The organism is Micromonospora rosaria, from assembly GCF_001567585.1.
Taxonomy (GTDB): Bacteria; Actinomycetota; Actinomycetes; order Mycobacteriales; family Micromonosporaceae; genus Micromonospora; species Micromonospora rosaria.
The window spans coordinates 57,672-105,143 of sequence record NZ_LRQV01000007.1 but is presented as its reverse complement, the minus strand read 5'-3'; the positions used below and the strand labels follow the sequence as shown (position 1 = coordinate 105,143).

At 73.5% G+C, this 47,472-nt stretch carries 44 protein-coding genes and 2 pseudogenes (1 of these 46 cut by a window edge); 24 read left to right on the top strand and 22 right to left on the bottom strand.

Annotated elements, in window-relative coordinates; translation table 11 throughout:
* Nucleotides 1-314: 314 nt before the first annotated feature.
* On the top strand, nt 315-872 hold the full coding sequence (locus tag AWW66_RS04180; RefSeq protein WP_067360075.1) for a sugar O-acetyltransferase: 558 nt from the start codon (nt 315-317) through the stop codon (nt 870-872).
* A 101-nt stretch (nt 873-973) separates the two neighbouring features.
* A complete protein-coding gene (locus AWW66_RS04175; protein WP_067360048.1) occupies nt 974-3,616 on the top strand; it encodes a hypothetical protein in 2,643 nt (880 codons plus the stop codon).
* Here the strand turns inward: AWW66_RS04175 and AWW66_RS04170 are convergent.
* The 4 genes from AWW66_RS04170 to AWW66_RS35890 form a co-directional block, all read right to left on the bottom strand.
* Nucleotides 3,593-4,243 carry a nucleoside/nucleotide kinase family protein gene (locus AWW66_RS04170; RefSeq protein ID WP_067360046.1) on the bottom strand — a complete coding sequence of 217 codons (651 nt, stop codon included), beginning with the start codon at nt 4,241-4,243 and terminating at the stop codon, nt 3,593-3,595. The two genes, AWW66_RS04175 and AWW66_RS04170, sit on opposite strands and share 24 nt — an antisense overlap.
* Nucleotides 4,240-4,884 (bottom strand): SIMPL domain-containing protein, encoded by a 645-nt coding sequence (locus AWW66_RS04165; RefSeq protein ID WP_067360044.1) that lies wholly within the window; start codon nt 4,882-4,884, stop codon nt 4,240-4,242. Before AWW66_RS04165 ends, AWW66_RS04170 begins: the two co-directional genes overlap by 4 nt.
* A 9-nt stretch (nt 4,885-4,893) precedes the next feature.
* Nucleotides 4,894-5,913, bottom strand: coding sequence for a prephenate dehydrogenase (locus tag AWW66_RS04160; protein ID WP_067360042.1), 1,020 nt, complete (start codon nt 5,911-5,913; stop codon nt 4,894-4,896).
* An 88-nt stretch (nt 5,914-6,001) separates the two neighbouring features.
* A complete protein-coding gene (locus tag AWW66_RS35890) occupies nt 6,002-6,976 on the bottom strand; it encodes a hypothetical protein (protein WP_083978200.1) in 975 nt (324 codons plus the stop codon).
* Nucleotides 6,977-7,102: 126 nt separating this feature from the next.
* Here AWW66_RS35890 and AWW66_RS04150 point away from each other — a divergent pair, with 126 nt between their 5' ends.
* Entirely contained in the window at nt 7,103-8,944 is a 1,842-nt protein-coding gene (locus AWW66_RS04150) for a M48 family metallopeptidase (protein ID WP_067360041.1), read from the top strand.
* 92 nt (nt 8,945-9,036) lie between these two features.
* Here the strand turns inward: AWW66_RS04150 and dapC are convergent, their stop codons facing one another.
* Both dapC and fdxA read right to left on the bottom strand, forming a co-directional pair.
* The gene (gene dapC, locus AWW66_RS04145; RefSeq protein ID WP_396890336.1) at nt 9,037-10,146 is read right to left on the bottom strand and encodes a succinyldiaminopimelate transaminase; all 1,110 of its coding nucleotides are present in this window, start codon (nt 10,144-10,146) and stop codon (nt 9,037-9,039) included.
* Between the two features lie 2 nt (nt 10,147-10,148).
* Nucleotides 10,149-10,475: a ferredoxin gene (gene fdxA / locus AWW66_RS34770; protein WP_007464872.1), complete on the bottom strand. Its 327-nt coding sequence runs from the start codon at nt 10,473-10,475 to the stop codon at nt 10,149-10,151.
* Between the two features lie 79 nt (nt 10,476-10,554).
* Between fdxA and AWW66_RS04135 the strand changes: the two genes are divergently transcribed.
* A complete protein-coding gene (locus AWW66_RS04135; RefSeq protein WP_067360040.1) occupies nt 10,555-11,550 on the top strand; it encodes a GNAT family N-acetyltransferase in 996 nt (331 codons plus the stop codon).
* A 160-nt stretch (nt 11,551-11,710) separates the two neighbouring features.
* Here the strand turns inward: AWW66_RS04135 and AWW66_RS04130 are convergent, their stop codons facing one another.
* From AWW66_RS04130 to mshB, 3 genes are all read right to left on the bottom strand, one after another.
* On the bottom strand, nt 11,711-12,178 hold the full coding sequence (locus tag AWW66_RS04130) for a hypothetical protein (protein ID WP_067360038.1): 468 nt from the start codon (nt 12,176-12,178) through the stop codon (nt 11,711-11,713).
* Between the two features lie 144 nt (nt 12,179-12,322).
* Nucleotides 12,323-12,754 carry a hypothetical protein gene (locus tag AWW66_RS04125; protein WP_067360069.1) on the bottom strand — a complete coding sequence of 144 codons (432 nt, stop codon included), beginning with the start codon at nt 12,752-12,754 and terminating at the stop codon, nt 12,323-12,325.
* Nucleotides 12,755-12,771: 17 nt separating this feature from the next.
* The gene (gene mshB, locus AWW66_RS04120) at nt 12,772-13,737 is read right to left on the bottom strand and encodes an N-acetyl-1-D-myo-inositol-2-amino-2-deoxy-alpha-D-glucopyranoside deacetylase (protein ID WP_211271828.1); all 966 of its coding nucleotides are present in this window, start codon (nt 13,735-13,737) and stop codon (nt 12,772-12,774) included.
* An 87-nt stretch (nt 13,738-13,824) separates the two neighbouring features.
* Here mshB and AWW66_RS04115 point away from each other — a divergent pair, with 87 nt between their 5' ends.
* The 5 genes from AWW66_RS04115 to AWW66_RS04095 all read left to right on the top strand — a co-directional run bounded on the left by AWW66_RS04115 (nt 13,825) and on the right by AWW66_RS04095 (nt 20,759).
* Nucleotides 13,825-15,966, top strand: coding sequence for a prolyl oligopeptidase family serine peptidase (locus tag AWW66_RS04115; RefSeq protein WP_067360034.1), 2,142 nt, complete (start codon nt 13,825-13,827; stop codon nt 15,964-15,966).
* A 157-nt stretch (nt 15,967-16,123) separates the two neighbouring features.
* Nucleotides 16,124-16,672 (top strand): Uma2 family endonuclease, encoded by a 549-nt coding sequence (locus AWW66_RS04110; protein WP_067360064.1) that lies wholly within the window; start codon nt 16,124-16,126, stop codon nt 16,670-16,672.
* A gap of 267 nt (nt 16,673-16,939) precedes the next feature.
* Entirely contained in the window at nt 16,940-17,746 is an 807-nt protein-coding gene (locus tag AWW66_RS04105) for a hypothetical protein (RefSeq protein ID WP_067360032.1), read from the top strand.
* A gap of 8 nt (nt 17,747-17,754) precedes the next feature.
* Nucleotides 17,755-19,692, top strand: a complete 1,938-nt coding sequence (locus AWW66_RS04100; protein WP_067360030.1) for a fumarate reductase/succinate dehydrogenase flavoprotein subunit — start codon at nt 17,755-17,757, stop codon at nt 19,690-19,692.
* Nucleotides 19,692-20,759 carry a succinate dehydrogenase/fumarate reductase iron-sulfur subunit gene (locus AWW66_RS04095; protein WP_067360029.1) on the top strand — a complete coding sequence of 356 codons (1,068 nt, stop codon included), beginning with the start codon at nt 19,692-19,694 and terminating at the stop codon, nt 20,757-20,759. Before AWW66_RS04100 ends, AWW66_RS04095 begins: the two co-directional genes overlap by 1 nt.
* A gap of 98 nt (nt 20,760-20,857) precedes the next feature.
* Here AWW66_RS04095 and AWW66_RS04090 read toward each other — a convergent pair whose 3' ends face one another.
* Entirely contained in the window at nt 20,858-21,316 is a 459-nt protein-coding gene (locus AWW66_RS04090) for a (deoxy)nucleoside triphosphate pyrophosphohydrolase (RefSeq protein ID WP_067360027.1), read from the bottom strand.
* A 184-nt stretch (nt 21,317-21,500) separates the two neighbouring features.
* On the opposite strand from AWW66_RS04090, the gene AWW66_RS04085 reads away from it, so the two are divergent.
* Both AWW66_RS04085 and AWW66_RS04080 read left to right on the top strand, forming a co-directional pair.
* Nucleotides 21,501-21,809, top strand: a complete 309-nt coding sequence (locus AWW66_RS04085; RefSeq protein ID WP_067360025.1) for a 4a-hydroxytetrahydrobiopterin dehydratase — start codon at nt 21,501-21,503, stop codon at nt 21,807-21,809.
* A gap of 107 nt (nt 21,810-21,916) precedes the next feature.
* Nucleotides 21,917-22,279 carry a PH domain-containing protein gene (locus tag AWW66_RS04080; protein ID WP_067360023.1) on the top strand — a complete coding sequence of 121 codons (363 nt, stop codon included), beginning with the start codon at nt 21,917-21,919 and terminating at the stop codon, nt 22,277-22,279.
* 57 nt (nt 22,280-22,336) lie between these two features.
* On the opposite strand, the gene AWW66_RS04075 is transcribed toward AWW66_RS04080, so the two are convergent.
* The gene (locus tag AWW66_RS04075; RefSeq protein ID WP_067360021.1) at nt 22,337-22,696 is read right to left on the bottom strand and encodes a VOC family protein; all 360 of its coding nucleotides are present in this window, start codon (nt 22,694-22,696) and stop codon (nt 22,337-22,339) included.
* Nucleotides 22,697-22,774: 78 nt separating this feature from the next.
* A complete protein-coding gene (locus tag AWW66_RS04070; protein ID WP_083978198.1) occupies nt 22,775-23,221 on the bottom strand; it encodes a winged helix-turn-helix transcriptional regulator in 447 nt (148 codons plus the stop codon).
* 118 nt (nt 23,222-23,339) lie between these two features.
* Here AWW66_RS04070 and AWW66_RS04065 point away from each other — a divergent pair, with 118 nt between their 5' ends.
* Both AWW66_RS04065 and AWW66_RS04060 read left to right on the top strand, forming a co-directional pair.
* Entirely contained in the window at nt 23,340-24,194 is an 855-nt protein-coding gene (locus AWW66_RS04065) for an SDR family oxidoreductase (RefSeq protein ID WP_067360019.1), read from the top strand.
* Between the two features lie 94 nt (nt 24,195-24,288).
* Nucleotides 24,289-25,008: a SanA/YdcF family protein gene (locus AWW66_RS04060; protein WP_067360018.1), complete on the top strand. Its 720-nt coding sequence runs from the start codon at nt 24,289-24,291 to the stop codon at nt 25,006-25,008.
* A 121-nt stretch (nt 25,009-25,129) separates the two neighbouring features.
* Here AWW66_RS04060 and AWW66_RS04055 read toward each other — a convergent pair whose 3' ends face one another.
* The 5 genes from AWW66_RS04055 to AWW66_RS04035 all read right to left on the bottom strand — a co-directional run bounded on the left by AWW66_RS04055 (nt 25,130) and on the right by AWW66_RS04035 (nt 29,357).
* Nucleotides 25,130-25,600 carry a GNAT family N-acetyltransferase gene (locus AWW66_RS04055; RefSeq protein ID WP_169807053.1) on the bottom strand — a complete coding sequence of 157 codons (471 nt, stop codon included), beginning with the start codon at nt 25,598-25,600 and terminating at the stop codon, nt 25,130-25,132.
* Nucleotides 25,601-25,811: 211 nt separating this feature from the next.
* Complete coding sequence (locus tag AWW66_RS04050) at nt 25,812-26,480, bottom strand: D-Ala-D-Ala carboxypeptidase family metallohydrolase (RefSeq protein ID WP_157527134.1); 669 nt, start codon at nt 26,478-26,480, stop codon at nt 25,812-25,814.
* Nucleotides 26,481-26,714: 234 nt separating this feature from the next.
* Complete coding sequence (locus AWW66_RS04045; RefSeq protein WP_067360014.1) at nt 26,715-28,769, bottom strand: hypothetical protein; 2,055 nt, start codon at nt 28,767-28,769, stop codon at nt 26,715-26,717.
* A 19-nt stretch (nt 28,770-28,788) separates the two neighbouring features.
* Nucleotides 28,789-29,040 carry a hypothetical protein gene (locus tag AWW66_RS04040; RefSeq protein WP_067360012.1) on the bottom strand — a complete coding sequence of 84 codons (252 nt, stop codon included), beginning with the start codon at nt 29,038-29,040 and terminating at the stop codon, nt 28,789-28,791.
* The gene (locus AWW66_RS04035; protein ID WP_083978196.1) at nt 29,040-29,357 is read right to left on the bottom strand and encodes a DivIVA domain-containing protein; all 318 of its coding nucleotides are present in this window, start codon (nt 29,355-29,357) and stop codon (nt 29,040-29,042) included. Before AWW66_RS04035 ends, AWW66_RS04040 begins: the two co-directional genes overlap by 1 nt.
* 161 nt (nt 29,358-29,518) lie before the next feature.
* Between AWW66_RS04035 and AWW66_RS04030 the strand changes: the two genes are divergently transcribed.
* Together AWW66_RS04030 and AWW66_RS04025 are read left to right on the top strand one after the other, a co-directional pair.
* The gene (locus tag AWW66_RS04030; RefSeq protein WP_067360009.1) at nt 29,519-29,935 is read left to right on the top strand and encodes a GntR family transcriptional regulator; all 417 of its coding nucleotides are present in this window, start codon (nt 29,519-29,521) and stop codon (nt 29,933-29,935) included.
* A gap of 487 nt (nt 29,936-30,422) precedes the next feature.
* Nucleotides 30,423-30,869 (top strand): hypothetical protein, encoded by a 447-nt coding sequence (locus tag AWW66_RS04025; RefSeq protein WP_067360007.1) that lies wholly within the window; start codon nt 30,423-30,425, stop codon nt 30,867-30,869.
* Between the two features lie 9 nt (nt 30,870-30,878).
* Here AWW66_RS04025 and AWW66_RS04020 read toward each other — a convergent pair whose 3' ends face one another.
* Entirely contained in the window at nt 30,879-31,499 is a 621-nt protein-coding gene (locus tag AWW66_RS04020; RefSeq protein ID WP_067360005.1) for a helix-turn-helix domain-containing protein, read from the bottom strand.
* 80 nt (nt 31,500-31,579) lie between these two features.
* Here AWW66_RS04020 and AWW66_RS04015 point away from each other — a divergent pair, with 80 nt between their 5' ends.
* On the top strand, nt 31,580-32,557 hold the full coding sequence (locus AWW66_RS04015; RefSeq protein WP_067360057.1) for an NAD(P)/FAD-dependent oxidoreductase: 978 nt from the start codon (nt 31,580-31,582) through the stop codon (nt 32,555-32,557).
* Between the two features lie 24 nt (nt 32,558-32,581).
* Here the strand turns inward: AWW66_RS04015 and AWW66_RS04010 are convergent, their stop codons facing one another.
* Nucleotides 32,582-33,376, bottom strand: coding sequence for a DUF4253 domain-containing protein (locus tag AWW66_RS04010; RefSeq protein WP_067360003.1), 795 nt, complete (start codon nt 33,374-33,376; stop codon nt 32,582-32,584).
* A gap of 237 nt (nt 33,377-33,613) precedes the next feature.
* Between AWW66_RS04010 and AWW66_RS35080 the strand changes: the two are divergent.
* A pseudogene (locus AWW66_RS35080) lies at nt 33,614-33,793 on the top strand (mycothiol transferase); the annotation flags it as partial.
* A gap of 192 nt (nt 33,794-33,985) precedes the next feature.
* Here the strand turns inward: AWW66_RS35080 and ychF are convergent.
* From ychF to AWW66_RS32365, 3 genes and pseudogenes are all read right to left on the bottom strand, one after another.
* On the bottom strand, nt 33,986-35,071 hold the full coding sequence (gene ychF / locus AWW66_RS04005; RefSeq protein WP_067360001.1) for a redox-regulated ATPase YchF: 1,086 nt from the start codon (nt 35,069-35,071) through the stop codon (nt 33,986-33,988).
* Between the two features lie 171 nt (nt 35,072-35,242).
* On the bottom strand, nt 35,243-35,977 hold the full coding sequence (locus AWW66_RS04000; RefSeq protein ID WP_067359999.1) for a Type 1 glutamine amidotransferase-like domain-containing protein: 735 nt from the start codon (nt 35,975-35,977) through the stop codon (nt 35,243-35,245).
* 401 nt (nt 35,978-36,378) lie between these two features.
* Nucleotides 36,379-36,832: pseudogene (locus AWW66_RS32365) on the bottom strand (hypothetical protein); the annotation flags it as partial.
* Between the two features lie 273 nt (nt 36,833-37,105).
* Between AWW66_RS32365 and AWW66_RS03990 the strand changes: the two are divergent.
* From AWW66_RS03990 to valS, 7 genes are all read left to right on the top strand, one after another.
* Nucleotides 37,106-38,623, top strand: a complete 1,518-nt coding sequence (locus AWW66_RS03990; RefSeq protein ID WP_067359996.1) for a DNA-3-methyladenine glycosylase 2 family protein — start codon at nt 37,106-37,108, stop codon at nt 38,621-38,623.
* The gene (locus AWW66_RS03985; protein WP_067359995.1) at nt 38,620-39,129 is read left to right on the top strand and encodes a methylated-DNA--[protein]-cysteine S-methyltransferase; all 510 of its coding nucleotides are present in this window, start codon (nt 38,620-38,622) and stop codon (nt 39,127-39,129) included. The genes AWW66_RS03990 and AWW66_RS03985 overlap by 4 nt, the downstream gene beginning before the upstream one ends.
* Nucleotides 39,130-39,408: 279 nt before the next feature.
* A complete protein-coding gene (locus AWW66_RS03980) occupies nt 39,409-41,262 on the top strand; it encodes an ABC transporter ATP-binding protein (protein ID WP_067359993.1) in 1,854 nt (617 codons plus the stop codon).
* Nucleotides 41,259-43,139 (top strand): ABC transporter ATP-binding protein, encoded by a 1,881-nt coding sequence (locus AWW66_RS03975; RefSeq protein ID WP_067359992.1) that lies wholly within the window; start codon nt 41,259-41,261, stop codon nt 43,137-43,139. Before AWW66_RS03980 ends, AWW66_RS03975 begins: the two co-directional genes overlap by 4 nt.
* A gap of 102 nt (nt 43,140-43,241) precedes the next feature.
* Nucleotides 43,242-43,544: a hypothetical protein gene (locus tag AWW66_RS03970; protein WP_067359990.1), complete on the top strand. Its 303-nt coding sequence runs from the start codon at nt 43,242-43,244 to the stop codon at nt 43,542-43,544.
* Complete coding sequence (locus AWW66_RS03965; RefSeq protein ID WP_245647886.1) at nt 43,541-45,181, top strand: amidase; 1,641 nt, start codon at nt 43,541-43,543, stop codon at nt 45,179-45,181. The genes AWW66_RS03970 and AWW66_RS03965 overlap by 4 nt, the downstream gene beginning before the upstream one ends.
* Nucleotides 45,182-45,260: 79 nt before the next feature.
* On the top strand, nt 45,261-47,472 hold the 5' portion of the coding sequence (gene valS, locus AWW66_RS03960) for a valine--tRNA ligase (protein ID WP_067359987.1). 353 nt of this gene lie beyond the right edge of the window; 2,212 of the gene's 2,565 nt are visible here — the first part of the coding sequence; the start codon lies at nt 45,261-45,263; the stop codon falls past the right edge of the window.

The following is a 47,472-nucleotide window of genomic DNA, read 5'->3' as shown; positions in this document are numbered from 1 at the left end:
GTGATCAGGGTGACCGTCGTCGGCCGGGCCGGCGGCGCGGGGGCTGCGCCGGCCGGCGGCGCGGCGCCCGACCGCCCCGGCGACGCGGCGGGCGCGGCCGAGGCCGCCGCCGGAACGCCGAGCAGCAGCCCGAGCGCGAGAGCGGCTGCGATCGATCTTCTGGTTCGGTGCAACGGATCCTCCTCGTGGAGCGTCATCACTGACAGGAGTCGCATTGACACCGGCCAGAATTGCATACCGAGTAGGCATGAAGGAAGTCAGAAAAGTGACCAAGTTCGCACAAAGTGGAGTACCGGATGGGGGATGATCGGCCGGTGACCTCCATGAAGGAACGCATGCTCGCCGGCGAGGCGTACCAGGCCGACGACCCCGAGATCGCCGCCGACCTGGACCGCGCCGCCCGACTGATGGAACGCTTCAACACCAGCCCGGCCGACGACCCGCCGGCGCGGCTCGCCGCGCTGCGCGACCTGCTCGGCTCGGTCGGCGAGGACTGCTGGGTCCGCCCGCCCCTCTACTGCGACTACGGCTACCGGATCCACCTCGGCCCGCGCTCCTTCGTCAACTTCAACGCGGTCCTGCTCGACGTCGCCCCGATCACCATCGGCGCGGACGTCCAGATCGGACCGAACGTCCAACTGCTCACCCCCACCCACCCGGTGGAGCCCGAGCCGCGCCGCGCCAAGTGGGAGGGTTCGGCACCGATCACCATCGGGGACAACGTCTGGCTCGGCGGCGGGGCGATCGTGCTCGCCGGGGTGACCATCGGCGAGAACACCGTCGTCGGCGCCGGGGCGGTGGTGACCCGGGACCTCCCGCCGAACGTGGTCGCCGTCGGTAACCCCGCCCGGGTGGTACGCACCCTCGACTGACCGATCAAGCCCCTGACCTGCGACAACCACCCGATCGGGGGTGTCCGGCCGCACCAAATGAGAGCACTGTTGGTAATGACGCCGTCACCGGGAGGGCAGTCATGGCCGGGCGGGTGCTCGAACTGCGCGTACACGGGGTGTCCAACACGCCCCCGGACCAGATCCTCGGCCTGCGGTCGGAGCCCGGCGGCGACGGGCCCCGACCGTGGCTGGTCGCTGGCGACGAGGTGACCGGCTTCTACCGGTCCAGCACCGCCCGCTCCGGCGAACCGCTCGCCGTGGAGGCCTACAGCTGGGGGCAGCTCACCTCCGGCGCGCGCACCGCGCACGACGTCTACCGGGCCCTGTGGACGCTGCTGCTCCCCTTCGCCCTGGCCAACGTCGCGCTGCACGCCCGGCCGGGCATCCCACCGGATCCGGACCAGGAACGATGGAGCAGCCGCTCCGGCATCACCGCCTGGCTGATCCGGCTGTTCTGCCTGAGCCTGACCGGCACGCTGGCGCTCACCGCCACCGGCGTCGGCGTCGACCTGATCGGCTGGCAGTGCGTCGACCAGAGCTGCCTGAGCCGGATACCCGGCCCGTGGGAGTTCCTCGGCCAGGGCTGGTGGAGCCGGGACACCCGCTCCCTCGCCGTCGGCCTGCTGGTGCCGCTGGGCCTGCTGGCCGTCCTCGGCCTGCTCGGCTGGCGCACCTACCAGTACGAGGCGCAGATGCCCGCCCGGCCGGCCGGCCCGCGCACCGGGGAACCGACCGGAGACCCCACCCCCGCCGCCACCCCGGACACCGCCGGCCCGACCGACGCCGGCCCGGCTCCCGACGCCGACCCGGCCGCCCCGCGCCGCCCCCCGCTGGAGAACCCGTTGCAGGACCCCACCTTCTGGGGCGGCGAGGGCCAGTTGCGCCGCTCCGCCGTCCTGCACCTCTGCGTCGGTACGGTGATCGCCGCGGCGGTACCGCTCGGCTCGGTGATCGTGCTGGACCCGCCCCGGGGGGCGAAGGCCGCCGTGGTCTGGCCCACCGTGGCCCTCTTCGTCGCCGTCCTGGTCATCGCCGTGGTGGCGCTGGGCCGGCCGTGGCTGAGCCGCCGCGCCGGCGCCACCCCGCTCGGCCGCTGGAGCATGGCGGTCATCGTGCTCACCTGCACCGGCCTGGCCGGTACCTTCGTCGTCCTGCTGCTGCCCGACGGGCCCGCCGGCACCCCGCTGGCCGCGTTGCGCCCGCCCGCCGGCTGCGCCGACAACCCCGACCTGCCGGGCTGCGACGCGGACTGCTCGCTGGCCGGGTACGACTGGTACATCGGCTGGTTCAGTACCGGCCAGTTGCTGCTGTTGATCGCGATCGGGGCGGTGGCCCGTTCCGGCCGGCGTGCCCTGGCCCTGCCGGTGGTGGCGGGGCTGCTGCTCGCCACCGGGGCCGCCTGGCTCTCCGGCTGGCTGCCCGACGCCCTGCCCGCCCCACCGGACCTGGACATCTGGCTGCTCGCCGTCCCGACGTGTGCCCTGGCCATGCTCGGCCTGCTGCTGCCCCGGACCCGGCCGGCCGCCTCGGCGGCACCCCGGGTACCGCACACCGACGTGGCCTGGGGCGGCCGGGCGCCGGCGGTCATCGCCGGGTTCGGCTGGCTGCTCACCGTCGCCTACTGCGCCGGGGCCCTCTACTGGGCGACCGACCGGCTCAACAACGGCGCCACCCCGAGCGGGCGGTCCGCGGTGATCCCGCCGATCCCGGTGCTGTGGGCCGGGTTGGTCTTCATCGGGGCGCTGCTGGCGCTGCTGGCCGTCACCGGGCACGCCGTCGTGATCTTCACCCGGCTCCGCCGTCGGGAGTACGCCAAACTGGTCCCGGCGGGCAACACCCTCTCCGCCCACGAGATCCGACGCAGCCGGGACGTCAGCAGGTACCGGGCGCTGCACCGGCTCGTCGGCGAGCACGCCATCAACCTCGTCGGCCGGTATTCCGTCTTCGGTGCCGCGCTCGCCGTGGTCGGCTGCGCCGCCGCCCTGTCGCACACCCGCCCCCACCCCATCACGGTGAGCGGCTGGCACGTCGCGGTCAAAACCGTCGCCGACATCGGCGACTCCCTGCTCGGCTGGCTGCCGGTGGCCGCCGCCGCCCTCGGCCTGCTGGTCTACCGCAACGAGACGGCCCGCCGGTCCGTCGGGGTGATCTGGGACATCGCCACCTTCTGGCCCCGGGCCGCGCACCCGCTCGCCCCGCCCTGCTACGCCGAACGCGCGGTACCGGAACTCCAGACCCGGGCGGCGGGACTGCTGGCGCTCGACGACCACGACCCGCGCCGGGTGGACGGCATCATCCTGTCCGGGCACAGCCAGGGCACCGTCATCTGCGCGGCGGTCCTGCTCCAGCTCCCGCTGCGCTGGCGACGGCGGATCTGGTTTTTCTCCTACGGCTGCCAGTTCACCCAGTTGTACGGGCGGGTCTTCCCTGCGTACTTCGGGCCGGACCGGTTACCGGTGCTGACCGGGCGGCGCACCGCACCGGCCGGCTGGACCAACTTCTGGCGGGCTACCGACCCGCTGGGCTGGCCCGTCGACGCGGGCGAACGGGACGTGCCGGTCCGTGATCCGGAGGCGCTGCACCCCAGCGACGGGGAGGTCTGCGACCCGCCGATCCGCAACCACAGCGGGTACCCGGAGTCGCCGGAGTTCGGCCGGGAACGGGCCCGGGTGGCCCGGCTGCTGCGCCGGGCGGTCCCGTCACAGCGGCAGGGCGTCGGTTAGCCGGACCACCAGGTCGGCGCGGTCCGCGGTGCCGACGACGCGACGCGCGTTCGCCTCGTCGCTGCCCCGTGCCCAGGCCCGCGCCTGCTCCGGCGACCGCCCGTACGCCTCGTGCCGGGCGGTGAGCCGGCGCAGCCGCAGCTCCGCGTCCAGGTCCAGGAACCACGCCTCGTGCAGCAGGGACCGGACCTCGTCCCAGGGCGGGTCGGTCAGCAGCAGGTAGTTCCCCTCGGTCACCACCAGCCGGACCGAGGGCGGCACCCCGATCGCCCCGGCGACCGGCTCCTCCAGCTCGCGGCGGAACTCCGGCGCGTACACCGTCGTCGGCTCCAGCCGGCGCAACCGGCGCAGCAGGGAGACGTACCCGTTGGCGTCGAAGGTGTCCACCGCGCCCTTGCGGTCGGCCCGGCCGAGCCGGACCAGCTCGGACTGGGCCAGGTGGAACCCGTCCATCGGCACCAGCCGGGCCGTCGGCCCGACCCCGGCCACGATCCGCTCCGCCAGGGTGGACTTGCCCGCGCCGGGGGCACCGGCGACGCCGAGCAGTTGGCGCGGCCCGGCCCCGGCGAGCGTCCGGGCGCGGGCCACCAGCTCGTCGAGGGTGCACGGCTGCGCGGGCGGGGTCACTCCAGGACCGGCTCGCTGATCGTGAACCGCGCCTCCACGCTGGCCTGCACGGCCTGCGGCTGCGGATCGAGGTCCAGCTCTCGGGTGCCGCCCTCGTCCATCGCCACCCCGGCGAACGCCATCCTCGTCAACGGCTGCGCGCCCAGGCCGTTGTCGGCCAGCTCGATCAGGGCGGTCACCCGGGCGCCGAGCGCCTCCGCGTACTCCCGGGCCCGCACCAGCGCGTCGGCGATGGCGGCCTGCCGCGCCTGGCGGTGCGCGGGGCTGTCCGGCCGCAGCGACCACCACGGACCGGAGACCTCCACCTGGTCCTGGTCGGCCAGGCGCAGCATCAGCTCGCCGAGGGCGGTGAAATCGGTGACCGTCACCGTCGTGGTCACGCTGCCGTGGTACGCCACCACCCGCTCGCCGGAGCGCTTCAGCTCCGGACGGACCTGCAACTCGCCGGTCTCCCGGCGCTCCACCACCGGCCCGTACGAGTCGAGCAGCACCCGGACGGCGGCGGCCCGCTCGGCGAGCCGGGTCAGGGTGGCCTCCCGCTCCCGGTCGCGGGCCAGCGCGGTCACCCGGAACCGGGCGACCTCGGGAGCGACTTCGCGGTACGCCTCGCCACGTACCGCCACCACCGGTCCATCCACCATGTCCTCAGGTTAGAGGACGGCGGTCGGAAGGTGGGCGGTGTAGGTGACCCGCCCGTCCGCCACCCGGCAGCCGCTCAGGTGGCCGCCGTCGGCCCCGAGCGCCAGCAGGTACGCCAGCTCCGCGTCGCCGGTGTCCCGCAGCGGGAAGTCGCGCGCGGCGGCCCGCAGCGTCCGGCCGTCCAGGCCGGTACGAGCCGTCGCGGCCCCCCGGTACAGCCCGACCAGCCCGGCCGGGTCGTCGGCGCGGAGCGCCCCGGCCAGCTCGTCCAGGTACGCCCGCACCCCGTCGAGCTGCCGGAGCACCTGCTCCCGGTTGCCCAGCAGCATGTTCGCCGTCCGCTGCGGCGGGCTGCCGGCGACCCGGGTACCGTCGCGGAAGCTGCCGGCGGCCAGCGCGAGCACCGCGTCGCCCAGCTCGGCGCGGTGCACCGCCCCGGCGAGCGCCCCGGCCAGCAGGTGCGGCACGTGCGAGGAGAGCGCGACCACCGCGTCGTGCCCGCTCGCGCTCATCGGCACCACCCGGGACCGGAACGCCGCCAGCAGCAGCCCGGCGAGCCAGCGGAACGCCGGCAGCCCCGGCCCGGTCGGGCAGAGCACCCAGGCGGCGGTCTCGAAGAGCCCCGGTACGGCCGCGGTCAGCCCGGCCCGGTCGGTGCCGGCCATCGGGTGCCCGGGGACGAACCGGTGGGCCAGCCCGTGCCCGTCGGCGAACCCGGCCAGCTCCGCCTTGGTGCTGCCCACGTCGGTGAGCACGCAACCGTCCCCGGTCAGGGCGGCGACCCGCAGCAGGGTCTCCGGCAGGGTGGGCAGCGGCCCGCAGAGGAAGACCACGTCCCGGTCGGCGACCGCGTCGTCGAGCCGGTCCGGGCTGGTCGCGCCCTGTTCCCGGGCCTGCGCCCGGGTCGTCGGGTCCGGATCCCAGCCGGCCACGTCGAGGCCGGCGGCGCGCAGCCCGAGCAGGAGGGACCCACCGATCAGGCCGGTACCGACCACCGCGGCCCGGGTCCGCCCGACGGACCTGTCCACCATCACGCGTACCTCGGTGTTCCGCTCGGCGTGGGGCGCTGGCCCCGCTCGTCCTGCGGCAGAGGATATCGCCCCCGGCCCGGCCCGCCGCTCAGTCGCCCTCGCCGAGGGCCCGGGCCCGCTGGTCGAGGAAGGCGCCGACCGGATCGTCAGAGAGGTACGCCCACGGCCAGTCGGTGACCTGGTCCCCGATCACCTCGAACTGCTGCTCGGCCGAGGAGAGGTCACCGGACAGGGAGAACGCCAACGCCACCACGTTGTGCGCGGGAGCCCATCCCGGCCGCCGCCGGTAGTCGGGGTGGCGTACCGAGTGGTCCGCGGCGGCGTTGATCTCCGCCACCACCTCCGGGGCGCCGATGTGCTCGGCGTCCTCCCCGGGCGGCAGGTCGAGCCACATCTCGACGTGCGCGACCGCGACCAGGTGCCCCAGCAGGGATCCCCCGGGAGCCTTGACCATCGCGGCCCGGGCGAAGTCGAACATCTCCTCGTGGCTGCCGCACCACTTGCGGCACAGGTACTGGAGCATCTGCTCGTGGGCGACCCGGTGCTCCGGGTACCGCTCGACCACCGCGTCGAAGCGTCGCTGCGCCTCCGCCCGGTCGACCTCCCGGCCCCGGGCCGAGGTGACCAGGAAGGCACGGGCGGTGGTGTTCTCCGGATCGCGCTCGACCACCTCGTCGAGGCAGTTCTCGGCGAACCGCAGCCGCTTCCAGAACTCCCGGAACTGGTCCTGGCCGGTCCGCTCCGCGCGAGCCCCGCCCCGGGCCTCCCACGCCCAGTACACCGCGTGGGCACCACGCACCAGCAGGGGCAGGGTCGACCGGGGTTCCGCGTCGATCCACTCCCCGATCCACTCCTGCACCCCGGGTACGTTCGCGGCCATGCTCACGTAGTGGGCGTGGTCGTCGGGGTGGTCGACCGGGGTGAGCAGGTCACGGGCGGTACGCCAGTCCCGCTGTTCCAACGCGGTCCGCAGGGCGCGGGTGGTCGGGTCGCCCTGGGTCGGGTCGATGGCGATGGTGATCGGCTCCGGCTGCTGCCGGGCCCGACGCCGAAACGGCCACACGGCCCATCCTCCCCACTCGCCGACCCACGATCTCCGGGCACCTGAACGGAGGGTTGCCGGCGGAAGATCCACATCGTACGGTCCCTGCGCCGCCTGCGAACACGCGGGCAACGGGGAGGAAGATCAATGGCTGCGACGTATCGTGCGCTCGCCTCCGTACTGATGCTGGCCGGCTTCTACGTCGTCGCGTTGCTGCAGCTAGCAGTCGTGGCGGCCGGCTTCGTGTGGTTGACCCGGGAGCGGTCCGGGCTCTTCGCCACCAACGTGATGTGGCCCCTGATCGTCGCGTTGGGCGCGGTGGTGGTGGGGCTGTGGCGGTCCCTGCGGACCAAGGCCGAGCCGCCGCCCGGACTGGTCCTGACCGACCGGGAGGCTCCCGCGCTGTGGGCCACGGTCCGGGAACTCTCCGCCGCCGTCGCCACCCGCGCCCCGGACGAGATCCGACTGGTGCCCGACGTGAACGCGGCCGTCACCGAGCAGACCCGGTTGCTGGGCCTGCTCGGCGGCCGGCGGACCCTGCTGGTGGGGCTGCCCCTGCTGCACGCGATGCGGGTCGACCAACTCCGGTCGGTGCTGGCACACGAACTGGGCCACTTCTCCGGCCGGCACACCCGGCTGGGCGGCGTGGCCTACCGGGGCCGGCTGGCGATCGGTACCACCATCGGGCGGATCGGCAGGTGGAACCCGATCGGCATGGTCTTCCGCGGATACGCCCGGCTCTACCTGCTCGTGGACAACGCCGCCTCGCGTCGCCAGGAACTGGAGGCCGACCGCGCCTCGGTGTTTCTCGCCGGCCCGGAGGCGGCGACCTCCGCGCTGCGCGGCATCCCGGCCGTCGGAGCAGCCTGGTCGTTCTACGAGGCCCGGTACGTCGAGTCGGGGTGGGCCGCCGGGCTCGCCCCGGACGACCTCTTCGGCGGGTTCGGAGAGCTGGTCGCCGCCCGGCGGGCGGAGATCATCCGGCTTCAGGAGGCCGCCCCCGAGGAGACCGGGTCGCGGTGGGACACCCACCCGCCGATCGGGGTCCGGATCGCCGCCATGCGAAGCGCCCCGGCGGGCACCGGCGTCACCGACGACCGTCCGGCCACCGTCCTGCTCGCCGACGTCGGGCAGGCCGGCCGGGCGCTCCAGGCCACGGTCGTGGACCACGGGGACCGTACCGTCCTGCCCTGGCCGGAGTTCATCGCCGCGGCGCTGGCCGCCTCCACGCAGGAACGGGCGGACCGGTTCTACCGGGCCGCCGGCCGGTTCACCGGTGACCCGGAGCCCGGCCTGGGCACGGTGCTGGACCTCGTCCGGCACAACCGGCTCGGGGAGTTCGCCGAGCAGTTCTTCGCCCAGGCCACCCGTCGGGAGGCGGCCCAGCACTTCGCGGACCCCATGGAGCTGCTGCTGGTCAACGCGGCGGTCCGCAGCAGCCGGGCGCACTGGCAGCTCTCCTGGAGCAGCCCCGCCCGGCTGGTCGGCCCGGCCGGCGAGCCCGTGGACCTGGCCGACATCGCCAAGCTCGCGGTCTCCCCGCAGACCCTGGACGACGCGCTGGCCCGCCTCGCCGAACTCGGTGTCGACCCCGGCGCGGCGACGGTGGTGCAGCAGCGGGCCACCGGCCGCAACGCGGGGCTGCTCGGCGGCATGGCCAACGTGAAGGTCGACGGGCAGAAGCGGGACCTGCTAGTCCTCGACCGGGGGCTGGTGCTGATCGCCGACCCGGGGCCGGTGGGCGAGGGCGAGGAGCGGCTGCGCACGCTGGTCGGCTCGACCTCGCTGGAGGACCTGGCCGCGAGGCACACCTTCGTACCGTTCGAGGAGGTCGTCTCGGTCGAGGTGGGTCGGGAGGTGCCCCTGAAGGCGACGCTGACCCTGCACGGCGGCCGGACCCTGGTGCTGCACGAGTCCTTCACCGGGGACCTGCTGGAGGCGCAGAGCCGGGACACCCTGCTGGAGGTCTTCGCCTCGATCAACGGCTGATCGTCAGCCCCGACACGTCGCCCGGTCGTCACCACGACGACCGGGCGACGTCACGACGGGCAACCGTCGCGCCGCTCGGCGCGCGGCGGCGGTCAGCGCTCGGCGAGCCGGTCGGCGACCTGCGCGACGCGCTCGTCGGACTCGGTCAGCGCCACCCGGACGTGCTGGCTGCCGGCCGGGCCGTAGAACACCCCGGCGGCGGCCAGGATGCCCCGGCGGGCCAGCCAGTCGATCGTCTGCCAGCAGTCCTCGCCCCGGGTCAGCCAGAGGTAGAGCCCGGCCTCGGAGTGCTCGATGGTGAACCCGGCGTCGGTGAACGCGGCGGCGAGGACCTTCCGGCGGGCCCGGTACCGCTCCCGCTGCTCGTCGGCGTGCGCCTGGTCACCGAGGGCGGCGACCATCGCGGCCTGCACCGGGGCGGGCACGATCATGCCCGCGTGCTTGCGGACCCTGAGCAGCTCGCCGACCAGCGTCGGGTCACCCGCCACCAGGCCGGCACGGTACCCGGCCAGGTTGGAGCGCTTGGAGAGCGAGTGCACCGCGAGGACGCCGTCGTACGAGCCGCCGCAGACCTCCGGGGAGAGCACCGAGACCGGGTCCGCCCCGGGGGTCCAGCCCAGCGGCAGGTAACACTCGTCGCTGGCGACCACGGCACCGCGCTCCCGGGCCCAGTCGACCACCTTGCGCAGGTGGGCCGCCGGAAGCACCCGGCCGGTCGGGTTGCCGGGCGAGTTCAGCCAGACCAGGCGTACCCGCGACGTGGGGCCGACCGCGGTCAGCGAGTCGGCGCGTACCGTCGTGGCCCCGGCCAGCCGGACCCCGTCGTCGTACGTCGGGTAGCAGATCGACGGAATCACCACGACGTCACCGGGGCCGATCCCGAGCAGGGTCGGCAGCCAGGCCACCAGTTCCTTCGAGCCGATGGTGGGCAGCACGGCGAGCCCGTCCACCCCCGCGCCGCAGGCCCGGGAGACCCAGGCCAGCATGGCCCGCCGCAGCTCGACCGTACCGGCGGTCAGCGGGTAACCGGGGGCGTCGGAGGCGTCCGCCAGCGCCTGCCTGATCACCGGGGGCACCGGGTCGACCGGCGTACCCATGGAAAGGTTGATCAGACCACCCGGATGTGCCGCGGCCAGGGTGGCCGCGGCGTCCAGGCTGTCCCAGGTGAAGTCCGGCAGCCGCGAGGACAGCGGCGCGGACACGCTCAGTGGCCCTCTCCGCGCGGCGGCTGGGCGGCGACGAAGGTCGCGTCCTTCTCCACCTTGCCGATCTTCGAGGCGCCCCCGGGCGAGCCCAGGTCCTCGAAGAACTCGTAGTTCGCCCCGGTGTAGTCCTTCCACTGCTCCGGGACGTCGTCCTCGTAGAAGATCGCCTCGACCGGGCAGACCGGCTCACAGGCACCGCAGTCGACGCACTCGTCAGGGTGGATGTAGAGCATCCGATTTCCCTCGTAGATGCAGTCGACCGGGCACTCCTCGATGCATGCCTTGTCGAGCACATCCACGCAGGGCTCGGCGATGATGTAGGTCACCGGTCTTCTCCTCCGCAAGACACGCCGCGATCACCCGCGACGGTAAGAGCCTAGTATCTCGCCGGGGAGGGGGTCGATCGTGCTCCGACAGCAGGATGTGGGACACCGGATCGTGGTCCGCCGGATTGTGGGGATTCGCGAGGGCCGGCCCCTGTTCTCCGATGCTCTCGGCGAACTGGTCGAGCTGAGCGAGACTCATCTCACGCTGGCCACCGCGCAGGGGCGGATGCGGGTCCCGCGCGACGAGGTGCACCGGGCCAAACGGGTACCCCCGGCCCGCCGCCCCACCGCCGCCGCCGTGGTCGACCTGGAGTTGGCCGCCGACGAGTCCTGGCCGGCGCCGGTCCGCGACCGGCTCGGCGACTGGCTGCTGCGCAGCGCCGAGGGCTGGACCGGGCGGGCCAACTCCGCGCTGCCGGTCGGCGACCCGGACCGCCCGCTGCCGGCCGCCGTGGACGCGGTCGAGCGCTGGTACGCCGACCGGGGCCGCCCCGCGCTGGTCAACACCCCGCTCCCCCTCGCCGCGCCGGTCGGCGCCGAGTTGGACGCCCGTGGCTGGAGCGCCGGCCCCCTGGTCCTGGTGCAGACGGTGGACCTGGCCGCGCTGTCGGCGCCGACGGGGACGGCGCCCGGGCCACCAGTCGACCTGGTCGAGGCACGGGTCGACCTGGTCGAGGCACCGTCCGACGACTGGCTGGCGATCGCCACCGCGCGCAAGGGCGGCGGCCTGCCCGACTCCGCCCACCACATCCTCACCGCCGTGGACCAGGTCCGCTTCGCCCAGGTGTACGTCGGCGGCACCCTCGCCGCGATCGCCCGGGGCACCGTCACCGGCGGCGGACGCTGGCTCGGGCTCGGCCTGATCGAGGTGGTCCCGGCGGCCCGCCGGCAGGGACTCGCCGGCCAACTGGTCCGCGGCCTCGCCGACTGGGCCCGCAGCGGGGGCGCCACGCACGCCTTCCTCCAGGTGGAGCAGCGGAACGTGGCCGCCGTCGCCCTGTACCGGAAGCTGGGCTTCACCACCCACCACACCTACCTGACCCGGACGGCCCCACCCCCTGGCCCCACCGCCTGACCGCCGGGTGGTGCCTCGCCTCGGGCTGCCCGGTGTCGTGCCCGGCCTCCTTTGGAACTGCCCGCGCAGACGGGGCAGTGCTCGGTACGCCGGTGAGAGCGGAGACCGTGCGACGGTCGGCGGGCGCGAGGCGGACCGGGCGCGCTGGTGGTGGCCGGGCTCAGCGGCCGACGACGCGGCGGGGGCGGGCGGTGCGCTCCTCGGCGTACCGGGCGAGTTGCCGCGAGCGGTAGTCGCGGCCGAGGGCGGTGACCACCAGGTAGCCGACGAGCACCCCGGCTCCGGCGGCGGCCAGGTAGAGCCAGATCTGGGCGAAGAAGGTGCCGGCGCCACCGGCGAAGGGGCTGTTGCCGACCAGCAGCGGCCCGACGAAGATGGTCAGCAGCAGGGCCACCAGCACCGCCGCGCCGATGTCCGCGGTCCACCGGCCCGCCGGCCGGTCGCTCCCCCAGCGGAAGGCGAGGGTGGCGAGGATCGCGCCGATCACCACGAACATGCCGAGTGACGCCCGGTCCGCGGCGGTGCTGTCGTCACCGTCGAAGCCGAACTCGATCACCAGTCGGGCGACCACGTTGACCGCGAACAGGGCTCCCGCGAGCACACCGACAGCGCGCCACCGCTCGTTCATTGCACGTCTCCCGCCGTACCGCCTGCCCCGGCGGCAGGCTCCTGGCAGGAATGTCTACCAAATCCGCCTGGGAGAAGTCAGCATCTCGACGGACCGAAGACCGGAACTTTGGTCGATTTTCCGGCCGCCGGCCCGGCCGGCGCCTCAGCGCGGGGGCGCCGGTGGGGCGAGGATCTGCCGGAAGCCCATCACCGCGAACGTCATCGCGCCCGTCACGATCATCGCGAGGCCGACCCAGTTGTCCCCGGCGAGCAGCAGGTCGCCCTCGTCGGTCCGGACGGCCGCCACCGACATGATCGCGAACCAGGGCAGCGCGGGCAGCACCACCGCCCAGCGGGTGCCGACCGTCTCGTGGGCGAACCAGCTCAGCGCGATGTTCGCGCCGATCGCGATCAGCGCCGACACCCCGATCAGGTACCCGCCCACCCGGACCGCCGAGAGCAGCAGTTCCAGGACGACGGTCAGCACCGCGGCGACGACCACCACCACGCCGCCGGCCACCCGCAGCGCGAGGTCGGCGACGCGCGCCGCCCGGCCGGGCGGCGGCGGAACGGGTTCCTCGTCGACGATCGGCATCGGCGCGGCGGGCAGGGTCACCGCGGGCCGGCCGCCGCGACCGGGGCCCGGTCGGGGCCGTCCGGGGCCGGACCCGGGTCGGCCGACTCCCCGGCCGGGGCGCCCACCGGCAGCCCGGCGAAGAGGTCGCTCTCCCAGCCGTACGGGCCGCTGCCGGGGCCCTTCGCCCCGACCGCCAGGGTGAAGTACTCCACGCCCATGAACTCGGCGCCGAAGTTCCCGGCGATCGAGTAGAGCCAGGAGGTGGCCGGGATCTGGGTGGCGTGGGCACGCATCGCCGTCTCCTTCGCGACGTGCTGCTCGGTGGCGTCGAGGCAGGCCGCGATCTCCGGGTCCGGGGTGCCGAAGGGCAGCTCGGAGAGGTCGGTGATGCCGGCGAAGGGGTTGTCCGACGACTCTGCGAAGTGGTTCAGCCCGGCCTCCAGCACGCTGAGCGGCATCGCCGTCCAGTAGACCTTCGCCGGGGCGATCCCCTCGGCGGCGGCCAGCTCGTGGGCCCGCATGGCGACCCGGTGCGCCTGGATGTGGTCCGGGTGCCCGTAGAAGCCGTTCTCGTCGTACGTGATCATGACCTGCGGGCGTACCTCCCGGATGACCTCCACCAGGTGCCCGGCGGCCTCGTCGAGGTCGGCCTGCCAGAACGCGCGGGGGTGCTGGTTGGTCGGCAGCCCCATCATCCCGGAGTCGCGGTACCGGCCGGCGCCGCCGAGGAACCGGTGGTCGGTGACGCCGAGCGCCGCGCACGCCGCCTCCAGCTCGGCGATCCGGTACCCGCCGAGCTGGTCGGCCTGGTCGGCGGCGAGCTGCGCCAGGGCCGGCACGTGGATCTCCCCCTCCTCACCGAGGGTGCAGGTCACGAGGGTGACGTGGGCGCCGGTCGCGGCGTAGTGGGCCATCGTCGAGCCGGTGCCGATGGACTCGTCGTCGGGGTGCGCGTGGACCAGCAGGAGCCGGCGGTCGGGCAGCGTCGTCACGACGGTCACTCTAACCGGCGGTTGGTCCGCCCCGGGCGGGACGCGTCTGGTCCAGGTCCGCCACATCGGCCCCGGCACCGCTCTACGATCTGCCGTGTGGACTATCCCGAGCTGGCCGCCCGCACCCGCAGGTTCAGCCACGGGGCGCCGCGAGCCGTCACCGTGGCCGGCGACGGCTCCCGGGTGGTCTTCCTGCGCTCGGCCGGGCCGGAGGACGCCGCCGACGCCCTCTGGCTGCTCGACGTCGTCTCCGGCGAGGAACGCCTGGTCGCCGAGCCGGCGGCGCTGCTCGGCGACGACGCCGACCCGGCCGCGCTGTCGCCCGGCGAGCGGGCGCTGCGGGAACGGCTGCGGCTCAGCGCCGCCGGGATCGGCTCGTACGCGCTGGACGCCGCCGGCCGGGTCGCCGCCTTCGCGCTCGCCGGCCGGCTCTTCCGGGCCGACCTGGTGCACGGGGACGTGGTCGAGGTGGCCGTCGCCGGCCCGGTGCTCGACCCCCGGCCCGACCCGACCGGGCAGCGGCTGGCGTACGTCACCGACGCCGCCGACGGGGTGCGCCGGGGCGAGCTGCGGGTGGTCGACAGCGACGGCACCGACACCATGCTGGCCGGCGAGGACGCCGGGGTGACCTGGGGGCTGGCCGAGCACATCGCCGCCGAGGAGTTCGGCCGGTACCGGGGCTACTGGTGGGCGCCCGACGGTCGGTCCGTGCTCGCCGCCCGGGTGGACGACTCCCGGCTGCCCCGGTGGCACCTGCACGACCCGACCGACCCGGCCACCCCGCCGACCACCGTCGCGTACCCGGTGTCGGGTGGGCCGAACGCCGAGGTGAGCCTGCACCTGCTCGACCTCGACGGGGGCTGGGTGGACGTGCACTGGGACCGCGAGACGTACCCGTACCTGGCCTCGGTGAACTGGGCCGACGGCGGCCCGCTGATCACCGTGCTGCGCCGGGCCCAGCAGCACGGCCTGGTCCTCGCCGTGGACCCGCGCACCGGGGAGACCCAGGTGCACGCGGAGCTGGCCGACCCGCGCTGGGTCGAGCCGATCGCCGGCACCCCGGCGCACCTGCCCGACGGGCGGGTGCTGGTCGGCGGCGAACTGGCCCACGACGGGTACGACGCCCGCTGCCTCTTCGCCGACGGCACCCTGCTCACCCCGCCCTCGCTGTACGTGCGCCGGGTGGTCGGGCGGCTGCCCGGCGACGACGGCCCGGTCGACCTGCTGGTCGAGGCGAGCGACGGGGAGCCGAGCCAGCGGCACCTGTTCCGGGTCCGCACCGTGATCGGCGGCGGGGTGGACGCCCGCCGGATCACCACCGACCCGGGCTGGCACACCGCCGCCGTGGGCGGGACCGTGCTGGCCGTCGGCACCGCCTCGCTGGACCAGCCGGGCACCCGGTGGACGGTCCGGCAGGGCGACCGGGAGGTGGCGGTGCTCCGGTCGCTGGCCGCCACCCCGCCGTACGCCCCGCGCCCGGTGCTGGAGCGGGTCACCGACCGGCGGCTGCCCACGGCGGTGCTCTACCCGGGCTCCCACGTGGCCGGTCGGCGGCTGCCGGTGCTGCTCGACGTGTACGGCGGCCCGGGGCACCAGGAGGTGGTGGCCGCGCGGGCGGCCTGGCTGGAGCGGCAGTGGTGGGCCGACGCCGGCTTCGCGGTGGTCACCATCGACAACCGGGGCACCCCCGGGGTGGCCCCGTCGTTCGAGAAGGCGGTCCACCGGCGGGTCGCCGACGTGGTCCTCGCCGACCAGGTCGACGCGCTGGGCGCGCTCGCCGAGAAGCACCCCGACCTGGACCTCGACCGGGTGGCGGTCCGTGGCTGGTCGTTCGGCGGCTGGCTGGCCGGGCTGGCGGTGCTGCGCCACCCCGAGCTGTTCCGGTGCGGCGTGGTCGGCGCCCCGGTCACCGACTGGGCGCTGTACGACACCGCGTACACCGAGCGGTACCTGGGCCTGCCGGACGACGGCCCGGACGTCTACGCCCACCACTCGCTGGTGGAGTTGGCCGCCGAGCCGGTCGCGGCCCGGAGCCAGGCCCGGCCGCTGCTGCTGGTGCACGGGCTGGCCGACGACAACGTGGTGGCCGCGCACACCCTGCGGCTCTCCGCGGCGCTGCTGGCCACCGGCCGCCCGCACGCGGTGCTGCCGTTGACCGGCGCCACCCACCTGGCCGCCGGCGGGATCGCCGAGCACCTGCTCACCCAGGAGCTCGCCTTCGTCCGCGCCTGGGTGTAAGGAAGGGCCCCCTCTTAACGCATACGGTAGAGAAGGGTCCCCTTCTTACCAGAGGGCCGGGGGCGGCAACCCGGAGCAGGGGCGGGTCGCACGTGGGGTGCGACCATGGCGGCGGCGGGCGGTGCAGGATCACGCGGGAGCCGAGGTGGAGGTGACCATGACCGTGGCGGTGTTCGAGCACGACGGGCCATGGACCGACGAGGAGTACCTCGCCCTCGGCGAGACGTCGCAACGCGTCGAACTCTTCGACGGGAGCCTCCACGTGACCCCCGCCCCGACCCCGCGCCACCAGCGAATCTCCCGGAGACTCGGGAACCTGCTGGAAGCCGCAGCCGAGTCTGTCGGCCTGGAGTTGCTGGAAGCGGTGAACGTCCGGCTCAGACCCGGCCGGGTCGTCGTCCCCGACCTGGTGGTCGCCGAGATCGTCGACTTCGACGCGCTGTACGTCGAGGCGACCGACGTACGGCTGGTCTGCGAGATCGTCTCGCCGAGCAACGCGACCACCGACCGGGTGCTCAAGATGCACTACTACGCCGCCGCCGGCATCGACTGGTACCTGCTGGTCGACCAGGCGACCGGGGTGCTGCGGCTGTACCGGCGGCAGGGCGCGCACTTCGGGGAGCACGCGACGGCGAAACCTGGTGAGCCCCTGGCCCTCGACGGGCCGGTCACCGTCACCGTCGACCCGGCCGACCTGCTCCCCTAGCCGGTCCGCACCCGGCCGGCGAGAACCGCCGCATCGACCGGGCTAGTTGATCTCTCCTGGTCGGACGGACGATCTCGACGCCGCGTCTGCACGTGCGAGCGGCACTGATCGGCGTAACGTAGGTCACTACTTGGCGGCGCCGGTGCACGCCCCGGCGCGGTCGTGGTGTGCGCAGGTAAGCGACAGCGGGCGCGGATCCCCGGGCCCGCCTGTCCGGCAGGAGTTCCGTCCGCCGCCCGCGAGGGCCCCGTCAGGGAGACAACTGCAATGACTTCAACGGCAACGAGACCGCGCGGAGCGCGATCACGCGCCGCTATCGCGGCGAAGACGTTGCGTACCGACCGCTGGTGGATCCCCCCACTGGTCACGGTGGTCGGGCTCAGCGCCTGGTTGGCGTACGCGACGGTCCGGGTCTTCATGCACGACTGGTACTGGGTGGCGGACTACCACTACCTGACCCCGTTCTACTCCCCCTGCATCACCGAGCGGTGCCTTCCGGAGGCGTCGCACTTCGGCCGGTTCCTGCCTGGCTGGTGGATCATCCCCGAGGCCGCGCTGACCCTGCCGCTGCTGCTGTTGTTCCGGTTGACCTGCTACTACTACCGCAAGGCGTACTACCGGTCGTTCTGGCTCTCCCCGCCGGCCTGCGCGGTGCCGGACCGGCACCAGGCGTACTCCGGGGAGACCCGGTTCCCGCTGCTCGGGCAGAACTCGCACCGGTACTTCTTCTACGTCGCGGTGGTCATCTCGCTGATCAACAGTTGGGACGCGATCCTGGCCTTCCGCTCCCCCGACGGCTTCGGGTTCGGGCTGGGCAACCTGATCCTGGTCGGCAACGTGACCATGCTCTGGGCGTACACGATCTCCTGCCACTCCTGCCGGCACATCGTCGGCGGCCGGTTGAAGCACTTCTCGAAACACCCGGTCCGGTACCGGGCGTGGACCTGGGTGTCCTGGCTCAACGTCCGGCACATGCAGCTCGCCTGGATCACGCTCGGCACGCTGGCGCTGACCGACTTCTACATCATGGCGCTGGCCGCCGACTGGTTCCCCGACCTGCGGTTCATCAACTAGAGGGCGAGATGACCACCACCAGAGGCAGCGAAGAAGCAACCACGCGGATCGAACGGCACCACTACGACGTCGTGGTCGTCGGGGCCGGCGGGGCCGGGCTGCGCGCGGCGATCGAGGCCCGGCTGGCCGGGAAGAAGACGGCGATCATCTCGAAGTCGCTGTTCGGCAAGGCGCACACGGTGATGGCCGAGGGCGGCGCCGCCGCCGCGATGGGGAACGTGAACAGCCGGGACAGCTGGCAGGTGCACTTCCGCGACACCATGCGCGGCGGCAAGTTCCTGAACAACGTCCGGATGGCCGAACTGCACGCCAAGGAGTCCCCGCAGCGGATCTGGGAGCTGGAGACGTACGGCGCGCTCTTCGACCGGACGAAGGACGGGAAGATCTCCCAGCGCAACTTCGGCGGGCACGAGTACCCCCGGCTGGCGCACGTCGGCGACCGGACCGGCCTGGAGCTGATCCGGACCCTCCAGCAGAAGATCGTCTCCCTCCAGCAGGAGGACCGGCGGCAGTTCGGCAGCTACGACGCCCGGATCAAGGTGTTCGCCGAGACCACGATCACCGAGCTGATCCTCGACGGCGACCGGATCGCCGGGGCGTTCGGCTACTACCGGGAGTCCGGGGAGTTCATCCTCTTCGAGGCCCCGGCGGTGGTGCTGGCCACCGGCGGGGTGGGCCGGTCCTACAAGGTCACCTCGAACTCCTGGGAGTACACCGGGGACGGGCACGCCCTCGCGCTGCGCGCCGGGGCCACGCTGATCAACATGGAGTTCCTCCAGTTCCACCCGACCGGCATGGTCTGGCCGCCGTCGGTGAAGGGCATCCTGGTCACCGAGAGCGTGCGCGGCGACGGCGGGGTGCTGAAGAACTCCGAGGGCCGCCGGTTCATGTTCGACTACGTCCCGGACGTCTTCCGCAAGCAGTACGCGGAGACCGAGGCGGAGGCCGACCGCTGGTACACCGACCCGGACAACAACCGGCGTCCGCCCGAGCTGCTCCCCCGCGACGAGGTCGCCCGCGCGATCAACAGCGAGGTCAAGGCCGGTCGGGGTACGCCCGCCGGCGGCGTCTTCCTGGACATCGCCTCCCGGCGCTCGGCCGAGGAGATCCGCCGCCGGCTGCCCTCGATGTACCACCAGTTCAAGGAGCTGGCCGACGTCGACATCACGAAGGAGCCGATGGAGGTCGGGCCGACCTGCCACTACGTGATGGGCGGCGTCGAGGTGGACCCGGACTCCGGCGCCGCGCAGGGGCACGTCCGTGGGCTCTTCGCCGCCGGTGAGGTCTCCGGCGGGATGCACGGCTCGAACCGGCTCGGCGGCAACTCCCTCTCCGACCTGCTGGTCTTCGGCAAACGGGCGGGTGGACACGCGGCCTCGTACGCCGACGGGCTGGCCGCCCGGCCGAAGGTGGCCGTGGCGGCGGTGGAGGCCGCCGTGGAGACGGCCCTGGCGCCCCTGCAGCGGGAGACCGGGGAGAGCCCGTACACCCTCCAGCAGGACCTCCAGGCGGTGATGGGGGACCTGGTCGGGATCATCCGCCGGCAAGACGAGCTTGAGGACGCTCTGCGCAGGCTGGCCGAGCTGCGGGCGCGGGTCGCCACGGTCAGCGCGGCCGGCGGGCGGCGCTACAACCCGGGCTGGCACCTGGCGCTGGACCTGCGCAACATGCTGGTGGTCTCGGAGTGCACCGCGCTGGCCGCGTTGGAGCGGCGGGAGTCGCGCGGCGGCCACACCCGGGAGGACTTCCCGACCATGGACCCGGGGTGGCGCCGGGTGAACCTGGTCTGCGCGCTCGACGGCGAGACGGTGAGCCTGGCCCGCAAGCCGCTGCCGACGATGCGCCCCGAGCTGATCGGCCTCTTCGACCGGGCCGAGCTGGCCAAGTACCTGACCGACGAGGAACTCGCCGAGTTCGACGCCCGCACCGAGGAGGCCGGTAGCTGATGGGCAGCAGGAGACAGTTCCGGATCTGGCGGGGCGACGCGAGCGGCGGCGACCTGACCGACTACCAGGTGGAGGTGAACGAGGGCGAGGTGGTCCTCGACGTGCTCCACCGGTTGCAGGCCACCGACGCGCCGGACCTGGCCTGCCGGTGGAACTGCAAGGCGGGCAAGTGCGGCTCCTGCTCGATGGAGATCAACGGCAGGCCCCGGTTGAGCTGCATGACCCGGATGTCGACGTTCGAGGAGACCGAGACGGTCACGGTCACCCCGCTGCGGACCTTCCCGGTGATCCGGGACCTGGTCACCGACGTGTCGTACAACTACGAGAAGGCCCGGGAGACGCCGGCCTTCGCGCCGCCCGCCGACGTCGCCCCGGGCGACTACCGGATGCGGCAGGTCGACGTGGAACGCTCGCAGGAGTTCCGCAAGTGCATCGAGTGCTTCCTCTGCCAGACCGTCTGCCACGTGGTCCGCGACCACGAGGAGAACAAGCACGCCTTCGCCGGCCCCCGGTACTTCATCCGCGCCGCCGAGCTGGACATGCACCCCCTCGACACCCGCACCGACCGCAAGGAGTACGCCCAGGCCGAGCAGGGGCTCGGCTTCTGCAACATCACCAAGTGCTGCACCGAGGTCTGTCCGGAGCACATCAAGATCACCGACAATGGGATCATCCCCATGAAGGAACGGGTCGTCGACCGCAGGTACGATCCCCTCGTATGGCTCGGTAACAAGATCTTCCGGAGGGGTCAGGTGCCTCAGACCAGCGTGAGCAGCGGCCAGCACGAGGACGCCGTCCACTCCCACGCCGCATCAGGTGGGGTCCACTCGCACGCGGGTGGCTCGCACGACGCGTCCGCCGAGGTGCAGGCGCAGCAGGGCCTCAACTGGCACCGTGAGGTGCCCAAGCCGACGATGCCGCCGGTCGACGACAACGGCAAGCTCCCGCTGACCGAGCTGACCTTCGACCGGCCGGCGGCCCCGTCGCCGTTCGGCGACGACGTGACGTTCCCGCTCCCGCCGGAGCACCTCAACTTCGTCCACCCGAACCAGGACGAACAGTACTGATCCGGACACGAGACCGGGGGCCGCGGCACCGCCGCCGGCCCCCGGCCCCTTTCCACCCGCCGTCCCCCGCGGCGGGTGACCGGTCGACGCCCCGCCGGTCAGTCGGTGGTCGGTCGCTCGGCGGTCAGCAGGATCGGGCGGAGGGCATCGACGATGGGCGCGTCTGCCGGGAGCCAGGTGACCGTGTCCAGTTCGGCGGCGGTGAGCCAGCGCAGGGCCGCGTGCTCCAGCGGTTTCGGTTCGTCGTCGTGCAGCAGCCGCGCGGCGTACACTTTCAGGACGGAACGGCCATGGGCCATCCGGACGTCGCCACCGACCCTCGCACCGACCTCGACCCGCACGGCGAGCTCCTCGGCGCACTCGCGGACGAGCGCCGCGGTCTCGCTCTCCCCCGGCTCGACCTTGCCGCCGGGAAACTCCCACATCCCCGCCACCTCTGGCGGGGCGGTACGGGCACAGGCGAGCACCCGCCCACCGGAGATGATCGCCGCGCCCACGACGACCTTCAGGGCCCGCCGCTCGGGCTGGCCGCTGGCACTGGTCCGTTCGGTTCGCACGGGCGTCCAGCGTGCCAGATCAATCGGCGGTTTGGGTACCGTAGCGCGTCCGCTAGGTCAGGAGATGAGAGAAGTGTGGGCGTGGACACACCGTCCATGCGACGAGAGACTAGGGACCACCGACAAGACACGGGACGGCGACGATTTGGCCACAAGCCGGCAACGACGCCTGGGAGGTGCGGTGATGCGCGTGCTGTTCAGCGGCCGGGCGAAGCGCGACTACCTCAGCGACGCGCTCACCCTGCTGTCCGGATGGACCCGTGAGGGCGAGCAGATCAGACGCATCCTCGTGATCGACGACGCCCAGCACGCGGCCCTGACCGAACGGGTCAAGGTCGTCTCCGACGCGCTGCACCTGCGGCCGGAGATCAGCCGCAGCGCCGACGAGACCCAGATCCGCCTCGGGCACCGCGACGACGAGCCGTTGACCGAGGGTGAGGTCCTGCTGGCCGCGCGGATCGAGGACGCGTACCGCGCCGTCACCAGTTCCTGATCCACGCCACCGGCGGCACCCCACGTTCGGCCGACCGGGAACACGCTAGGCCCTCCGGCCCCTGCGCGCTGCCCCGCCACTGGCGCACCCCTCGTACCGTCGGACCCATGGCACACGCGACGTACGACCGCAAGGAGCAGTTCGAGCAGATCCAGAGCGGCCTGCTCGACGGGGAACAGATCATTGCCGTCTACGACGCCATCGGCACCGGCACCGGGTTCATCGGGCTCACCGACCGACGGGTGATCATCCAGGACCGCTCCTTCGTCGGCAAGCGGTACGCGATCACCAGCATCCCGTACTCGAAGATCACCAGCGTGAGCGTGGTGAGCAACAAGTCGTGGGGTGGCTCGTTCTTCTCCAGCGGCGCCATCGCCATCCACGTCGGCACCCACACCTACGAGATCGAGTTCCGGGGTGACCGCAAGAGCCACCACGTGCACAACGTGATCCTGCACTACATCTCCTGACCGGCCCCACCCCGGCCGGCGTGGAACAGCCGGGGCGGGGCAGGGCGGCCGGGGCGTTCAGAGCGGGTGGGTCAGGTTGACCTTGTTGCCGTCCGGGTCCTCGACGTGTGCCACCCGCTGGCCCCACGGCATGTCGTTCGGCGGGCCGAGCACCCGCCCGCCGGCGGCGGTCACCCGGTCGAGCAGTTCGTCGACGTCGGCCACGCCGACGGTGAGCAGGATCCGCTGCGGGGCGGTGAGATCCAGCCCCTCGGCGGCGACCAGGCCGAGTTCGGTGTCGCCCACCGCCAGCCCGAGGTAGAAGACCGGCCCCTCCTGGGGCGTCCGGCTGACCTCGACGGCACCGAGCACCGACTCGTAGAACCGGTGCAGGCGCGCCACGTCGGGCGTGACGATCGTCGGCTGGATGGTGGGCATGGGGTCCTCCCTCGGCGACGCGGGTCCGGTCGACCCGGGTACAAGGAGAGACGATCCCCCGCCCCGACAATCATCGCCTCAGCGGCGTCCCGTTCGCAGGTCGTCCCCGGCCGCCGCCCGCTCGTCGTACGCGGCCCGGGCGGCGAGCACCGTGCCGACCTCCCCCTCGACCAGGTCGAGCAGGGCCACCAGCCGGTCGGCGACCCGTACGCCGAGCGGGGTGAGGCTGTACTCCACGTGCGGCGGGATGCTGGTCTGCACCTCGCGGTGGACCAGTCCGTCGCGTTCCAGCGCCTGGAGGGTCTGGGACAGCATCTTCTCGCTGACCCCGTCCACCCGACGACGCAGCGCGTTGAACCGGTACGCCTCCGCGCGCAGCGCGGCGAGCGCCAGGATGCCCCACTTGCTGGCGATGTGCTCCAGGGTGCGACGGGAGTCGCAGTTGCGGGCGAAGACGTCGGCAATGAACTGCCCGTCGAGGTCGGCCGGCTCGGCCGCGCCGGGCTGGTCGGGGCGCTGGCTCATGGGCTCGACGGTACCCGGACAGCAGCACTTCCGGCAGCGACGGCACTTACCACAGGTTGGCACTTTCCAAAAGTTAGTGCACTATGGGCCGGGTGAGCCCTGACCCGAGGAGGAAGTCATGATCGTCGTCACCGGAGCCACCGGTCAGCTCGGCCGGCTCGTCGTCGCCGACCTGCTGGCGCGGGGTGTGGAGCCCGGCCGCCTCGTCGCGGCGGTCCGCAGCCCGGAGAAGGCGGCCGATCTCGCCGCCCGGGGAGTCGTCGTCCGGGAGGCCGACTACGACCGCCCCGACACCGTGCAGGCCGCCCTCAGCGACGCCGACCGGGTGCTGTTGATCTCGTCAAACGCCGTCGGACAGCGGCTGGAGCAGCACCGCGCCGTCGTCGAGGCCGCGTCCCGGGCGGGCGTGTCCCTGCTCGCGTACACCAGCGTCCTGCGCGCCGACACCTCCACGCTGCCCGTCGCGCCCGACCACAAGGCGACCGAGGAGCTGATCCGCGCCGCCGGGCTGCCCTTCGTCCTGCTGCGCAACGGCTGGTACACCGAGAACTACACCGGCAACCTGGCCGGCACGCTGGCGCACGGGGCGGTGCTGGGCAGCGCCGGCAGCGGCCGGATCGCCGCCGCCACCCGCGCCGACTTCGCCGCCGCCGCGGCGGCCGTGCTGACCGGGGACGGCCCCACCGACATCGGGTACGAGCTGGGCGGCGAGCCGTTCACCCTGGCCGAGCTGGCCGCCGAGATCACCCGGCAGAGCGGTACCGAGGTGGTCTACCGGGACCTGCCCCTGGACGCGTACGTCGCCGCGCTGACCGGCGCCGGGCTGCCCGAGCCGTTCGCCCGGCTGCTCGCCGACTCCGACGTGGCGGCGGCCGACGGCGCGCTGGACACCGACAGCGACGACCTGCCCCGCCTCCTCGGTCGCCCGGCCACCTCCCTCGCCGACGCCGTCGCCACCGCCCTCAAGGACTGATCCACTGTCGGGTGGCGGGGTGCGCCGGCCGGCCGCACCCCGCCACCCGGCGCGCAAGATCCAGTTTTGGCGAAAACCTGGGATACTCGTCCCCATGCGGGGGCGACTCTCCACGGTGATCAGGTTCTGGCGTTCGCCCGACGACCCGGTCCGACGCCGGCTGCTCCGTGTCGGCGCCGCGCTCGTCGTCGGCGCCACGCTCGTCACCACCGGCGCGGTGTCCAGCGTCGCCTGGATCCGGAGCACCGCGCAGGGGCACATCTTCACCGAGACGGACGTCCCCGAGGCCCCGGTCGCCCTGGTGCTCGGCACCCGGGTCCTGCCGGACGGCACCCCGTCGCCGTTCCTCAGCGCGCGGCTGGCGATCGCGCACCGGCTGTTCGCCGCCGGCAAGGTCCGCGCCATCCTGGTCTCCGGCGACAACATGAACGCCGACTACGACGAACCGGGCGCGATGAGCCGCTGGCTGGTGGCGCAGGGCGTACCGGCCGACCGGATCGTGCTCGACCACGCCGGCTTCGATACGTACGACTCGTGTGCCCGCGCGAAGCGGATCTTCGGGGTGGAGAAGGCGACCGTGGTCACCCAGTCGTTCCACCTGCCCCGCGCGGTGACCGTGTGCCGGCAACTCGGCGTCGACGTCAACGGCGTCGGCGACGAGACCGCCCGGGAGTACGAGCGGACCTGGCGGATCAGCTCCACCCGCGAGTACGGGGCCAGCGTCAAGGCGGCGCTGGACCTCCTCTCCGGCCGCGACCCGGTCCACCTGGGCCGCCGCGAGACCGGCGTCGACGACGCCCTCCGCGACGCGTAGCCACGCGCCGGGCCCACCGGGGTCACCCGGCTCGGAGCGCGGCCGGACCAGTTGCTGTCGACCTGCCCGCACGGACGGGGCAACCGCCCGTCCCGCCTGGCCGCGACGGCACACACCGCCGCTACAGCCGCTTGCGCATCTGGACCGAGGTGACCTCGAAGCCCATCTGCTCGTACAACGCGCGGGCAGCCTGGTTGAAGCCGAAGACGTTCAGCCCGATGGAGACCACACCCCACTCGCGGCACAGTTCTTCGGCGGCCTGGATGACCGCCCGGCCGTACCCCTGACGCCGCAGTTCCGGGCGCACCTCGAAGTCGTACCCGAAGGCGTGCCGGCCGTCCGACTTCTCCTCCACGTGCAGCCACACCATCCCGACCTCGACGGCACCGTCGTACGCGGCCCAGAGATGGTGCCCCGCTGTGCCCAGGCCGTCGGGCAGGAGCCGGTCGTAGTCCGTGCGGGCCTTCTCCCGCGCCTCCGGTAACGCCATCGCGCCGGAGGCCGCGACGTTCTCCGCGTAGTCGGCCTCCGCGCCCTGCCGATACCGGCGAAACTGCTCCTCGGTCATCGGTTCGAGCCGCAACGTCACCATGCCGAGACGGTAGGCGATGCGTGCCCATCGGGCCACAGGCTCCACGGGCATGGGCATCGATCCGCACTCACCCTCGCCGGTCCACGACGACCGTGCCGGCCGACGCCGGGGCTCCCTGAACGTTGGCGCTCTTCCGTCGCCTCACCCGGCGAGTCGCGTCGGTAATCCGCCAACGCTCAGGGTCCACCCCTCTCACGGCGGGCCGGACCGGTCAGCAGTCCGGGGCCTGCCAGAACCGGGTGTCCCGGTTGGCCACGTGCACGTGGTCGTCGTGACCGGGGTACCCGGGGCCGAGGATCTCCCGGAAGCCGCAGGACTGCGCGGTCCGCCACAACTGGCACTGGGTCGGCGCGCTCGCCAGGCCGAGGTCGGCGGCTTTGCCGTACGTGTGGAGGCTGTTCGGGGCGCCGCCGACCCGGCTGTTGCAGCCGATGCTGCGGAAGCCGGAGGTGATGACGATGGGCCGGTCGCCGAGTTTGTGCCGGAGCGCCTCCAACTGCCACATGACGCGCAGCAGGTTCGCCTGCACGGTGGCACCGGAGACGGCACCACCGAAGAATCCCGTCTCCCCGCATCCGCCGGTGAACTCGGCGTACGAGAAATGCCGGGGCGTACAGTCGGCATCCTGAATGGAGTAGATGACCGCGTACGTTTCCGGACCGGCGGTCTCCGTGGTGCTCTGGAGCCCGTAGCCCGCCTTGAACCGGCGTACCGCCGCACCGGTCGCCGGGCCGAAGAAGCCGTCCACGGCGAGGATCTCCCCGACGCCGACCCAGCCCGCGACGCGGATCTGCAACTGGGTGACGTCGTTGCCGACGGCCCCCTGGGAAAGCACCCGGGTCCAGGTGAAACAGTTCTTCGAACCGCTGATGTCGAACATGGCGGCCCCCGGAATGACGAGAGGTGACAGCCGTCGGACCGGACGAGCAAACTGCTTGGCGAGGCTCTCCGTATCCGCCGTCATTCCAGCTTGCCGCAGTCGCGCCGGCCCACCCAGTCAGGATCAGAATCCGGATACAAGCCGTCTCCGTGACGCCACGGTGACGCCCGTTCGGTCATCATGCGCGCTGCCAGAACGCGCTACAAATCCTTCGCGGTCACGCTTCCACAGCGATCACGACCGTAGGCCGAGCGCGCCGAGGGCGGCGGCGAGGCCGGCCGCCCGGACTACCGGAACCCATCCGGCGCGCTCGAAGAGCCCGACGACGCACCCGTCGGCCTGGAACCGGACCCGCACGAACTGGTCCGGGTAGTGCCGGGCCAGTCGCAGCAACGCCACCGTCGGGTCGACGACGCCCCGGGACGGGACGCCGATCCAGGGGTCCGCGTCGGGCCCGGGCATCTGGGGCACGACGAGCGGCACCTGCACGTCGGCCGGGACGGCGGCGTGCACCGCGCCGTCCAGCATGCGCAGGCAGAAGCCGACGGCCGCCTCGACCGAGGGCAGGCCCGGCGGGCTGATCCGCTCGTCCGGCGTACCAGGGGCCATCAGCTCCACCGACCACCAGCGGCCAGCCTCCCGTAACGGCTGGTCCGGGTCGGGACGCTGGTCGGTGACGGTGACCGCCACGTCGAGGCCGAGCCCGGCCCCGAGCCGGAGCACTGCGGCCAGCGGCGGCGTCACCGGCCGGACTGCCGCGACGATCAGCCGCGCCCCGGGCCGGCCGGCCGCCGCCTTCCGCACGAACCGGACGAGCGCGGGTACGGTCGTCCCGTCCGGGAAGACCAGGCCCTCGCGCAGGTCACGGTGCAGCGGCAGGCCACCGTCCGCGTCAAGGAGGTCCGCCGGCCGTACCCCGAGGGTGGCCGCGCGCTCCGCCAGCCGGTACCGCCGGTCGAGGCGCAGCACCGGCGCGCCGCCCGGCCACCCGGCGACGGGTACGCCCGGATCGTCGTGGTCCGCCCGCCACAGTTCGTGGGTGGCGAAACCGTCCAGATCGGTCAGGGTGACCGTCACCGCGTCGTGTACCCGCCCGCTGTCGCCGCAGCTCGTGCAGACGAACTCCGACGGCTCCAGGGCGGCGCCGGAGCAGTGCCGGCAGTCCTGGTCGCCGTCGAGAAGGCAGCGGCAGCGGCGCAGCCGGGTGCCCGGTACGCAGTCGGGGCAGGTCGCGTACCCGATCGGTTGGCCCTGCCACGACGGGGCCGGTGGTTCGGTCGCCCGCACCAGGGTGCCGCGCCGCCACCAGCTCACCTGGCCGGTGTCGGTGGCGCGGATCTCGTCGACCGGCGGGCCGTCGGGCAGCGGGACGTACCACCAGCGGCCGTCGCGCCACACCGCCTGCGCCCCGCCGACCCGACGCAGCAGCCGGCCGAGCCGCCGCGCCACCCGGGCCGGCCCGGCTGCCCCGGCCAGCACCGACCGCCACCCGACCGGGGCGGACCGCCCCGACCCGATCGCGTGTCCCGGGGCGTGTCGGCCCCGTTCGCGCAGCCCGGCCAGCGCGTCGGTCGGCGAGGTGGCGGCGAGCGCGGCGGGCAGGTCGGGAAAGCCCGCCCCGACCTCGTCGGGCACCCGTCCGCCGGGCACCTCGTACCGGACGTACCAGCGCGTCGCCCCCGGCCCTCGGCGGGCCTCGACCACCAGGTCCAGCCGCAGCAGGTCGGCGAGGCCGCGCAGCTGGGCCAACGCCCGCGCCGGATCCGGTGGCGCGGGCCGCCCCACGCTCCGCCCCACGAAGACCCGCCACGGCCGGTACGACCGCCCGGCGATCGCCGCCGCCACCAGCGCCTCCCGCTGGTCGGCGGGCGTGTCCGGGCGGTACCGGTGGCTCAGCGGCAGGGTCAGCCAGACCGGCTCCACCGTGGGCGGCGGCACCCCGACCGCCGTGGCCAGCTCGTCGACCAGCGGTCTCAGCGCCAACTCCCAGCCACCCGTACCGTCCGGCGTCGGCAGCACGCTTCCCGGCACGACACTGGCCGAGGCGACCGCGCCGGTGTCGAGATTCGCCACGGTCAGCACGAGCTGCGCCCGCCGCCGCCCGGCTCCCCCACAATCGACGCAGGCCACGGCCCGGGTGCCGGCCCCGGCACAGCGCGCACAGTCCCGGTAGGGTTCGTCGGCGTAGGTTCCCGCCTCGTAGAGCAGCCGGTCGCCGCCGATCCGGCACACGCAGGGCAGCACCGTGAAGGTCAAGCCGCTGCACCCGGGGCACTCCACCGCACTCATCCGGGGATCCTCCCGCTGGTCATCCGGGCACCCTGCGGGTGCAGGCTCCGTCGTGGTCGGCCCGCAGCACACAGCGCCGGCCCCCGGCCAGCCGGGCGTCACAGAAAACCCGATGCCGTACGCCCTGCCCGTCCTCGTACGACACGGTGATTTCGCCCGGATCGGTCTGCGCGAGTACGGCTGCCCAGCGGGCCACCACCCGGGCCAGCCGTACCGCTCCGGTCAGGTCCCCGGCGACCACCGGCAGGTGGATCACGAACCGGTCGGACATCAGGACACCCGCTGGTTGATCTCATGGGCGTGGTCGGACTGCCAGGCCCGCAGCGCCTCCCGGAACCGCCCGGTCTCCTCCCGGCCCTGCTCCAGCCGGTCATAGAGCACCGTCAGGTCGTCGGCGACCTGCCGAAGGAACTCGTGCACGTCGACCGGGTCGAGCCCGCGCCGGAACAGCCCCACCGTCCGGAACCGCTGCCACCGCACCTGCCACGGCCGCACCGGCACGTACGCCGACCGGTACACGCCCGGATCGTCCGGCTTGCCCCGCTCACCGGAGGGAGCCGCCCGCCGCCCCCTGAGCCTGCTTCGCATCCCGTCCCACCTCTCCCCTCGTTCCCGCCCCGACACGAGTCGTGACTGAGAGACTACGAAACAGGGGCACATGGGCGCAACACCCAAGTGACAGGGGCATGTTTGTGGGGGGTACAGGGGCGCGTTTGGATGTACCCCTCGGGCCATAAGGCTTCAGGGGTATGCGGATCGATCCACGCTCGCACACGCCGGTCTACATTCAGCTCGCCGACCTGCTTCGGAAGCAGATCGAATCAGGCGAGGTGGCACCCGGCTCGGTGCTGGCGAGCGAGACACGACTCAGCCAGGAACACGCGATCGGCCGCGAGAGCGTCCGCATGGCTGTGGCCATTCTTCGCTCGGAGGGACTGGTCAGCACGAGCCGCGGCCGAGGCACCTGGGTGCGCGAGACGCCTCGACGCAGCGACGCCGAACTCGCGCCGGGCGGGTCCGCCATCGCCCGGATGCCGTCGAGCCGGGAACGACGCGAGATGGATCTCGACGAGGGCGTACCCGTGCTGGAAATCCACAGCCCGGACGGCGAAGTCCAGATCGTCCCCGCCGACCAGACCCGGATCATCCGCCCCCAGTCAGCCTGACCCCACCCCCACCCCGCTGTCCGGAACCCTGCGGCAGGAGCCCGACCACCTTGCCCACTTATGCGCCATTAGTCACCCGACCCTACTTCCACCCTGAGAGATCTTGGAGCCGAGTGGCCCCTATAGGGGCCGAAATCTTCCAAGGTCTATTGCTGAGGCGATCGAGGCCAGCAGACTGGGAGGACATTGTGGTGATATGGGCGTCTCTGTGGATACGCGGCACCCAACAGGCAGAGCGACTCGGGAGATTCGCCCTCCAGAGGGGCACCCCTACCCACCCCCTTGAGCTCCCATGAAGGGGCATAAGGTGGCATAACCACAAGAAACACCCGAACCAGCCGGACGGTCGCCAAGAACGGTGGCGGTCTTCCGACGCCCTCCCCGGCGTGTCGCGTCGAAAAACCGCCAGCGCTCGGGATCGTGCATCAAAGGGGGATTGAGCGCGACTCTCGGCGGGCTGACCCGGGAAAGCGGGCAGGGGCATTAGATGAAGGTCGACGATCAGACGGAAGAGAAGGTCAGGAATGCCCTCCACTGGGCCGTGAAGCGTCGGGAGCACGAATTCGACGCGTCGCTCGCAACGTTCTCCACCCGGTCGGAGCGGTCAACGGCCCTTGAGTTGCTGATCGCCGTCAGTCGGTTCGTGACGTCCGACATCTGTGCCGGCGTACCGTCGTCGGCCCAGGTCACGGCACTGGCAGCCGAGATCTCGGCTACGGAGTCGTGGTCGACGGTGTCGACCGACGAGATCACCGCGTTCCTCACGCTGGCGGCCCGCGACGATCCGGCGGTGGACGGGCTCTCCGCCGAGACCTTCGTCGTCACGGCTTTCGTCGTCACCGCGAGCCTGCTGGCGATGCGCCCGAAGCAGGAGGGTCAGTGGTGGTTCGACTATCTCGACCAGGTCGAGTCGGCCCTCGAAGCGACCGGCTGAAAGTCAGCGTCATTCACCGCCGCTGTCCTGCGGCTCCCGGTCGGGTGAAGATTCCGTCCGGGGACGGGCGCGCAGGTGGGCGCGTTCACCCTGCCGGCCGAAGAGGCTGAGGAACTCGACCGGCTCCACGCCGGCCGCGCCGAACCAGTGCGGCACCCGGGTGTCGAACTCGGCCGCCTCGCCGGGTGACAGCACCAGGTCGTGCTCGCCGAGGACGACGCGCAGCCGCCCGTTGAGCACGTACACCCACTCGTACCCCTCGTGGGTCTTGAGGTCCGGTTCCCGCTGGTTGCCGCCGCCCGGCATGATGATCTTGTACGCCTGGATGCCGCCGGCTCGGCGGGTCAGCGGCAGCATCGTCATGCCGTGCCGGGTGACCGGGCGCAGGTGCACGCGCGGGTCGCCGGTCGGCGGGGCGTCCACGAGCTCGTCGAGGGTCACGCCGTGCGCCTTGGCCAGCGGGAGCAGCAACTCCAGGGTGGGGCGGCGGGTGCCCGACTCCAGCCGGGACAGCGTGCTGACCGAGATGCCGGTCGCCGCCGACAGGTCGGCCAGGGTGGTCTCCCGCTGCCGGCGCAGCGTGCGCAGCCGGGGGCCGACCGCGTCGAGGGCCCGGTCCAGGTCGTCCATGCCCACGAGCTTGCCAGAACAGCAACAAGATTTGCCACACCCACCGATCCTCCGCATGGTTGTCGCGGGAGGTGGTCACGGTGACCGAACAACTCAGGAGCAGGTACGACGTCGTGGTCGTCGGCGGTGGCGCGGCCGGGCTGAGCGGAGCGCTGATGCTGGCCCGCGCCCGGCGATCGGTGCTGGTCGTGGACGCGGGCACCCCGCGCAACGCCCCGGCCGACGGGGTGCACGGGCTGCTGGCCCGGGACGGGATGCCGCCGGCGGAGCTGCTGGAACGCGGACGGGCGGAGGTCCGGGGCTACGACGGCGAGGTGACCGTCGGCGAGGTCGACGCCGTCGTCCGCGAGGACGATGGGTTCCGGGTGACCCTGGCCGACGGCCGGGACGTCCGGGCCCGCCGGCTGCTGGTCACCACCGGGCTGGTCGACGACCTGCCCGAGCTGCCCGAGCTGCGCGCCCGGTGGGGGCGGGACGTGATCCACTGCCCGTACTGCCACGGTTGGGAGGTGCGGGACCAGGCCATCGGGGTGCTCGCCACCGGGCCGATGTCGGTGCACCAGGCGCTGCTGTTCCGCCAGTGGAGCGCCGACGTCACGTACTTCGCCCACACCGGGACGCCCCCGACCGAGGAGCAGGCCGAGCAGCTCGCCGCCCGGGGCATCCCCGTGGTGACCGGCGAGGTGGCCGCCCTGGCGGTCGCCGACGACCGGCTCGTCGGGGTCCGGCTGGCCGACGGCACGCTGGTCCCCCGCCAGGTGGTGACGGTCGCGGCCCGGATGGTGGCGCGGGCCGGGTTCCTGGCGACCCTCGGGCTCGCCGCGGTGGCGCACCCGTCGGGCATGGGCGAGCACGTCCCCGCCGACCCGACCGGCCGCACCGACGTACCCGGGGTGTGGGTCGCCGGCAACGTCACCGACCTCGCCGCCCAGGTCGGTGCCGCCGCCTCGGCGGGTGCCCTGGCCGGCGCGCACATCAACGCCGACCTGATCACCGAGGAGACCCGGCAGGCCGTCGAGGCGTACCGGGAGGCGTCCGCCCCCGTGGCCGGGCGGTAGTCGTCAGGCGGCGCGGCGTCGGGGTCAGTCCCACCAGAACCACCAGGACGGCGCCCCCACCACCTGCTCGGCGTACGCCTGGAGGCTGCCGGCGCCCTGCCAGACGTTGTCCGGACAGAAGGCGAAGTGCTCGGCGGCGACCCGGCGGGCATGCTCGATCGAGGTGGGTGGCGCGGCGACACTGAGCTGCAGGGTGTCGAAGCCGACCCCGACCACCCGTACCCCGAACCGCTCCTCCCAGCTCCGCAGCACCGCCGAGAGCTGGCCGGCGTCCCCGACGTGGTTCGCCGGGCCGGACCAGCCGGTCACGGCCAGCGTGTCCGCGCTGCGGGCGGCCGGCACCAGGCCCAGCCGGGTCGAGCCGGCCACCAGGAACTCCGCGTACCCGTCGGCGCAGTCGTCGGCCGGCTCGTCGGGCTCACCGGGAGCGGCCAGGCCCGGCCAGGTCCGGCCGAACGGAGCGGTCGCCTGGCCCGGGGCGTCGGGGTCGTCGTCCTCGCCGGTCGTCGTGCTGTCCCGCCACCAGGCGGCCAGCACCTGCGCCGGGTCGTGCCGGTCCGGTGCCGACATGCCGGCCGGCCAGACCTCGCCGGCCACCCAGGGCCGGGTCTCGTCGCTGGCCAGCCCGGTCAACAGCAGCGGCCACAGCCCGGACTCCCGGTGCCGGGCCCGCAGCCGCGCCCAGAGCCCGAGATCGGTCACCGACTCGTCGCTCAACCAGTACCCCGGCGGGCCGCCACCCTCCGGCGACACCGGCCGCCCCGGCGGGAGCATGTCCGGCGGCAGGGCGGCGAGCAGACGGGAGAGGTCGGCGGTCATGGCGGCAGAGTAGGCGACCGGTACGACGGAAACCGCACCCACCAGTCAGGACTCGACCCGTCCCGGTCTCCACGCGCTCGCTGCCGCAGCTCCCTGCCCGGCCTCCTCCTACGACAGGAGGGGGACAGTCCTCAGCTCGGAGATCGATGGTGACCCTGCATCAGCCACAGGCCGGCACGCCTCGCTCGTGTCGCAACCTGGGCAGCGGGTGGCCCAGGCCGCCGCTAGGGTCCGGGAATGGTGGAGACACGTCTCGATCCCACAATCGCTCCAGTGCTGGCGCGCACGGGCGACGAGCGTTCGGTGCTCGAATCCTTCCTCGACTTCCATCGCGCCGTGGTGCTGCGCAAGCTGCGTGGGGTCTCCGAGACCGATGCCACCCACCGTCTGCTTCCGTCAGCGACCACGCTCACCGGCCAACCCCGGCGAACCGCCCCGTCATCCGCACTGTCTGCCGTCGACCCCGCCCCTGCCAGGTGAAGCGAGCCTCCGCCCGGCCCGCCACGTCACGGCGGACCTTGACGGCGTACGCCTACGGGAACAGCCAGGACTCAGACGTCGAGCAAGGAGTCTGTGCTCACCTCCGCCACAACCCGGCTCCGGCTGCGCTCAGACGTTGAAGCGGAACTCGACGACGTCGCCGTCCTGCATCACGTACTCCTTGCCCTCGATGCGGACCTTGCCGGCCGCCTTGGCCGCCGCCATCGAACCGGCCGCGACCAGGTCGTCGTAGGAGACCACCTCGGCCTTGATGAAGCCGCGCTGGAAGTCGGAGTGGATCACCCCGGCGGCTTCCGGGGCGGTCGCGCCGACCGGGACGGTCCAGGCCCGTGCCTCCTTCGGCCCGGCGGTCAGGTACGTCTGGAGGCCGAGCGTCCGGAAGCCGACCCGGACGAGCTGGTCCAGCCCCGGCTCGGACTGGCCGATCGACTCCAGCAGCTCGCGGGCCTCCTCCTCGGGCAGGTCCACCAGCTCGGACTCGATCTTGGCGTCCATGAAGACCGCCTCGGCCGGGGCGACCAGCGCCCGCAGCTCGTCGAGGAACTCGGCGTTGCCCAGCTCCTCCTCGTCGACGTTGAAGACGTAGAGGAACGGCTTGGTGGTGAGCAGGTGCAGCTCCCGCAGGTGCTCCAGCTCGATCTTCGCGGCGGCGGCCCCGGCGTACAGGGTGGTGCCGCCGTCGAGGACCTCGACCGCCTGCTTCGCCGCGGCCACGGCGGCGGCCCGGTCCTTGCGGAGCTTGGCCTCCTTCTCCAGCCGGGGCAGCGCCTTCTCCAGGGTCTGGAGGTCGGCCAGGATCAGCTCGGTGTTGATCGTCTCGATGTCGTCGGACGGCGAGACCTTGCCGTCGACGTGCACCACGTTCGGGTCGGAGAAGGCCCGGACGACCTGGCAGATCGCCGACGCGTCGCGGATGTTCGCCAGGAAGGCGTTGCCCCGGCCCTGCCCCTTCGAGGCGCCCCGGACCAGCCCGGCGATGTCGACGAACGACACCGGCGCCGGGAGCACCTTCTGCGAGGAGAAGATCTCGGCCAGCTTGCCCAGCCGCTCGTCGGGCAGCCCGACCACGCCGACGTTGGGCTCGATGGTGGCGAACGGGTAGTTCGCCGCGAGCACGTCGTTCTTGGTCAGCGCGTTGAACAGGGTGCTCTTGCCGACGTTGGGCAGGCCGACGATGCCGATGGTGAGACTCACGACGGGCCAGTTTACGCCCCACCCCCACCCTCCCCCGCCCCACCGTCCACCCGCCCCACCTTCCACCCCCGCCCTCCGCTGCCGTGACCACGGGATCGCGTCAGCGTGGGGAGCCAGCTCTGACGCGAACCCTTGATCGACGAAACTCCGGCGGGGAGGAGGGACGGGAGGTCAGGTAAGGAGGCGGGGGGTGAGGGGGGTTTCCCGGACGGTGCCGTCGGGGGCGCGGGTGAGTTCGTACGCGCCGACGCCCTCGCGGTCGGCGACCGCCTCGACCAGGCGGGTACCCCGGTAGACCAGCCCCACCCCGTCGTCGGTGCAGTGGCTGGTGGGCAGCGTCCCGTCGGCGACCAGCCGGTGCATCATCGGCCGCCGCCGTTCCTCGCTGTCGTAGTGCACCCCGTTGCCGTACGGCAGCCAGCCCAGCCCGTCGGTGAAGGCCCGCAACTCCCGCCCGAAGCTGTCGGTGCTGCCGCCGACGTGCCAGCAGATCGAGCCGGCCGAGACGCCCGCCAGCACCACCCCGGCCTGCCAGCACTCGTGCAGGATCTCCGCCAGCCCGTGCACCCGCCACACCGCGCAGAGGTTCGCCACGCTGCCGCCGCCGACCCAGACGACGTCCTGGGCGAGCAGGTGGGCACGCAGGTCGTCGACGTTGGGCATGGGGAACAGGGCCAGGTGGGACATCCGGAACCGGGTACCGGCGAACGCCCCGTACAGGGCCGTGAACGCGGTGGGCTGGTCACCGGCGGCCTGGCCGAGGTAGCACAGCCGGGGTTCCGGTCCAGCCTGCGCCAGCTCGGCGGCCAGGTCGAAGACCGGACCGGGCCGCATGTCGTACGGCCCCTGGCCCCGGCTGAACAAGCTCATGCTGGTGGCGATGATGGTCGGTGCACTGGCAGGCATGTCCGCCCTCTCCTCGATCGGTGACCGGCCATCCCGCCGATCGATGACCGGTGCCGCCATCCTGCCCCAGGGAACCCCGCGCCCCACCTGGCGTGCTCACCGCGCCCGGCAACCAGCCCGACCAGCTCCGACGGCCGGAGGGTCAGCGACGAACGGGAGATCACCAACGGCCGGAGGCTCGCCGGCGGCCGGAAGATCATCGACGAGCGGAAGATCAGCAGCGGTCGGCGGATCGGCAGCGGGTGGCAGGTCTCGCGGGGGCGACAGGTCGTGGGCGGGCCGCCGGGGCGCCGGGACCACCGGCCGGCACGAGGCCGGATCCACCGGCGGCACGGAGGGCGGGACGACCGGCGGCACGGAGGGCGGAAGCACCGGTGGCGCGGACGGCGGGGCCCCAGCCCTTCGCTGGGCCGGGTCCGCCGTCGGCTCGTGGGCCGGCAGGGTCGCCCGGACGGCGGCGGATAACTCGCGGGCCGCCGCAGCCGGCAGGGTGTACCGGTGCGCGGCGGACGCCCCGGCCGCGGCGGACTCGCCGAGCATCCACCGCACCTCGTCGACCGTCCACCCGAGCCCGGGACGGGTGGCGATCTCCCGTACCAGCCGCAGCCCCACCCGGGTGTCGTCGTCGTAGAACCGCATGCACCAGTGGTGCGCCCACATGCCGAGGGCGCGCAGGCCGGCGGCGTCGAGCGACCCGGCGAGCCGGCCACAGGCGGTCTCCGGGAACGGCCGCCCAGGCTCGTCGGCCGCCCGGTCCCGCTCGATCGCCCCGTACGCCGCCGGGGCGACCGCCCGCATCCGGTCGTAGAAGCCCTGGACCACCGTACGGTCGAGTGGCGTCTGCCCCGATCGCATCAGCGGACCTCCCGTCCGGCCACGCTCGCCATCGCCGCCCCCTTCTTGAGTTGGTGGCGGGACGGTACCGGCCCCGACCGACACTTTCGGCCCCGCTGCCCCGTTTCCCACCCCGCGATCCGACTGCGGCGGTGACCCGGCCGGGGCGGGCCCGAGGCGGGACGAGGTGTTAACAAGGGGCCCTTCCTCTACCGGAAGCGTTAACAGGGGGCCCTTCCTTCAGGTCCGAATACCGCGAGCCGGTGGGGTGGGCAGGGAGGCAGGATCGGGGGTGTGGAGTTGGACTTCGAACGGTGCTACCGGGCCGTGGACAGCCGTGACCAGCGGTTCGACGGGAGGTTCTACACCGGGGTCACCTCGACCGGCATCTACTGCCGGCCGTCCTGCCCGGCGGTCACCCCGAAACGACGTAACGTCCGGTTCTTCCCGTCGGCCGCCGCCGCGCAGCGGGCCGGCCTGCGGGCCTGCCGGCGGTGCCGCCCGGACGCCGCCCCCGGCTCGCCGGACTGGGACGTCCGGGCCGACGTGGTGGGGCGGGCGATGCGGCTGATCGCCGACGGGGTGGTGGACCGGGACGGCGTGCCGGGGTTGGCGGCCCGGCTCGGGTACACCGAACGGCACCTGCACCGGATGCTGCGCGCGGAGATGGGGGCCGGACCGGTCGCGCTGGCCCGGGCCCAGCGGGCGCAGACCGCCCGGATCCTGATCGAGACGACCGGGCTGGGCCTGGCCGAGGTGGCGTTCGCGGCCGGGTTCGGCAGCGTCCGGCAGTTCAACGACACGATCCGGATCACCTACGGGGTGCCGCCGTCGCAGTTGCGGGCCGGCCGGGCGGCCGTCGCGGGCGCCGGGACGATCACGCTGCGGCTCGCGTACCGGCCGCCGCTGCACGCCCCGGCGCTGCTGGACTTCCTGGCCCGACGGGCGGTGCCCGGGGTGGAGCGGGTGCACGACGGGACGTACCACCGGGGGTTGACCCTGCCGCACGGGCCGGCGGAGGTCGCGCTGACCCCGACGGCCGGGCACGTCTCGGCGACGCTGCGCCTGGCCGACCTGCGCGACCTCGCGCCGGCGGTGGCCCGCTGCCGCCGGCTGCTCGACCTCGACGCCGACCCGGCCGCCGTGGACGGCACGCTGGCCGCCGATCCGGCGCTCGCCGCGGCGGTGGCGACCGAGCCCGGGGTACGCCTCCCCCGCGCCGTCGACGGCTTCGAGATCCTCCTCCGCGCCATCATCGGCCAACAGATCTCGCTGACCGCCGCCACAACCACCCTCACCCGCATCACCGCCGCCACCGCCACCGCCACCGCCACCGCCACCGCCACCGCCACCGCCACCGCCACCGCCACCGATGATCATGGGGTTGACGGTGGGCCGGGGCTCGGTGAGTGCCGCGAACTCCATGATCAACCCCTGCGGGCGTTCCCGACGGCGGAGGAGGTGTTGGGGTTGCCGGACGGGGTGTTCGGGATGCCGGCGCGGCGGCGGGAGACGATCCGGGCGGCGGCCCGGGCGGTCGCCGACGGGTCGCTGGACCTCGACCCGGGCGGCGACCGGGAGGAGACGGTACGCCGGCTCGCCGACCTGCCCGGGATCGGCCCCTGGACGGTCGGGTACGTGGCGATGCGGGCCCTCGGCGACCCGGACGTCCTGCTCCCCACCGACCTGGCGGTACGGCGGGGCGCCGCCGCGCTCGGCCTGTCCGACGACCCGAAGACCCTCGACGCGTACGCCGACCGCTGGCGCCCCTGGCGGTCGTACGCGGTGATCAGACTCTGGAGAGCGGCATGACCACGGCAGACCCGATCGACAGCACCGTGCAGGACACCCCCGCCGGCCCCCTGGCCCTCCTCGTCGGGCCGACCGGCGCGGTCCGGGCGGCCGGGTTCACCGGCGACCCGCAGGACCTGGTGCCCCGGGTGCACCCGAGCCTGCGGGGACCGCTGCGGCACCGGGCCGACCTCGGCCCGGTGAGCGCCGCGGTCGACGCCTACTTCGCCGGTGACCTGACCGCGATCGACCAGGTACCGGTCGAGCAGCACACCGGCGGGGCATTCATGAGCCATGCCTGGCAGGTGCTGCGGGAGGTCAAGCCGGGCGAGCCGGTGACGTACACCGCGTTCGCCGGGCTGGCCGGCCGGCCGCTCGCGGTCCGGGCCGCGGCGGCGGCCTGCGCGCACAACGCGGCGGCGCTCTTCGTGCCCTGCCACCGGGTGCTGCGCACCGACGGGACGCTCGGCGGGTACCGCTGGGGCCTGCCGGTGAAGACCTGGCTGCTCGCCCACGAGCGCCGCTGACCCCGCCCGCGAGCACCGCCCGACAGCAACGCCGCCCAACAGCAGCGCCGCCCAACAGCAGCACCGCCCGACACCAGCACCGCCGGGCATCAGCGCCGCCGGACAGCAGCGCCGCCGGAGACGCGCGCGGGGAGGAGCGGGTGCGCCGCGACGCGGACGGTGGGCCCGAGCGGTCGATGACCGTGGGCGGTCGATGACCGTGGGCGGTCGGTGACCGTGGGCGGTCGATGACAACAAGCTGACAGCCGGAACAGTGACATTTACCGATACGGTCAGATCGTGCCTGCGGAGCGCGACCGCGAGCCGGCCCCGACGACGAAAGCCGGCCGACATCCCCCGGCCGCGTCGGCGGGCGGGGGCCGGTCGGCGGGGCGCGGCCGGTTGGCCAACCTGTGGCGGCTGCGCGGCTACCTGCGACCGTACGCGGCCGAGTTCGGTTGGCTGCTGGTGGCGGCGCTCGCGGGCACCGGGGCGAGCCTGGCCGTACCCCTGGTGGTGCAGCGGGTGGTGGACGGCCCGGTGGCCCGGCGCGAGCCCGGCGGGCTGCTCAGCCTCGGCGCCCTGGTGCTGGTGCTGGGCCTGGTCGAGGCGCTGCTGATCTTCGTGCGGCGGTGGATGCAGTCCGCCTCGTCGGTCGGCATGGAGGCCGCCCTCCGGGCCGACCTCTACGCGCACCTGCTGCGCCTGCCGACCAGTTTCCACGACCGGTGGCACTCCGGTCAGCTCCTCTCCCGCGCCACCAGCGACCTGTCGGTGCTGCGCCGGTTCCTCTCCTTCGGCCTGTTCTTCCTGATCCTCAACCTGGTCACCTACGTCGCCGTGGTGGTGCTGCTGATCCGGCTGCACCCGCCGTTGGGCCTGCTGGTGGCGGCGAGCGCGGTGCCGCTGTTCCTGATCAGCCGCCGGTTCGCCCGGCACTACCACGCCGCGTCCCGCCGGATGCAGGACCAGCAGGGCGAGGTGGCGACCCTGGTCGAGGAGACCGCGCTGGGGCTGCGCACCACCAAGGCGTACGGGCGGGGGCCGGAACTGGCCGCCCGGTTCGCCGGCAACGCCCGCGCGCTGCACGACATCGGCGTCGGCAAGGCCCGGCTGCTGGCCCGTACCTCGGCCCTGTTCGACCTGGTCCCCAACGGCACGCTGGCGGTGGTGCTGGTCACCGGGGTGGTCCTGGTGAGCCGGGGCGGGCTCACCGTCGGGGCCCTGGTCGCCTTCGTCAGCCTCCAGTTGATGCTGGTCTGGCCGGTGCAGTCGCTGGGCTGGATCATCGCCAACGGCCAGGAGGCCGCCACCGCCGCCGACCGGATCCGGGAGGTGCTGGACACCCGGCCGGCGATCGTGGACGCGCCGGGCGCGCTGGCGCCGCCCCGGGCCGGGGTACGCGGCCGGCTCACCTTCGAGCAGGTCACCTTCCGGTACCCGGACAGCGGCGCCCCGGTGCTGCGCGGGGTGGACCTGACCGTGGCGCCGGGCGAGACCCTCGCCCTGGTCGGGGCCACCGGCTGCGGCAAGAGCACGCTGCTGTCGCTGGTCCCCCGGTTGCAGGAGGTGACCGGCGGGCGGATCACCCTGGACGGCCACGACCTGCGCGACCTGCGGCTGTCCACGCTGCGCCGGCTGGTCGGGGTGGCCTTCGAGGAGCCGACGCTGTTCTCCATGTCGGTCCGGGAGAACCTCACCCTGGGTCGGCCGGACGCGGGCGAGGACGAGATCCACGCCGCCCTCGCCCTGGCCCAGGCGGAGTTCGCGTACGACCTGCCGTGGGGGCTGGCGACCCGGGTGGGCGAGCAGGGGCTCTCCCTCTCCGGCGGCCAGCGGCAGCGGCTGGCCCTGGCGCGGGCGGTCCTCGGCCGGCCGGCGCTGCTCGTGCTGGACGACCCGCTCTCCGCTCTCGACGTGCACACCGAGTCGCTGGTGGAGGCGGCGTTGAAACGGGTGCTCCGGGACACCACGGCGCTGCTGGTGGTGCACCGCCCCTCGACGATCGCGCTGGCCGACCGGGTGGCGTTGCTGGAGCAGGGGCGGATCACCGCCGTCGGCACCCACTCCGACCTGCTCGCCACCGTGCCCGCGTACCGGTCGGTGCTCTCCGCCGACCCACGCCCCGCCGCCGGTGCCGGGGTGTCGTCGTGACCGCCCTCGGGGACCGGGACACCGACCGGGGCGACGGGACGCAGCCGCAGCGGTGGCGGGGCGTCTCCACCGATCCGGACGCCGACCGCAGCCTCGCCGAGGACACCTCCCCGGCGGCGGTGGCCCGGCTCCGGGTGCGCAGCCGGGCCCTGCTGCGGGACCTGCTGCGCCCGCACCGCCGCCGGCTCGGGCTGGCGGTGGCGCTGCTGCTGGCCCAGAACGCGGCCGGGATGGCCGGGCCGTACCTGGTGATGCTCGGCATCGACCGGGCCGCCGGGCCGCTGCGGGCCGGCGACCCGGTGCCGCTGGTGGCGGTGGCCGCCGCGTTCGTGGTCGCCGCCGGGATCGAGTACGCGGCCCGGCGCGGCTTCCTCGTCCTGTCCGCCCGGCTCGGCCAGGCCGTCCTGCTCGACCTCCGGCAGCGGGTGTACGGGCACTTCCTGCGGCTGTCGGTGACGTTCCACGAGCGGTACACCTCCGGCCGGATGGTCTCCCGGCTCACCAGTGACCTCGACTCGATCGGCGAGCTGGTCGACGGCGGGATCGACAGCCTGGTCCTCGCCGGGTTGTCGATCGTGTCGATCGCCGGTGTCCTGCTCTGGCTGGACCTGCCGCTGGCCGCCGTGACGCTGCTCGCCTTCCCGCCGCTGCTCTGGCTGTCCCGGTGGTTCGCGCGTGCCTCGGCCGACGCGTACCGGCGCACCCGGGAGGCGGTGGCGCTGGTCATCGTCCACTTCGTGGAGTCGTTGCGGGGCATCCGCGCGGTGCAGGCGTACCGGCGGGAGCGGCGCAACGAGGCCATCTTCGGCGTCGTCAACGACGACTACCGGGTGGCCAGCCGCCAGGCCTTCCGGCTGATCGCCACGTACTCGCCGGGGATCAAGGTGATCGGCAACGTCACCGTGGCGGTGGTGCTCTGCTACGGCGGCCTGCGGGTGCTCGACGGGGAGACCGGCGTGGGGGTGCTCGCCGCGTTCCTGCTCTACCTGCGCCGGTTCTTCGAGCCGATGCAGGAGCTGAGCCAGTTCTACAACTCGTTGCAGTCGGCCACGGCGGCGCTGGAGAAGCTCACCGGGGTGCTGGACGAACGCCCGTCGGTGCCCGAGCCGGCCCGCCCGGTGCCGCTGCCCGCCGAGGGCCGCCGGGGCGCGGTGGAGTTCCGGTCGGTCACCTTCGGGTACCGCGCGGACGCGCCGATCCTGGCCGGGCTGGACCTGACGGTGCCGGCCGGGCAGACCGTCGCCCTGGTCGGCCCGACCGGGGCGGGCAAGTCGACGCTGGCGAAGCTGCTCGCCCGGTTCCACGACCCGGTCACCGGCACGGTCACCCTCGACGGGGTCGACCTGCGCGACGTCGCCGACGCCGACCTGCGCGCCGCAGTGGTGCTGGTGACCCAGGAGAACCACCTGTTCACCGGCACGGTGGCGGAGAACATCCGGTTCGGCCGGCCGGACGCCGACGACGCGGCGGTGCGGGCCGCCGCCCGCGCGATCGGCGCGCACGACTTCATCGCCGCGCTCCCCGACGGGTACGACACGCAGGTGCACCGGCGCGGCGGCCGGCTCTCCGCCGGGCAGCGGCAGCTCGTCGCGTTCGCCCGCGCCTTCCTGGCCGACCCGGCGGTGCTGATCCTGGACGAGGCGACCTCCTCGCTGGACGTGCCCACCGAGCGGCTGGTGCAGCACGCCCTCGGCACCATCCTGCGGGACCGGACCGCCCTGGTCATCGCGCACCGGCTCTCCACGGTGGAGACCGCCGACCGGGTCCTGGTCCTCGACGGCGGCCGGATCGTCGAGGACGGCCCACCCGAACGGTTGATCGCCACCGGCGGCCGGTACGCGGGCCTGCACCGACAGTGGCGGAACTCGTTGGTGTGACCGACACCGCCGCCGGTTCACAAGCTGGTGATCATCGCGTCACGGGCGTGACACCGCCCGCCCCGACAGTAGGGCCACGTTTTCGCAGCTCAGAGGAGAACGATGGCACCTGTCCCGCCGACCGACGCCGAACTCGACACGTTCATCCGCGCCCGGCTCGCATCCCTCGGCATCGACCTCGACCAACTTCCCCCCGGCACCACCGCCGACCCGGTCACCGGCTCGCCCGGCCGCGACTCGGTGCTGGCCTCCCTGCGCTCGTTCGTCCGCTCCACGGTCACCGCGCTGGCCGCGTACCAGATGCCGGCCCCGGCCGGCACCGACCCGGCGGTCGCGATGGCCCTGTCCCAGCAGCCCGCGCCGATGCTCTACCCCTCGATCAGCACAGAATGGCGGGACCGATGAGCGCCGAACCCCTCGACCGGAGCATCGACCGCCGGGCCTTCCTGGCCCGCACCGCCGCCCTCGCCGCCGTCTCGGCGGTCGGCGCGTCGGTGACCCTGCCCGGGATCGCGTCGGCCGCCCCGCCGGTGACCGGGCCCACCAGCAAGGTCACGTGGAACCCGGCGCTGGACGTGCCGAACGCCTTCGTCAAGCCCCGCCCCGAGGCGATGGCCGACCCGACCGAGTTGACCATCGCCGAGGCCGCCTGGATGATCCGCCACGGCAAGCTCACCCCGGTGGAGCTGGTCAAGGCGTACCTGGCCCGGATCGAGGCGTACGAGGGCACGTACAAGGCGTTCAACCTGGTGCTCGCCGAGGCCGCCGTGAAGGCCGCCCGGCAGGCCGCCAACCGGCCGTACCGGGGCGCGCTGCACGGCATCCCGCTGGCCGTCAAGGACAACTACTGGACCGCCGGGGTCCGGACCACCGCCAACTCGTACCTGTTCGCCGACTTCGTGCCGCCGTACGACGCCACCTCGGTGGCGAAGCTGACGGTCAACGGGGCGATCGTGCTGGGCAAGACCCAGATGGGGCCGCTGGCCACCACCCGGGCCACCACCCCGGACGGCGTGGTCACCACGGTCAACGCGTGGACCCCGAACAACCCGGCGACCAACCCGGGCGGCTCCTCCACCGGCACCGCCACCGCCGTGGCCGGCCGGCTCGCCGCCAGCGGCACCGGCACCCAGACCGGTGGCTCGATCACCGCTCCGGCGAACGCGCAGAACCTGACCGGGCTGAAGCCGACCATGGGCCGGGTGTCGCTGGCCGGGATCATCCCGCTCAGCTACACCCGGGACCACCCCGGCCCGCTGGCCCGCGACGCCAAGGACGCGGCGATCATGCTGACCGCGATGGCCGGCGAGGACGCCGCCGACCCGCGTACCCAGGGGCTGCCGGCGCTGCCGAACCTGATCAACGCGGCCACCCCGAAGCGCACCGGGGACCGGGTCGTCATGCGGTGGAAGACCCGCATCGGCGTGCTGCCCGGGTTCACCTCCGGCACCTCGGCCACCGCCCAGGCCCGCCGGGCGTACCTGGACACCCTGGCCGGCATCGAGGGCGCCACGCTGGTCGAGGTGCCGCTGCCCGACGACTGGGACCTGCTCACCGGCACCGCCTTCAACAACGTCCGGCTGCCCGAGCGCAGCGAGCCGTTCATGCCGTACCTGCGGCAGGACCTGCGCGGCTTCGGAGTGTCGGTGACCGGCTGGTTGCAGGGCGCGCTGCTCGGCTCGAACGAGTTCCTCACCGGCCAGCGGGCCAAGCTGCTGCTCATGGAGCGGGTGCTGGACCAGATGTTCGACGCCTGCGACGTGGTGGTGCAGACCGGGCCGGTGCCGTTCGACATCCTCGGCCTGCCGGAGATCGCCTTCCCGATCGGCTTCGACGGCACCGGGGTGCCGATCGGCACCATCCTCGGCGGCCTGCCGTACGGCGAGGACCGGCTGCTCTCGGTCGCCGCCGCGTACCAGGCGCTCACCGACTGGCACTGGCGCCGGCCGGCGGACCCGGCCCCGGCGGCGGCGGCCCGCAGCGCCGCGCCCGGCGGCGCGCTGCGGCTCACCGCCGAGGAGGTCGCCGAGCTGAGCCAGTGAGCCGCCCGGCTCCGCGCCCGCCCGCGGGCCCCGCGTATTCCCCACGCGCGGGGCCCGCAGGCGGCTCTACCATCGACCGATGACCGACCCGACCACGGCGCAGCGCACCGGCCGGCCCGAGCGTCCCACCCTGGACGGCATCGAGGAGACCTGGTCACGGCGCTGGCAGTCCGACGGCACGTACGCGTTCGACCGGACCCGGGACCGGTCCGACGTGTACGCGATCGACACCCCGCCGCCGACGGTCTCCGGCGAACTGCACATGGGACACGTCTTCTCGTACACCCACACCGACATCGTGGCCCGGTTCCAGCGGATGCGCGGCAGGACGGTGTTCTACCCGATGGGCTGGGACGACAACGGGCTGCCCACCGAACGCCGGGTGCAGAACGTGTACGGCGTGCGCTGCGACCCGTCGCTGCCGTACGACCCGGCGTGGACGCCACCGGCCACCCCGGTCGACGAGGCGGCCCGGAAGAACCCCACACCGATCTCCCGGCGCAACTTCGTCGCGCTCTGCGAGACCCTGACCGCCGCCGACGAGCAGGTCTTCGAGGCGCTCTGGCGGCGGCTGGGGCTGTCGGTGGACTGGTCGCTGACGTACACCACCATCGGGGCGACCGCCCGCGCCACGTCGCAGCGGGCGTTCCTGCGCAACCTGGCCCGGGGCGAGGCGTACCAGGCGGAGGCGCCGACCCTGTGGGACGTGGGCTTCGCCACCGCCGTCGCCCAGGCCGAGCTGGAGGACCGGGAGCGGCCGGGCGCGTACCACCGGCTGCGGTTCACCGGGCCGGACGGGCGGGCGGTGCCGATCGACACCACCCGACCGGAGCTGCTGCCGGCCTGCGTCGCGCTGGTCTGCCATCCCGACGACGAGCGGTACGCCGACCTGGTGGGCGCGCTCGTGCGTACCCCCGTGTTCGGGGTCGAGGTGCCGGTGCGCGCGCACCCGCTGGCGGACCCGGCCAAGGGCACCGGCATCGCGATGGTCTGCACCTTCGGTGACCTGACCGACGTGACCTGGTGGCGGGAGCTGGACCTGGACACCCGGGTGGTGGTCGGCCGGGACGGCCGGCTGCTGCCGGAGCCGCCCGCCGGGTTGCCGGCCGGGCCCTACGCGGCGCTGGCCGGGCAGACCGTGAACGGGGCCCGGCGGGCCGTGGTCGGGTTGCTGGCCGACGCGGGCGACCTGGTCGGCGAGCCCCGCCCGATCAACCATCCGGTGAAGTTCTACGAGCGCGGCGACCGGCCGCTGGAGATCGTCTCGACCCGGCAGTGGTACCTGCGCAACGGCGGCCGGGACGCCGACCTGCGGGCGGCGCTGCTGGCCCGGGGCGCGGAGCTGACCTGGGTGCCGGCGCACATGCGGCACCGGTACGAGCACTGGGTCGGCGGGTTGACCGGTGACTGGCTGGTCAGTCGGCAGCGCTTCTTCGGCGTGCCGGTGCCGGTCTGGTACCGGCTCGACGACGCTGGCGAGCCGGACCACTCCCAGCCTCTCACACCGCCGGAGGTGATGCTGCCGGTCGACCCGTCCAGCGAGCCGCCACCCGGGTACGACGAGGCTCAGCGGGGCCGGCCGGGCGGTTTCGTGGGCGATCCGGACGTGCTGGACACCTGGGCCACCTCGTCGCTGACCCCGCAGATCGTCGGCGGCTGGGAGACCGACCCGGACCTGTTCGCCCGGGTCTTCCCGATGGACCTGCGCCCGCAGGGGCAGGAGATCATCCGGACCTGGCTCTTCGCCACCGTGGTCCGGGCGCACCTGGAACACGGGGTGCTGCCCTGGCGGGACGCGGTGCTCTCCGGCTGGATCCTCGACCCGGACCGGAAGAAGATGGCCAAGTCCAAGGGGAACGTGGTCACCCCGCTGGCCCTGCTGGAGCAGTACGGCTCCGACGCGGTCCGGTACTGGGCGGCCAACGGGCGACCCGGCATGGACCTGGCCTTCGACCCGGCGCAGATCAAGGTGGGCCGGCGGCTGGCCACCAAGCTTCTCAACGCCTCGACGTTCGCGCTCGGGCTGGGCGCGGCCGACGCGCTGCGCGCCCCGGTCACCGAGCCGCTGGACACCGCGCTGCTTGCCGAACTCTCCACCGTGGTCGCGGCGGCCACCGCCGCCCTCGACGGCTACGACCACACCGCCGCGGTGCAGGTGGTGGAGAGCTTCTTCTGGCGGTTCTGCGACGACTACATCGAGCTGGTCAAGGACCGCGCGTACGGCACCGGGCCGGGCGCCGACTCGGCCCGCGCCGCGCTGGCCACCGCGCTGTCGGTGCTGTTGCGACTCT

What these genes read in the sequence shown, in the direction of transcription:
- AWW66_RS04175 (WP_067360048.1), top strand. Translation starts at nt 974, where the DNA reads ATGGCCGGGCGGGTGCTCGAACTGCGCGTACACGGGGTGTCCAACACG.
- AWW66_RS04165 (WP_067360044.1), bottom strand. Translation starts at nt 4,884, where the DNA reads ATGGTGGATGGACCGGTGGTGGCGGTACGTGGCGAGGCGTACCGCGAA.
- AWW66_RS04160 (WP_067360042.1), bottom strand. Translation starts at nt 5,913, where the DNA reads ATGGTGGACAGGTCCGTCGGGCGGACCCGGGCCGCGGTGGTCGGTACC.
- AWW66_RS04150 (WP_067360041.1), top strand. Translation starts at nt 7,103, where the DNA reads ATGGCTGCGACGTATCGTGCGCTCGCCTCCGTACTGATGCTGGCCGGC.
- AWW66_RS04130 (WP_067360038.1), bottom strand. Translation starts at nt 12,178, where the DNA reads ATGAACGAGCGGTGGCGCGCTGTCGGTGTGCTCGCGGGAGCCCTGTTC.
- AWW66_RS04125 (WP_067360069.1), bottom strand. Translation starts at nt 12,754, where the DNA reads ATGCCGATCGTCGACGAGGAACCCGTTCCGCCGCCGCCCGGCCGGGCG.
- AWW66_RS04110 (WP_067360064.1), top strand. Translation starts at nt 16,124, where the DNA reads ATGACCGTGGCGGTGTTCGAGCACGACGGGCCATGGACCGACGAGGAG.
- AWW66_RS04105 (WP_067360032.1), top strand. Translation starts at nt 16,940, where the DNA reads ATGACTTCAACGGCAACGAGACCGCGCGGAGCGCGATCACGCGCCGCT.
- AWW66_RS04100 (WP_067360030.1), top strand. Translation starts at nt 17,755, where the DNA reads ATGACCACCACCAGAGGCAGCGAAGAAGCAACCACGCGGATCGAACGG.
- AWW66_RS04095 (WP_067360029.1), top strand. Translation starts at nt 19,692, where the DNA reads ATGGGCAGCAGGAGACAGTTCCGGATCTGGCGGGGCGACGCGAGCGGC.
- AWW66_RS04085 (WP_067360025.1), top strand. Translation starts at nt 21,501, where the DNA reads ATGCGCGTGCTGTTCAGCGGCCGGGCGAAGCGCGACTACCTCAGCGAC.
- AWW66_RS04080 (WP_067360023.1), top strand. Translation starts at nt 21,917, where the DNA reads ATGGCACACGCGACGTACGACCGCAAGGAGCAGTTCGAGCAGATCCAG.
- AWW66_RS04075 (WP_067360021.1), bottom strand. Translation starts at nt 22,696, where the DNA reads ATGCCCACCATCCAGCCGACGATCGTCACGCCCGACGTGGCGCGCCTG.
- AWW66_RS04070 (WP_083978198.1), bottom strand. Translation starts at nt 23,221, where the DNA reads ATGAGCCAGCGCCCCGACCAGCCCGGCGCGGCCGAGCCGGCCGACCTC.
- AWW66_RS04065 (WP_067360019.1), top strand. Translation starts at nt 23,340, where the DNA reads ATGATCGTCGTCACCGGAGCCACCGGTCAGCTCGGCCGGCTCGTCGTC.
- AWW66_RS04060 (WP_067360018.1), top strand. Translation starts at nt 24,289, where the DNA reads ATGCGGGGGCGACTCTCCACGGTGATCAGGTTCTGGCGTTCGCCCGAC.
- AWW66_RS04055 (WP_169807053.1), bottom strand. Translation starts at nt 25,600, where the DNA reads ATGGTGACGTTGCGGCTCGAACCGATGACCGAGGAGCAGTTTCGCCGG.
- AWW66_RS04050 (WP_157527134.1), bottom strand. Translation starts at nt 26,480, where the DNA reads ATGTTCGACATCAGCGGTTCGAAGAACTGTTTCACCTGGACCCGGGTG.
- AWW66_RS04045 (WP_067360014.1), bottom strand. Translation starts at nt 28,769, where the DNA reads ATGAGTGCGGTGGAGTGCCCCGGGTGCAGCGGCTTGACCTTCACGGTG.
- AWW66_RS04040 (WP_067360012.1), bottom strand. Translation starts at nt 29,040, where the DNA reads ATGTCCGACCGGTTCGTGATCCACCTGCCGGTGGTCGCCGGGGACCTG.
- AWW66_RS04035 (WP_083978196.1), bottom strand. Translation starts at nt 29,357, where the DNA reads ATGCGAAGCAGGCTCAGGGGGCGGCGGGCGGCTCCCTCCGGTGAGCGG.
- AWW66_RS04030 (WP_067360009.1), top strand. Translation starts at nt 29,519, where the DNA reads ATGCGGATCGATCCACGCTCGCACACGCCGGTCTACATTCAGCTCGCC.
- AWW66_RS04025 (WP_067360007.1), top strand. Translation starts at nt 30,423, where the DNA reads ATGAAGGTCGACGATCAGACGGAAGAGAAGGTCAGGAATGCCCTCCAC.
- AWW66_RS04020 (WP_067360005.1), bottom strand. Translation starts at nt 31,499, where the DNA reads ATGGACGACCTGGACCGGGCCCTCGACGCGGTCGGCCCCCGGCTGCGC.
- AWW66_RS04010 (WP_067360003.1), bottom strand. Translation starts at nt 33,376, where the DNA reads ATGACCGCCGACCTCTCCCGTCTGCTCGCCGCCCTGCCGCCGGACATG.
- AWW66_RS04000 (WP_067359999.1), bottom strand. Translation starts at nt 35,977, where the DNA reads ATGCCTGCCAGTGCACCGACCATCATCGCCACCAGCATGAGCTTGTTC.
- AWW66_RS03985 (WP_067359995.1), top strand. Translation starts at nt 38,620, where the DNA reads ATGACCACGGCAGACCCGATCGACAGCACCGTGCAGGACACCCCCGCC.
- AWW66_RS03970 (WP_067359990.1), top strand. Translation starts at nt 43,242, where the DNA reads ATGGCACCTGTCCCGCCGACCGACGCCGAACTCGACACGTTCATCCGC.
- AWW66_RS03965 (WP_245647886.1), top strand. Translation starts at nt 43,541, where the DNA reads ATGAGCGCCGAACCCCTCGACCGGAGCATCGACCGCCGGGCCTTCCTG.